Raw genomic sequence first — 42,653 nt, 5'->3', positions numbered from 1 at the left:
GGATCACCGAGATGAAGGAGCGGTTCATGCCCTTGCACATGATGTAGGACAGGATGGCGCCCGACGAGCCCACCAGCGCCCCGGTGATGATCAAGGCAAGGTTGCCCAGGGTGAAGCCGATGCCGGCCGCTGCCCAGCCCGAATAGGAGTTGAGCATCGAGACCACCACCGGCATGTCGGCCCCGCCGATCGGGATGATGATCAGCCCGCCCAGCACCAGCGAGGCGATGACGATCAGCCAGAACAGGGTGTGGCTGGCCGAGAGCACGAAGGCGATGATCAGGGCGACCAAGAGCGCGGCCAGGGCCGCATTGATGACATGGCGGCTCGGCAGCAGGATCGGTGCACCCGACATGTTGCCGTTGAGCTTGGCGAAGGCGATCACCGAGCCGGTGAAGGTGATGGCGCCGATGGCCACCCCCAGCGACATCTCCACCAGCGACTGCGCTTCGATCTCCCCGCCATGGGCGATGCCGAAGGCGGCGGGGGCATAGAGGGCGCCGGCGGCCACGAACACCGCGGCCAGGCCCACGCCCGAATGGAAGGCGGCCACCAATTGCGGCATCGCCGTCATCGCCACGCGCCTGGCCACCACGGCGCCGAGCCCGCCGCCGACGGCCAGGCCTGCGACCACCAGCAGCCAGCCCGACACGCCCGAGGGCGGGGACACTGCCAGCGTGGTCAGCACGGCAAGGCCCATGCCGATCATGCCGAAGCGGTTGCCCTGGCGCGAGGAGGTCGGCGAGGACAGCCCGCGCAGCGCCAGGATGAACAGCACGCCGGCGACGAGATAGAGGAACTGGGTGAGATTCACGGACATGGACGCTTCCTCACTGGCCGGCGCCGGCGGCCGAAGAGGCCCCGGTCTTCTTGGTCTTGTCGGCGGTCTTGTCCTTGGGCTTGTACATGGCCAGCATGCGCTCGGTGACCAGGAAGCCGCCGAAGATGTTGATGGAGGCCAGCACCAAAGCCAGGAAGCCGAAGCCGCGGGCCCACCAGGGCCCGCTCTCGTCCCCGGCCAAGGCGACGCCGACCGAGAGCAGGGCGCCCACCACGATCACCGAGGAGATGGCGTTGGTCACCGACATCAGCGGGGTATGCAGGGCCGGGGTGACCGACCACACCACGTAATAGCCCACGAAGATGGCGAGCACGAAGATGGCGAAGCGGAAGACGAAGGGATCGATCGCCCCGCCGGTGGCGGCATGGGCCACGCCCCCCAGCGTGGCGGCGAGCTGGTCGGCATAGTCCTGGGCGTGTCTGGCGGCCTCGCCGGCAGCCTGCGCCGCGGCCTGGGCCTTGTCGAGAAGCTCTTGGGGCGTGTCGGCCATGTCGGTCTCCCTCGATGGGATGGATCTGATTGGGGGGCGGGTCCCGCTCCATCCTCTCGATGGAGCTGAAGACCCGCCTTCTTCTGGAAGGCGTTCGGCTCCAGGCGGGTCCCGCTCCATCTCTCGATGGAGCTGAGAAGACCCGCCCCCCGATCGTCAGGCCGGCTGGGGCTGGAAGGAAGGATGCACCACCGCCCCGTCCTTGGTGAGCAGGGTGGCCTTGACCAGCTCGTCCTCCCAATTGGGCGCCAGCGTCTTTTCCTTCTTGTCGACCAGCGTCTCGACGAAGGCGAAGAGGTTGCGGGCATAGAGCGAGGAGGCGGAGGCGGCCAGGCGGCCGGGTACGTTGAGATGGCCGATGATCTTGACCCCGCCCGGCGTGACCACGACCTCGCCGGGGCGGGCGCCCTCGACATTGCCGCCGCGCTCGACGGCCAGGTCCACCAGCACGGAGCCGGGCTTGAGGCTGTCCACCATCGCGGCCGAGACCAGGCGCGGGGCGGGCCGGCCGGGGATCAGAGCGGTGGTGATGACGATGTCCTGCTTCTTGATGTGCTCGGCCACCAGGGCGGCCTGCTTGGCCTGGTACTCCGCCGACATCGGCTTGGCGTAGCCGGCCGCGGTCTCGGCCTGCTTGAATTCCTCGTCCTCGACGGCGACGAATTTGGCGCCGAGCGAGGCGACCTGTTCCTTGGCGGCCGGGCGCACGTCGGTGGCGGTGACCACCGCGCCCAGGCGCCGGGCCGTGGCGATGGCCTGCAGGCCGGCGACACCGGCGCCCATCACGAAGACCTTGGCGGCGGGCACGGTGCCGGCGGCCGTCATCATCATCGGAAAAGCCCGGCCGAACTCGGCACTGGCGTCGATCACCGCGCGGTAACCGGCAAGGTTGGCCTGGGAAGACAACACGTCCATCACCTGCGCCCGGGTGATGCGCGGCATCAGTTCCATGGCGAAGGCCGACACGCCCGCCTGCGCCAAAGCGGCGAGCGCCTCGTGCTGGCCATAGGGATCCATGATGGCGAGGACCAGGGCGCCCCTGGGATAGGCGCCGAGCTCGTCCGCCCGCGGGCGGCGTACCTTCAGGACAATGGCGGCCCCTTCCAGCGCTTCGGCATTGGAAGCCACCACGCTCGCTCCGGCCGCCGCATAGTCCTCGTCCGTGATCCCGGAGGCCAGGCCCGCACCGCTCGCGACCCGAACCGCCGCGCCAAGCGCAAGCAGCTTCCTGATCGTGTCGGGCGTCGCGCCAACGCGAGGTTCGCCGGATTCAACTTCTGCCGGGACAGCTATGCCGATCATGATCGCTCCTCGCACAGGGCTGCAGGGATATGCAGAGAGGTCGCTCCGGTCTACGCCGGGATCGTTCGCCGAGAGCATTTTCCAGAAAAGCCGATAGACTTCTCGTTCAAGAAAACGCGTAAAAACAAATAGCTAGGTAAAAAGTGCGATTCGGAGAAATCGCGTTTTGCTCCAGGGGACGCGGCAACAGGCTCCCGCCCTCATGGAGCGGTCGCAGGTCCGGCCATGTCCCCTGCGGCAGCCGCCGCTTCAGTGGGAGAGGAGCAGCAGGATCAGAAGTCCCAGGATCAGCACGAGGGCGCCGGGCTTCCAGCTCCAGCTCTTCACCGCCATGCCGAATACGGTGGCGATGGTCGACAGGATCGCGATGATCGAGCAGATGCCCCAGCGGCCGCTGGTGCCGCCGATGGCCAGCGCAACCACGATGCCCAGGGTCCAGGCCATTCCGATCGCGGAAAAACGCAGGAACCCCTCATAGGTGTTCTTGTGATCGGAAAAGTCGTGGGCGGTCATCGTGTCGTGATGTGCTTCGGCCATTTTCATCCCCAGATTTGGACAAAGGGGCTTTAACCCGAAGAGCCGGTTTATGCAATGCGGCGATTTGGTGGCATGGCCCGGTCGCAGGCAGTGCCTGCATCAATACCAGGCATCGGGCATGGCAGCCTTGCGTTCGGTGACGAAAGCTTCCAAAGCCTCGCGCTTATCCGTGTCGAGGGGCGGCGCCTCATAGGCCTCCAGCATCGCCTTCCACTTGCGGTTGGCGCGCTGGACGATGTCGTGGCTGCCCTCTTCGCTCCATTGCTCGAAGGAATTGTTGTCCGAGAGCGGGAAGTCGTAGAAGGCGGTTTCATAGTTGCGCATGGTATGGGCGCTGCCGAGGAAATGCTTGCCCGGCCCAACCTCGTGAAAGCCGTCGAGCGCGAAGGCGTTCTCGTCGACGGGCATGCCCCGCGCGAAGGTATGGAAGGCGCCGAGCTGGTCGGCATCGATCACGAATTTCTCGTAGGACATCGCCAGGGCGCCTTCGGCCCACCCAGCCGCATGCAGGATGAAATGGGCCCCGGCCAGGAAGGCCGGCCACATCGAATTGGCACTCTCATAGGCGGCCTGGGCGTCTGGGATCTTGGAAGCGCACAGATTGCCGCCGCAGCGCAGGGGCACGCCGAGCCGGCGCGCCAGCGCGCCGATGCCGAGATAGCCGAGCGCCGGTTCCGGCGTGCCGAAAGTGGGGGCACCGGATTTCAGCGACATCGAGGACAGGAAATTGCCGAGGATGGCCGGCGCGCCCGGCCGCTCGAGCTGGGTGAGGGCCACGCACATCATGGCTTCGGCGAAGCATTGCGCCAAGGCGCCCGCCGTGGTCACAGGCCCCATGGCACCTCCGAGGATGAAGGGCACGCAAACGGCTGCCTGGTTGGCCCTGGCATAGGTGCGGATGACGCGCGAGGCCTCCCCGTCCAGCACCAAAGGCGAATTGGTGTTGACGTTGCCGAGGATGACGCAGTTGGCGTCGACGAAATCAGCCCCGAACAGCACGCGGCACATCTCGATGGAATCGGCGGCCCGCGGCGCCGTCGTCACCGAGCCCATGAACGCCTTGTCCGACAGGGTCATATGGGCCAGCACCATGTCGAGATGCCGCTTGTTGACGGGCACGTCGACCGGCTCGCACACCGTGCCACCGGAATGATGCAGCCAGGGCGTCAGATAGGCGAGACGGACGAAATTGCCGAAATCCTCCAGCGTGCCATAGCGCCGGCCGCGTTCGGCATCGGAAACGAAAGGCGAGCCATAGGCCGGCGAGAACACCGTATTGGGCCCGCCGATCACCACCGAGCGCTCGGGATTGCGGGCGTGCTGGACGAAACTCGCCGGGCAACTCGCCTGGATGATCGAGCGGACCAGGCCGCGTGGCGGGCGGATGCGCCAGCCATCGGTCTCGGCGCCAGCCTTGCGGAAGAGGTCGACGGCTTCCTGGTCGCCGCGGATCTCGAAGCCGACTTCCTCGAGGATGCGGTCGGCATGCTCCTCGATGCGGATGAGAGCTTCCTCTGACAGAATCTCATAGGGTGGAATCCGGCGGGTGATGTAAGCGGGCGCCGCCGGCCCGCTGCGCGCCCCGCGCCGTCCCGAACGGGCTCGCCTCGTCTCGGTCCCTGCTTCCGCCCCCATCGCGCCACTCCTGAATTGGACAGGGCGATGCTAGCCGGACGAAAATGTCTCAAAGACTGAAACCAGACATTCCCTGTTCTACAGGCGACAGTTTCTGCCCGCTCAGTGCACCGGCGAGATGATGGTGACGGAATGATCGAGCGAAAGCCGCCGGATGGCGAGTTCGGCCGCCATGACATTGTCGAGCCCGGTCAAGGTCGTCTCGGCCTCATCACCCTTCGCCTCATGGCGGACTTCCAGCGTGCCGAAGCCGCGTTCGATGCCCTTGCGCTCAACGCCCAGAATGGCCCTGCCGGAAAGGGCCTCCTCGACGCCGTTGCGGATGGAGATCAGCACCAGGCGCCGGTCGGTGATCAGCACCACGCGGTCCTTAGCCCGCCGATAGGCCGCCCAGGGGGCGCAGACGAGGTAGAGACCGAACAGGAAGGCCGGCACGGCGAGCAGGCTGAACAAGGCCGGCAGAATCAAGGAGCCGCCATTGTGGACGGCCTGCCAGACGGCAGCGAGACAGGCCCAGGCGATCGGCAGGCTGAGCACGGCGAGCAGGACGCCGGCCCCGAGGGTCGGCAAGGCATTGCGCGCAGCCTCGCGCGGGTCGGGCGCGGTGACGTAGACAATCGGCTCGGCAGGCGCCAATGCCTTCACGGCCGCGCGTCGCGCCGCCTCGCTCAGCCTCAACAAGCCAGACATGGTTCTTTCCGGTCCAATTTACCTGCCACCCAATTTGCTTGTCGTCCAATTCGCTTGTCACTTGGGCCATCTGGCCATAAAAGACCGGGCAACAGGGCCCCATCTCACACGGTTTGAACACAATGGACAAGTTCACCACGCTCACCGGCGTCGCTGCGCCGCTGGAAATCATGAACGTAGACACGGACATGATCATCCCCAAGCAATATCTCAAGACCATCAAGCGCACGGGCCTCGGCGCGGGGCTGTTTTCCGAGATGCGCTTCAACGATGACGGCAGCGAGAATCCGGATTTCGTGCTGAACAAACCTGCCTATCGCCAGGCCAAGATTCTGGTTGCGGGCGACAATTTCGGCTGCGGCTCCTCGCGTGAGCATGCCCCTTGGGCCCTGCTCGATTTCGGCATCCGCTGCGTGATCTCCACCTCCTTCGCCGACATCTTCTACAACAACTGCTTCAACAACGGCATCCTGCCGATCGTCGTCTCCGAGTCCGATCTCGAAAAATTGTTCGACGATGCCCGGCGCGGCGCCAATGCCACGCTGACGGTGGATCTCGAAGCCCAGGAAATCCACGGCCCGGATGGCGGTAGCGTCAAGTTCGACATCGATCCGGCCCGCAAGAACAAGCTGCTCAAGGGCCTCGACGATATCGGCGTGACCATGGAGAAGACCCCCTCCATCTCTTCCTTCGAGCAGAAGACGGCCGCGGCACGGCCCTGGATCTGAGCCTGTCGCGTACGGCCGGGCAACCGACCGCGAGGATACTTCAAATGCGCGCTCTGCTCTATGGCGAGGCGCGCATGCAACTTCCTGTGGCATCACGAACTCTTGCCGATTACCGCTGATGACGTTGGGAAACCGCCTCTAGAGCCGGAATTCTGAACGTCCTTATTGTACCGGATAATGAAGAATTAACGATGATCAGCTTGTAGTATGCGCGCGATTCGCATGCTCATTCTGATTCCCGGTTTGGAAGGTCTGTGATGCCTCAACTGTCCCGCCGCCTCTTCGTGCTCGGCGCTCCCCTCCTTTTGGCCGGCTGCGCCTCGTCGAAGCGGCTCTCCGCGGACTCGATTTTCGACGGCTGGGGCGGCAGCGATTACGACTATGGCGAAATCTATGCGGGCTTCGACGACAACGGCAATCCGGTCCCGGCGATCGACCTGAGGCGGATCGATGGGGCCTTCCTGCGCCGCGAGGTCTCCGACCCGACCGGCGAGGCGCCCGGCACCATCGTGGTCGACCCGCCCAACCACTATCTCTATCACGTGCATGAAGGCGGCAACGCCACGCGTTACGGCGTCGGCGTCGGCCGCGAGGGCTTTGCCTGGAACGGCCGGGCCACGATCAAGCGCAAGGCGGTGTGGCCGCGCTGGACCCCGCCCTCCGACATGGTCAAGCGCGACAGCGAAGCGGCCAAATGGGCGGGCGGCATGCCCGGCGGCCCCGGCAACCCGCTGGGCGCCCGCGCCATGTATCTGTTCCAGGGCAACCGCGACACGCTCTACCGCCTGCACGGCACCATCGACCCCTCCTCGATCGGCAAGTCGATGTCGTCGGGCTGCATCCGCCTGCTCAACCAGGACATCATCCATCTCTACAACAACACGCCCGTCGGCACGCGCGTGGTGGTGCTGGGCAGTGGCGGTGACGGCGGTGACGGCAGCTACGACGACCAGGAAGCGGCGATGTGATAGCGGCGTCCGGCGAACGCCCGCAGGCCGCCCAGTATAGTGCGGAGTATAGCGATTGCGGGACGGCCTCGGCGCGCCCGCAACCGTGCCGTCCTCAGTCGATCCCCTGTTGATTGGCGCTGCAGCCTCCACGTGACGAAATTTTCATGCGCAACCCTCTTGCACATGAACCATCGCAGACCCGATTTTCAGGCCATGACGAACGGGTTCCTTCCGATGCATTACGCGCGCACTGCCCTGCTCCTTGCCGGCATGACGGCCCTGTTCATGGTGATCGGGCTGATGCTGGGCGGCAAGGGCGGCATGATGATCGCCCTCCTGGTGGCCATCGGCACCAATCTGTTCGCCTATTGGCGTTCGGGCGACATGGTGCTGTCGATGTACGGGGCCCGCGAGGTCAGCCCCGCCAGCGAGCCGGGGCTCTACAAGCTCACGGCCGGCCTTGCCCGCAATGCCGGCCTGCCGATGCCCAAGCTCTATCTCATCGACGATGCGCAGCCCAATGCCTTCGCCACCGGGCGCGATCCGGCCAATGCCGCCGTCGCCATCAATACCGGCCTGCTGCAATCGCTGTCGCGCGACGAGGTTGCGGGCGTGATCGCCCATGAGCTTGCCCATATCAAGCATCGCGACACGCTGTTGATGACCATCACGGCCACCCTGGCCGGCGCCATCTCGATGGTGGCCAATTTCGGCATGTTCTTCTCCGGCAATCGCGAGCGCAACTCGCTCGGCCCGATCGGCTCCATCCTGCTCGCCGTGCTGGCGCCGCTGGCCGCCATGGTGGTGCAGATGGCAATCTCGCGCTCGCGCGAATACGAGGCGGACCGTCTGGGCGCCGAGATCAGCGGCAACCCGCTGGCGCTCGCCTCGGGTCTGGCACGCATCCAGAACGCCGCCCATGCCATTCCCAACGAGCAGGCCGAGGCCCATCCCGCCACGGCGCATATGTTCATCATCAATCCGCTGTCAGGCCGGCCGATGGACAATCTGTTCTCGACCCATCCCGACACCCGGAACCGCATCGCGGCGTTGGAAGAGCAGGCCCGGCGCATGGGCGCGGGCCGGCAGCCGCCCCGCCAGGGTGGGTTCGTCGAGGGCGTCAACCTGGACGATCTCGGCCCACGCGGCCCGCAAAGCCCGAAGGGCCCCTGGGGCTGAGCCGGAGCGTTTGGATTTTGGCGGAATCGCCAGGGATCGCCGAGAATCGCAAAGACGCGTCGAACCAGAGAGTGCGAGCAAAGCGCGTTTCAGTCGAAACGCGCTTTGCTCTGTTCACTGGATCTTAGCGTAGCTCTCCGCAAAGCCGGCGAGCGGCAGCTGCACGCTGACATCGTTGCGCTGCAGGTTCTGGAATGTCGTCTTGAGCTGCTTGCCGGTCTTCATCCGGGCCAGCAGCCCGGCATCGAGCGGCGTGCCGACATAGCAGCCGGCGCCGTCGCAGGTCTGCAGGGGATAGCTCGCCACCTGGCCGTCATCGACCTGCAGCTTGAGGCCGGCCGGCAGATAGAGCCCGAGCGGCAAGCGCACCAGCACCACGGGGGCGCGAGTGTCGCTGGGAACGCGGACCGAGAAGCCGACCACGAGCTGGCCGGTATTGTTCATCACCGCGTTTTCCTCGACCACGCAGTCGAGTGGCCCCTGCCGGGCGTCCGCGGTGCAGCGCGTCACCCAACCGGGCGCCGCAGGAGCGGGGGCTGCGGCAGGCGCCGGGGCCGCCGCCTTGGGAGCCTCGGGGGCGGCAGGTTTCTTGGCCTGCGCCTGCGCACTGCCCACCAGCAGGCAGGCCAGGCCCGCCGCCACCGTCAATTCAACCACACGATGCATCGTCGCCTATCCGTCCTTCGATTTACCAGCTGTAGCGAAGCCCGCCCGACCCGGTGAGGTCGTGCGAGGATTTGGAGAAATTGCCGCTGAACTTGCCGTAAACCGACAGGCCCGAGGCCGAGACCAGGTTCACGCCCGCTTCCACCAGAGCCGAATCCCGCGGCGCCGAAGCGCCGTAGACCACGAAATTATAGCCGGGTGCCGCCGTGAAGCCGGCTTCGACCGAGCGCCGGTTCGCGAACTCGTGCACCCAGGAGGCGCGCAGGAAGGGTTCGAGATAGGTCGTCTCGCCGAAATAGAAGCGGGTATCGATCTGCGCCCCCAGGAAGGATGGGAACGAGTTGATGGTCCGCCCGGCATAATTGAGGGCAAGGCCGCCAGTGGTGCCCTGGGCATGCTCGGTCGAGCCGTCCAGGTGCAGCGAGGAGAATTGCAGTGCCGCGAAGGGCGTGACGTTCACCCCGGAGAAATTGGCCTTGTAGCCTCCCTCCAGGCGCCCGCTGATCGCACGGCCGTCGAAGCTGTTGCCGAGCGCGTCATAGGCACCCGCCACCGGATTGACCGGGGCATCCGTGCCCTGGATCATGGCGTAGCGCTGGGTGGTGGCGTGCATGACGTCGAAGCCGAGCAGGCCGTTGGCGTAGAAATTGCCGTATTTGGCCGCCCCGTACAACGCGATATGGCCGGCATCCACCTTGCCCGTGGTGGCCCGCTGCTCCACCCCGAAGGCGGAATGTCCGCCGCCCACCGACAGGCCGATCAGATAGTTCGGATCGAACTGGTAGTCGAGGCCGGCCGCGATGCCCTGGTTATGGGTCTTCAGATTGCCGGAACCGACGACGGTGTTGCCGTCGAAGGAGGAGCCGCCGCCATACCCGGTGATCCAGGCGCGCCACAGGCGGGTGTCGCAGAAGGATGCGCCCTTCACGGTTTTGCCGCCGACATCGGCGCTGCAGCCGCCGACGGTCTTGCCGGTGAGATCGACCGCGTTGCCGTTCCGCCAGAAGTCGGCCTGCTGCATCACCGAGCGCATGAAGGCACCGCTGTCGGAGAACAGCGTCTGCTGCACGCCGGCCGTGCCTTCGCCGTCGATGGAGTCATAGGTCTTCTGCAAGGCGGCCACGTCCGGCTGGAAGAAGATGGCTGCCGCCAGCGGCACGAATTTCGGCGAAGTCTGGTCGGTCTGGATCGCGTTGATCGCATTGCCGACGGCATGCCCGTTCTCAGTCAGGCCGTCGGCCGAGAAGTCGATCTTGGTGCGCAGGATCGCGTCGTAATCGGTGAAGATCAGGCTGTAATTCGCCACCGCCGTCGGAATGGCATCGATGGTCATGCCGCTGTCGGTGACACCCTTTTCGGTGTGGACGATGACATGGTCGCTGGTACCCGGCGTCGCCTTGCCGGGGTTGAGCAGGTTGATCGAGACCTTGCCGGCGAGATCGGCCGCGCCCGAGACGTTGAGAAGGTCGGTGAAGCCGGGATTGCTCAGATCCGGCAGGGCCGCCGCCAGCATTGCCACCGACGTTGTCGTGCTCCAATCGGCGTTCCGGTCGAGGTCAAAGTCCAGCATGTAGCTGCCATCGGCCTTCTGGCCGAAATAGCCGGTCTCGTTGGTGGTGAAGACCCGATTGACGCCGCCAATCGCCATGAAGCCGGCATTGGAGAACAGATGGGCCGCGGTGTCGCCGAGCTGGACGGTGTCGCCGGTGACGAACCAGGCGCCGTTCTGGTTGTCGAAGGTGTTGAGGCCTGTTCCGAGCTTGACCGAACCGGTGACGAGGTTGGTGTTGGTCACCGCCTCGTTACCGGCCGAGCCATAGACGGCGAGGCCATCGATCCAGCCGGTCCCGATCAGCTTCTTGTCTTCGTCAAGGGCGAGGCCGACGGTCTTGCCGTAATCGGTAATCAGGCCTGCATTGGCGAGCGTGTTGGCCGCACCATCGAGGAAGCCGACGCCGGCGCCCATGCCGGTGCCGCCGACGATGCTGCTGTCGGCGTTGACGGTGATGGCGATATTGCCATTGGTCTTGCCGGCGCTCTGGGCCAGGATGGCGAAGGAGCCGGAGCCAGCCGTAAGGATATCGCCAGTCTGGTTGATGGTGACGTCGCCCGCCTTGCCGTCGCCGCCGGCGGAGCCTGCAAAGCCGATGCCGACGCTCTTGCCGTCGAGCAGGTTGGTGACCACGCCCTGCGCGGTTTCCGGCAAGGCATCGATGAAGGGCTTGGGCACGGTGAGGCCGCCCAGCGAATTGACCACGCCGCCGCCGCCGCCGATCGACTGGGCAAAGATGCCATGCGCATTGGTGCCATCGGTCGCAATCAGTTCGGCGGTGTTGATGACGCTGACCGCGCCGCCATTGCCGCCACCGCCTGCATCGGCGCCCCAGGCGCCGAGCCCGGTGGCCGCTGCCGCATAGCCGCCGCCACCGCCGACCGACTGGGCAAAGATAGCCGTGGAATTTTGGCCGAAGGTCAGCAGTGAACCGGCATTGGTGACCTTGACCATGCCGCCGTCGCTGCCTGCGGCCGCTCCACGCTCGAAGGAGACGAGGCCGTAGGTTTCGCCGGACGAACCGCCGCCACCGCCGACCGACTGGGCCATGATGGCATTGGACTGGTCACCGGTGGTGATGATGCTGATCTTGATCGGATCATCGTTGCTATCCCCAGGCGTCAGGTCAACGTCCTGGCCGCCCGCGGCATTGCTGATGGTCACGTCGCCGCCCTTGCCGCCGGCGCCGGACTTGCCGCCGATCGCCACCGCGCCGAGGCCGCCGCCGCCGATACCGCCGCCACCGCCGACCGACTGCGCGAACAGGCCGTTGGAGAAATCTCCCTCGGTCTGCACGAAGCCGCTATTGGCGATGCCGACGCTGCCACCATCGCCCGAGGCACCGCCGCTGCCGCCGACCTGCACGAGATTGACGCTGCCGACCAGGCTGCCGATGCTCTGCTTGTCATAGAGGAAGCCGCCGCCGGTGCCGCCGCCGGTGCCGCCGCCGCCACCGATCGACTGAGCGGTGACGCCATTGGACTCGCGGCCCTCCGTGAAGATATCGCCGGCATTGGCGACAGCGACCGTACCGCCATTGCCTGCAGCGCCGCCGGCGCCGCCGATGGCGAGGGCGCTGAGCGAACCGCCGCCGCCAGTGCCGCCACCGCCGCCGACCGACTGGGCGGTGATGCCGTTCGAGAACAGGCCCTTGGTGCCGAGATAGGCAAAATTGGTGACCGTGACAGCGCCGCCATTGCCGGCCGCCCCGCCATCGCCGCCGATATCGATCAGGCCGGAGCCTGCTCCGCCCTGGCCGCCGCCGCCGCCGATCGACTGGGCGAGGATCGCGCCGGAGGAGATGGTGCCGTTGGCCTGGATGGCGCCAATCTCGACATCGCCCGACTTGCCGTTGGTCACGGTTACAGTCCCGCCATCGCCGGCCGAGCCGCTGTCGACGCCGAGGAGATCGGCGAGCGCACCGCCACCGAGGCCGATGGTGCCGGTCAGGCCCGCAACGGCATTGCCGCTATTGCCGCCGCCGCCACCGACCGACTGGGCGAAGATGCCCCAGGAATAGATGCCTTCGGTCTGTATCTGACCCTGGTTGTCGATCGTAACCGTGTTGCCGTTGCCGGCCGAGCCACCATAGCCTCCGACGGCGACCACATAGTTCTTGGCGATACCAACGGCGCCGAACGGCATGGCCGCCAGCGTGGCGTAGCTATAGGGGCTGGGCACCACGTCCTGCAGGCCGATGATGCCGCTGCCGCCCTGGCCGCCGCCGCCGCCGATCGATTGGGCGAAGATGCCGCTGGAGGCATCGCCCTTGGTGACGATCACGCCGTCATTGCCGACGGTGACGGTGCCGGCATCGTTGCCGGTGCCACCAAAGCCACCCACCGTCGCCTGGAAGGAGAAATTGTTCTTGGTCTCTTCCGGTGCGGTGCAGACCACCGGCAGGGTGCAGGCCTTGGTCAGCACCAGCGAGAGGGAGTTGGCCTGGCCGCCATTGCCACCGCCCCCGCCGATCGACTGGGCCTGGATGCCATGCGAGCCGCTGCCATCCGTCTGGATCGAACCCGACTGGTCGACGGTGACATTGCCGGCCGTGTTGCCGTCGCCGCCAAGGCCGCCCACCGCGAAGCTGACATTGATCGTGCGACCCTGGCTGGCACCGCCGACGCCGAGCACGCCCGACAGGCTCGAGCCGCCATTGCCGCCACCACCGCCGATCGACTGGGCGAGGATGCCCTGCGCCGCATCGCCCTGCGTCTGCAGATTGCCGTTGCTGGTGACCTTGACGTCGCCGCCAGTGCCGCCACTGCCGCCCTTGCCGCCAACGGCCGCCCCGAAGTTCAGATTGGTGTTTTCACCACCGACGCCGAACACGGCCGAGCCCGCGAGCCCGCCATTGCCGCCGCCACCGCCGATCGACTGGGCGAGGATCGCCTGCGAGCCGATGCCCGTGGTGCCGATGTCGCCGGTATTGCCGATGGTGACGAGGCCGGCGCCGGTGCCGGCACCGCCGAAGCCGCCGAGCGAAGCGCTGATGTTCTTGGAACTGGTGCCGCCAAAGGCACCGGTGATCGACAGGCCGCCATTGCCACCGCCACCACCGATCGATTGGCCGGCCAAGCCGACCGAATAGTCGCCCGCGGTGAGGATGGTGCCGTTGCGCGTGACGCTGACATTGCCGCCGGTCCCGCCTGCCCCTCCGAAGCCGCCCATGCTCAGCGAGACGTCGACGGCATTCTGGCTGACGCCGACCGCGCCGGCAAAACTCATGCCGCCATTGCCGCCGCCACCGCCGATCGACTGGGCCAGCACGCCATCGGCATGGTCACCCCATGTGGTGATGAGCCCCGTCGAATCGACCGTCACGGCACCACCATTGCCCGCAGCGCCACCGAAGCCGCCGAGGGAGAGGGAGACACCGGCTTGCGTCGATCCGGACGCCCCACCGGTGATCGTCGCGGCGCCGCTGAAGCCGCCATCGCCGCCGCCACCACCGATCGACTGCGCCAGGATGCCGTTGGATCCTTTGCCTGTGATCTGGGTTTCGTCTCCAATCTGGGTTTTGCTTCCCGTCAGGATATTGTCGACGCTGGTCACCTTGACCGCGCCGGCATCGTTGCCGGTTCCTCCAAAGCCACCGACGGAAATGCCGAAACCGGCAGTTGCTCCCTCGCTGAAGGTGAGCGACAGCGCCCCTGAGAACCCGCCACTGCCACCACCGCCGCCGATCGACTGCGCATAGATGCCGTTGGAACCATCCCCCGCGGTTTGAATGGTGGCGCTGTTGTCGGTCGGCAGGACCTTGCCGACGTTCGACTTGATGGTGACGTCGCCGCCGGTGCTGCCCGAACCGCCGCCGCCGCCGACACTGACGGAGGCGCTGCCGCCCGTGCCGGTGCTGACATTCAGATTGCCGGCGACCGAAAAGCCGCCATTGCCGCCACCGCCGCCGATCGACTGGGCCGCAAGGCCGTGGGAGAGAGCCCCCTTGGTGTAGATCAGACCGGTGCTGTCGACCTCGGCCGACCCGGCCTTGGCGCCGTCGCCACCGAAGCCACCGACGGAAACCGCCAGGCTGACATTCTGCTCCCCGACACCGACGGCGCCCGCCACGCTGGCGCCGCCATTGCCGCCATTGCCGCCGATCGACTGGGCCAGGATTGCCGTCGAGCCGGCGCCGAAGGTTGCGACATTACCGATATTGCTGGCCTTGACGTTGCCGGCCGTGGCACCGCCGCCACCTTCGCCGCCCACCGAAACGCCAAGAGCGACGCCCTCGCCGATGGTCGCGCTGAGGCTGCCGGCAAAACCGCCATTGCCGCCGCCGCCGCCGATCGATTGCGCCAGCAGGCCAAGCGACAGATCACCCTTGGTCTGGAGATTGCCGGTATGGCTGACATCCACGTTGCCGGCCTTGCCGCCATCGCCGCCGAAGCCGCCGACGCTGGCATTCAGGCTGCCGCCCTGCCCGATCTGCAAAGTACCAGCCACCGAGAAGCCGCCATTGCCACCGCTGCCGCCGATCGACTGGCCGACGACGCCACTGGACAGGGTGCCGTCGGTCGAGACATCGCCGTTGACGGTGACCTCGACCGCATCGGCCTTGGCGCCGTCGCCGCCCGAACCGCCGACGCTGGCCCCCAGAGCGACGCCATTGCCGATATTGGCCGAAAGCGTGGCGGCAAAGCCGCCATTGCCGCCGCCGCCACCGATCGACTGGGCCAGCACGCCGGTCGACTGGTCGCCCTCGGTCGCGACCGCACCTGTCTGCGAGACCGTGACCTTGCCGGCCGTACCGCCATTGCCGCCTGCGCCGCCGACCGCGACCGCGATGCTCGCGCCACCCTCGGGCGACACCGTGATGGCGCCCGCGGCGGCAAAGCCGCCATTGCCGCCGCCGCCGCCCAGGGACTGGGCGAGAATGCCGGTGGACGAAGTGCCGAAGGTCGCCACGGCCCCCTTGTTGGTGACGCCGACATTGCCGGCCGTGGCACCATCGCCGGCCGAACCACCGACCGCGACGGCCGCGCTGCCGCCGCCTTCGGGCGCGAGAGCGATGCTGCCGGACACGGCGAAGCCGCCATTGCCGCCACCGCCGCCGATCGACTGGGCCGCGATGCCGGCGGAGAAATTACCGAATGTGACGATGTCGCCATTGCTGCCGACGGTAACGGCGCTGGCGGTATTGCCCGAGCCGCCCTTGCCGCCGACGGCCGCCGAGAGGGAAACCACGCCCGAACCGGACGCGCCAATGCCGAAGCCGCCATTGCCGCCGCCACCGCCGATCGACTGGGCGGTGATACCGGCCGAGAGGTCGCCGAGCGTGGTGATGTTGCTGGCCTGCTGCGTGCCGTTCTGGACGTTCACCGTGCCGGCCGAACCGCCATCACCGCCGCTGCCACCGAGCGAAAGCGACAGGGCGCCGACGCCACCGAGAGCCAGGGAGCCACTGAAGCCGCCATTGCCGCCGCCACCGCCGATCGACTGGGCCAGGATGCCGCCGCCATTGGCGGTGGTGGCCTTGTAGTTGCCGTCGGCGACACTGCCCGTGCCCGCACCGTTGAGGATATCGCCATTGCTGGTGACGCTGACCGCCGACGCGGTACCGCCGCTGCCGCCGCTGCGGCCGACCGCGACCGACAGGCCGGCCGATCCGCCGAGACTCGCAGCGATGCTGGAACCACCATTGCCGCCGCCGCCGCCGATCGACTGGGCCAGCACACCGGCCGCATTGGTACCGGTGACCTGGACGGCCCCCTGATTGGTCAGGTCGACGCCGCCGCCATTGCCGCCATCACCGCCGGTGCCGCCCATGGCGACACCGATCGAAATGCTGGAGGAGAGCGAAGCCGACCCCGAGAAACCGCCATTGCCGCCGCCACCGCCGATCGACTGGGCGACGAGGCCGTTGGAGGCCTCGCCCTTGGTGAGGATCGGGCCGGTGCTCTTCACCGTCACGAGGGCGGCATCGGCCCCCGCGCCGCCACTGCCGCCGACGGCGACGGATGCCGCCCCGACGCCGCCGACATTGAAGGAACCGGAGAGGCCGAAGCCGCCATTGCCGCCGCCGCCGCCGATCGACTGCGCCAGCACGGCGTCGGAGCGGTCGCCCTCGGTCTGGATCGCGCCATTGCTGGTGACGGACACCGTACCGGCATTGTTGCCCGCGCCGCCCTTGCCGCCCAGTGATATCGCCGCCGAACCGGAAACGCCGACCAGGGGAGCACTGCCGCTCAAGGTGGCCGCAAAGCCGCCATTGCCGCCGCCGCCACCGATCGACTGGGCCAGCACGCCGGCCGAATTGTCGCCCTTGGTCAGGATGTTGTGGCTCTGGTCGACCAGGACGCCCGCGCCGCTGCCGCCGCTGCCGCCGCCGCCGCCGAGAGAGATCCCCGCAGAAACGCCGCCCGAAAGCGCGAGCGCGCCGGCAAAGCCGCCATTGCCGCCGCCACCGCCGATCGACTGGGCCAGGATGCCGGCTGAATTGTTTCCGTCGGTCTCGAGCGTAGCCGCGTTGCCCGTGGCGCCTGCCGGCTTGTAGGCCTTGACCGTTACGGCGCCGCCATTGCCGCCGCCACCGGCCGTGCCGCCAAGGCCGACATTGACGTTGCCGGCCACAGAGAGCTGGCCAGCCACGGTGGAGCCGCCATTGCCGCCGCCGCCGCCGACGGATTGCGCCAGGATGGCGGCCGAATTGTCTTCCTTGGTCAGGAGGTTGCCGGTCGAGGTCACCGATACGATATCGCCATGCCCCGCCTGCGCGCCGCTGCCGCCAAGCGTGACTGAAGCACCGACGCCGCTGATCCCCGCACCGACGGCGAGGCCGCCATTGCCGCCACCGCCGCCGATCGACTGGGCCAGGATGGCGGAAGAGTTCTTGCCGCCGGTTGCGATGTCACCATTGCTGTCGACGGTGACGCTCTTGCCCGAGCCGCCCTTCTCGCCAGTACCGCCGAGGCCGACATTGGCGCTGGCCAGGCCAAGGCCGGCGGCAACCGACACGCCGCCATTGCCGCCGCCGCCGCCCACCGACTGGGCCAGGATGCCGCTGGCATTATCGCCCGCCGTGGTTATCACCGAGAGATTGGAGACATTGACCGTGCCGGCATCGCCGCCCTTGCCGCCACCGCCGCCGAGGGCGATCGAAGCCTGGACCAGCCCTGCCGAGCCGGCCACCGCCAGGCCGCCATTGCCGCCGCCACCGCCGACCGACTGGGCGAAGATGCCCGTCGAGCCACTGCCATGCGTCTCGATGCTGCCCTTGGTGTCGACCTGGACATTGCCGGCGCCACCGCCGTCGCCGCCACTGCCGCCCAGCGCGATGCTGGCGCTGATCGGACCGCCATTGGCGCTGATGCCGAAGCCGCCATTGCCGCCGCCGCCGCCTACCGACTGGGCGAAGATGCCAGCCGAGCGGTCGCCCCAGGTGATGATCGAGGCGCTGCTGGCCTGGGCGGGATCGACATCGTCACGCAGGACGCTGACATTCGCACCCGTGCCGCCCACGCCGCCCTTGCCGCCCAGGGCCACCGTAATGCCGGTACCGACGGCTAGCGCGTTGCCGCCATTGCCGCCGCCGCCACCCACCGACTGCGCAAAGATGGCCGCCGAGTCCGTCACGGCACTCGAATCGGCCTTGGCATTGATGCCGGTTTCGATGGATCCGGCGCTGGTAACCGTGACGGCACCGCCATTGCCGCCCGAACCGCCCTGGCCGCCCACGGTGAAGAGACCGCCCGAGGAGCCGCCATTGCCGCCGCCGCCGCCAACCGATTGCGCGAAGATGCCCTGCGAAAAGGACTGATAGGTGGTGATCGAACCGCCGGCCGCGTTGGTGACGTCGACCGTTCCGGCATTGCTGGTGGTCGAGCCCTTGCCGCCGATCGCCACGAGCCCGCCGGAGGAGCCACCGTCGCCGCCGCCGCCGCCGATCGACTGGGCGAAGACGCCGGTCGAATTGAAGCCCTTGGTGGTGATGCTGCCGCCATTGACCGCGGTGACGTTGCCGCCGGCGCCGCCGGCCGCGCCATCCGCCCCGAGCACGACGAGGCCGCCGCCGCCGGAACCCGAACCACCGCCGCCACCGATCGACTGGGCCAGGATGCCGAAAGAGTGGGTGCCGTTGGTGGTGACATCGCCGAAATTGCGGGCATCGACGGTGCCGGCATCGCCGCCCGTGCCACCCTGGCCGCCAATCGCGCCGAGACCGCCGGCACTGCCGCTGCTGCCGCCGCTACCGCCGATGGATTGCGCCAGCAAGCCATGCGAATTGGCACCATGGGTGGCGATGGTCAGGCCTTCCAGCGCCGTGACAGAGGCCGAGCCGCCGCGGCCGGCGCCCGATGCGTCGCCGCTGGAGGCGACGATGCCGCCGGCGCTGCCGCCGGCCCCGCCCTTGCCGCCCTGGCTGATGGCCGCCAGGCCACCGGAATTGTCGCCATAGGTGGTGATCGTGCCTTCACCCGCCGTCACGCTCGCCGCGCCGGCAGCGCCGCCCTTGCCGCCCTCGCCGCCGCTGCCGACCACCGTATAGGAACCGCCGCCATGGCCGCCGCTGCCGCCGATCGACTGCGCCACCACGCCATAGCCATTGGTGACGGTGATATCGCCCTTGCTGGTCACGGTGGCGCTGCCGCCAGCACCGCCATTGCCGCCGCGCGCGCCGCCGCCGCCAAGATAATAGTCACCGCCATCGCCGCCATCGCCGCCCCGGCTGATGGCGATGACCCCGGGCTGTCCCGTGGTCGTCAGCGTCTGGCCGGTGCCGGCATAGTTGAGGTTGAGGCCGCCGCCCGTGAGGCTGCCGCCGGCGGCGCCCGGCTTGATGGTCATCGTGCCGGCGTCGCCATTGGTGCCAAGCGAGATGGTGATGGAGCCATCGGCCTCGTTGGGCGTGACGGTGGCGGGAATATCGACGCTGGTCGTATCGTAGCCGCCGCCACTTTTGGGGGTCTGGGTCTGCTTCGTATAAAGCGTGCTCGATCCCGCCTTCGGCGTCAGCGTGATGATGGAACCATCGCTGTAGTTGATGACGGCGACGCCCGTGGTCTGGTTGAAACTCTGGCCCGTGACGGTGGGCGCACTGCCGCCGCCCGAACCGCCGCCGCCACCCGACGCCGGCGGCACGAACAGGGCACCGTCATGGCCGTTGCCGCCATCCCCGCCATTCTGCCGCAGCAGGACCTGCCCGTTCACGGGGCCGCTCAGGCTGTTGACGTTCAGCGTGGTCGGGCCGGCATCGAGCTGCACGCCGGTGGGCAGGTTGCCCGTACAGGTCTGGATCGACCCGCTCGTCGAGCAATCGGCAAGGGCCGGGCCCGCCATGCCGATCGACAGCAAGGAGGCACCGAGCAAGCTGCCTCTGAGATTGGCTTTCAATCGCGATAACGACGTCTGGCGGGAAGCAAGGTGCAGCTCGGCAACGCAACTCAGGTCACGACGATGGCACGTCATCTGGAATCCCCACCCGCTCAGACATCGGCGGGGGCTCCACGGCATGCTGATACCGCCTGGCTTCGACACAGGCGTCGATACCGGCTGATGGTTCCAACAAGTTGAGATAACTGATCCCGCCGCGGGGATACTGCCTCCACACTCCGCCGGACCCGGCACGTCTTACCCCCCGGTAAGGCCGAATCGGCGCAGGCATGGATTTGTGGTCCCCGCGGACAAAAACTACCGCAACAAACCTTACCGTTCTATACGGCGTCCGTCGTATTTTTTGATTTTTACTTTACATATCACGATCAAGTCACGAGTATATAAATTTAGATTTCATATTGTATAGATATATACTTACCAAACTGAATGATCTTTATAAAGAAACGAAACTCAAATCATCTATACACCAGACTGCGATGTATTAAAATAATACAACAAGATCTATCGATATAAATCGAAACAAGATTATCCTTCATGCCTTGTCTCTAAATTCAAACAGGACAAATAATAGACATTGGAAAAAGTCGATGCCGCTCATCTCAAAAAGCAGGTATGTTGGTATTTTATTACTCTGCGCAGGCCGAACCGGCGGTGCCCTTTCGCCGGATCTCAGGCGAGCGTCTTGACCCAATAGGCCACTGCCGGATCCCCAGGCCAGGTCGCGGCAAGAGCCTCGAACAGGCTCCGCGCCTCGGCCGGCTTCGAGGCCATCCTGTCGAAGGCCGCCATATAGGCCTGGCGGCGCTCGGGAGTGGCATCGTCGGGCCAGGGGCTGAAAACGGCCGTCTGCGCCGTACGCCCCCGCAGCACGACATTGCCGAGGGGCCGCAACCTCTCCGGTTCGCCGATGGCGGCGGCCGCGCGGGCGCCAAGGCAAACCGTGGTGCCGAACTGCTTGTTCAGCGCCTCCAGCCGCGCCGCCGAGTTCACGGCGTCGCCATGGGCGGTATAGTCGAGATGACCAAGACCACCGACGTCGCCCACGATCACGGGCCCGGTATCCAGGCCGATGCGGGTGCGGCCGAAGCCGAGGCGCCTGGCATCCTCGCGCTGGCGGAATTCCGTGGTGAAGCGGCCGATCTCGATGGCGCAGTCCAGCGCCGCCTTGGCATGTCCCTCGACCGTCAGCGGCGCATTGAACAGGCCGTGCACGGCATCGCCGACAATCTTGTCGACCATGCCGCCATGATGGATGACGATGGCGCAGACCCCATCGAAATAGGCATCGAGCGCACCCACCAGCGTGCGCGGCTCGGCATTCTCCGACATGGTGGTGAAGCCCTCGATATCCGAGAACAGCGCCGTGACCTCCCGCAATTCACCCTCGATCTTCAGTTCTTCCGGCGCGGCTGTGAGGCGGCGCACGATCTCGGGGGAGAGGTAGCGTCCGAACTTACGCTCGATCGCCCCACGCAGCTTGCGGGTATGGGCGAACATCACCACCAGGGCCGAATTGGCGGCGGCTATGGCCGGGATCAGCGGACCGGCAGGGTCGATCAGCAATCGCGTGCTGGCGAACAGGCCGGCACTGAAGCCGATCCAGCCCAGTATCAGCACCGCCAGCACCGAGCTTGCCGCCAGAGGGCCGAGCCACAGCGCAGCCGCCAGCGCCACGAGGCCGAGGGCGGAGGCGGCAAGTGGCTCGATCAGCCGCGGGCTGTGGATGCGCTGCGGGATGTCGCCCGAGCGCAGGCCTTCGATCGCCTCGGCCTGGACCTGTACGGTCGGCGTAAGAGGTCCCGCGGCGGTCGGGAGCAGTGCGCCTGCTTCCGGCGCACTGGCACCGATCAACACGATGCGGCCGGCAAAACGTTGGGCCGGTATCTTGTCGTCCAGCACGTCGGCGGCCGAAACCGTGCGGGCGCGCCAGGTCGACGGAGCGGCGAGATGAAGCCGCACCGAAGCCCCCTCCCGCAAGGGAATGCGTGTCTCTCCCACCGAGGCGGTGGTTCCGTCGGGATCGAGCAGAAAGGCGGATGCGTGCTGCGCGCTTCGGAAGACCTCCATCGCAAAGCCCGCATAGATCTCGCTGCCGCCCCGCACGAAGACCGGCGCGTGGCGCACCTTCGAGCCGGTGACAGGAGAGAGCGACAAAGCGCCGATCGCAACCGCTCCATCCACGAGTGCCGCCGAGGGAGCGACGACACCGGCGGCCTTCTGGGACAGGTCCTGCTGCGGCACCGGAATGATCGGAGGCGGGAAGGGCAATGCATCCTTGCCGGCCTCGTCGGGCAACAAGCCCAGCACGACATCCGAGCGGGCGATCGCTTCGGCGAGCTGCTTGTTCTCATCAGGCAGGCTGTCGGCAACGCTCGTCAGCTCCGTCCGACCAGTCGATTTGGCATAGACTCTCAGCATCGGTGCCGGTGAGCGCCGGTCCGGGCCATCCAGCAGGATATCGACGCCGATGACCTGTGCTTTCGCATCCTGCAGCTTGGTTACCAGATCGGTCAGCCCGCCGCCCCGTCGCCACGGCCACCCTCCCTTGGCGGCCAGGCTGGGCCTGTCGATGTCAACCACCACCACGCCATCGGGCAGGCGCTTGGGCGGGATCACGCTCTCGAGAAAGTCGAAGGCTTCTTCGCGCAGTGTGTTGGCGGCCCCGCCTGGATTGTAGACGAGAAAGCAAAGACCGAGGATGAAGGCCGCCAGGCCGGTGGCAATTGCGGGCTTGAAGGCAAGATCAGCCACGCGCCGCGTCCTGGCCGGCGCCGGCATGCGCCTCGCCGGGGACCGTTTCCGCCTGCGCCAGTTGGGTAAGCGCGGCCACATGGCAATGCACGATGGCGCCGCGCCGTTCGATCGCCCCCCGCTCCTCGAAAGCGGCGAGCAGCCGGTTGACCTTGGGCCGGCTGGCGCCGACGAAGCTGGCGATCGCGCTTTGCGAGATCGTCAGCGGCGCACTGCGGGCGCCGTCGGCGCGGGTGCGCCCGTACCGCTTGACATGCCAGAGCAGGAAGCGGGCCAGCCGGGCCTCGAGCGGATAGAGCGCGATCGATTCGAGCTGGTCGGTGGTGTCGCGCAGCCGCGCGCACAGCACCTGCAGGATCGGCATCTGCAGCGCGGGGCGGGTGGCGAGCAGCCGCACGAAGGAGGCCTGCGCGATGAAACCGGCAACCACCGGCCCGACCGCGGTGGCATCCGCAGTGCGCCTGCCGCTGTCCAGCACCGCGATCTCGCCGATCACGTCCCCCGGCCCGGCTTCACGCAGAATCAGCTCGCGTCCCTCGACGGAAACGATGGAAAGGCGGATCGTACCCTGGAGCACGATCAGCATGCCCTCACCCGGCGCCCCCCGCGAGAAGATCGATTCGCCGTCGCGAAAACGTTGTTCGATGGCAAGATTCGCAACCGCGTCGATATCCTCCGGGCTTGCGCCGGCAAACAGATCGAGGCGGGCAATGGCAGTGCGAAGCGGGACGGACATTGACGCAAATATTCCAGTCTCAAACGTAAATATGGCGGGTATAATGGCGATGTCGGGCTCGCTCGGCAAATTAAGCCCTAATGCCTTCTCATATTACCGGTGGCACTTCCACTGCAATGTCCTGATGACAGGCTCGGTAATCTTTGCCACTTTGCCGCCATGTCCGTCCCCGCCATAGCCCCCTCCTCGCTGTCGCGCCTGCTCCTGCAGGCGGGAAGCCGGCTGGCCGACATCATCCTGCCGCCGCGCTGTCTGAGCTGCCGGGAAACCACGGCCAGCCACGCCAATCTATGCGTGGCCTGCTGGCAGCAGCTGTCCCTGATCGAGCGGCCCTATTGCGAGAGACTGGGCATTCCCTTCGTCTACGACCATGGCGAGGGCATGGTGTCGGCCCAGGCGATCGCCGATCCGCCCGCCTATGGCCGGGCCAGGGCCGCGGCCCGCTATGAAGGCGCCGCCATCGAGCTGGTGCATCGGCTCAAATATGGCGACCGCGTCGAGATCGCGCCTTTCATGGGCCGACTGATGACCCAGGCCGGACAGGACGTGCTGGCCGACGCCGACATGCTGGTGCCGATACCGCTGCATCGCCTGCGGCTGTGGCGGCGGCGCTTCAACCAGGCCGCCCTGCTGGCGCGCGAGATCGGCAATCGGAGTGGGGTGACCTATGAACCGCTGCTGCTCGGCCGCTCCAGGCGCACGGCCCATCAGGTCGGCCTCAGCCGCAGGGAACGGGCCCGCAACGTGCAAGGCGCCTTCGTGGTCCCGCCAAGCGCCAGGCCTGCGATCAAGGGCAAGCGCATCGTGCTGATCGACGATGTGCTGACCTCCGGCGCCACGGGCGAAGCGGCGGCGCGTGCCCTGCTGCGGGCCGGAGCAGCCAATGTCGACATGCTGGTGTTCGCCCGGGTGGCGACGCCGATCGAGTAACCGAACGGGACTGCCTAACTTGGATCCGATAGACCAATCGCCTCTTCTCGCCTGGCCCGACAGCCGCGAGTCCCTGCACAGTTCCCTGAGCGAAGCCGGCCTCGCCCCCGAAAGCGTCGCCCGGCTCGCCGAGCAGGCCCGGCCGGCGCTGGTGCTGGAAACCACGCCTTGCGAGGAAAGCCGGATTCCGCTCGGCGCCAGCAAGATCGGCGGCCTGCCCGATTTACCCGACACCATGGCCTGGCCGGAACGCCCGCCCTATGCCGATGCGGCCGAACGCACCCAGGCGCATCTCACCGAGGCGGATCGCCTGGCCAGCGAAGCCACGCGACCAGGCTCATGGCTGACGCCCGAGCACGCCCGCGAAGCCAGCCGCGAGCAGAGCGATCTCGCCCGGGCGGTGACAGCGGTGTTTCCCCTCGCCTTCATCGCCCAACTCGATCTGGCCGCGCTGTCGTTGACCCCCGGCTTTCCCGCGGCACTGCCCCATCACGGCCGCCTGCTGCTGTTCTGCGACTATTGGGTGAAGCCGAAACCCTACGATCCCCATGCCGCGACCGGGCTGCGCCTGATCTGGGACAAGACCCCGGTGGAGCGCCTGGAGCGCAAGGTCGAACCCGCCGCCCTCGCGGCCCTGGCGCAGGAACGCTGGAGCAGCCGCTTCAAGCCGGCCGCCGTGACGGCGCGCCCCGTCGTCACCGCCATCCCGCCGAGCGACAAGGCCTTCGATGCCTTCCCGCATGGCGAGGAAGCCTCCACCTTCTGGGACGAGGATAGCGAGGAGATCCATTACGAGACCTGGCTCGGCCGCTACGGCACGCCGGACGGCAAAGGCGGCGCCAACCACCAGCTCGGCGGCTGGCCGCGCCCGCTGCAGAACGGCATGCAGGCCCAGGCCCAGCTGGCTTCGCACGGTATTTTCTGCGGCACGGGCGAGGCCTATGCCAGCGCGGAGGCTCGCAGGCTGCTGCGCTCGGCGGATCGCTGGCGCCTGCTGCTGCAGATCGGCCGGGACGATGCCCTCGGCCTGCTGCCCTCCGGCGCACTCTATATCCTGATGCGCGAGCACGACATGCGCATCCGCGCCTTCGACCGGGCCTGGATGGTCTTCCAGAAACCGTGAGCGGATGCCTGCGGCGCCGGGACGCCCCTTCTTGTCGGCCTGCGGCAACTGCCTATAATACCGATTGATTTTGGTTCTCCGCCTTCCCATCTGTGGGCGAGGTCGTTTGTGGATGGAATGAAGGCAATGCCGCCTGTCGTCGTGTATTCGAAATCCTGGTGCCCCTATTGCAAGGCGGCCAAGGCCCTGCTGACCCGCAAGGGCATTCCCTTCGAGGAGATCGACGTCGACGGCAAGCCCGAGCTGCAGGAAGCCATGAGCCTGCGCGCCAACGGGCGGCGCACGGTGCCGCAGATCTTCATCGGGGACACCCATGTCGGCGGCAGCGACGATCTTCATGATCTCGAGGCTGCCGGCGGCCTCGACAAGCTTCTCGCTGCCTGAGGGAGACCTTCCATGCGTTTCAAAGCCGCCGTCCTGCAAATGCGCTCCGGCCTGGTGCCCTCGGCCAATGTCGCCACCGTCGCCGCTGCCGCCCGCGAAGCCAAGGCCGCCGGAGCGGACTATCTGCAGACCCCCGAGATGACCACCGTGGTCAATCGCGACCGGGCCGCCATGATGGCCGTGATCGGCGACGAGAAGACCAATCCTGAGCTCGACGCCTTCCAGGCCATCGCCCGCGACAACGGCCTGCACCTCCATATCGGCTCCATGGCGGTGCGCGTGGGCGACAAGGCCGCCAACCGCGCCTTCGTCATCGATCCCAAGGGCGAGGTGCTCGCCTCCTATGACAAGATCCATCTGTTCGACGTCGATCTTGCCGGCGGCGAGTCCTGGCGCGAGTCCAATGCCTATGTCGGGGGCGAAGAGGCCGTGGCGGTCGACCTGCCCTTTGCCCGGCTGGGCCTTGCCATCTGCTATGATGTGCGCTTTCCCCAGCTCTTCCGCGCCTATGGCGATGCCAGCGCTGATGTGATCAGCGCACCGGCCTGCTTCACCAAGCAGACGGGCGAAGCCCATTGGCATGTGCTGCAGCGCGCCCGCGCCATCGAGAACGGCGCCTGGATGATCTCGGCCGCCCAGGTCGGCCATCACGACGACGGCCGCGACACCTATGGCCATTCCGTCATCGTCGATCCCTGGGGCAGGGTGGTCGCCGATGCCGGCGATACGCTCGGCTTGATCTATGGCGAGGTCGACGTGCATGCCGTGGCGGCGACACGCGGCAAGATCCCCAATCTCAAGAATGCGCGTTCGTTCACGGTAAAGACGGAACCCGCGCTGAGGGCTGCAGAGTGATTCGCTTTTCCCTCGTCTGCGACCAGGGGCACGAGTTCGAAAGCTGGTTTCGCGACAGTGCCGCCTATGACGACCAGGCCGAGCGCGGCCTGCTGAGCTGCGCCCATTGCGCCTCCACCAAGATCGGCAAGGCCATCATGGCGCCGCAGGTGGCTCGCAAGGATCGAGAAAGCGGAGATCCCGACACCAAAATTCGCGAAAACCTGCCGGCCTTGCCGCAGCCGGTAGCCCTGACCTCCCCGGAAGAACAGGCTTTGCGGACCAAGGTGCGCGAACTGCATGCCATGCTGACGGCGAAATCCGACTATGTCGGCGACAAATTCGCCGCCGAAGCCCGCAAGATGCATGATGGCGAGATCGAACATCGCACCATCCATGGTGAGGCGACCGGCGAGGATGTCCGCAGCCTGCTCGAGGACGGCATCGACATCCTGCCTCTGCCGATGCTGCCGGACGATCGGAACTAGCACTGGGCGGGCTGGTCTTCAGAGACTGACCGAAAAGTCATGGGAACCTCGACCTTTGTCATCACCGGGCTTGCCCCGGTGATCCAGGGCCTCAATCTCCACGGATTGCGGTAGCTGGATGCCCGGGACAAACCCGGGCATGACATAAGGTGGAGCTTTTCTCGGTTCCCTTGCGAATTTTGAGTCAGGCCCTTCAGGCCAGCCTGGAGAGGCAAAGCCTGCGGACAGGTCCGGCGGGTCTGAAGACCACGCCCCCAATCCCACCTTCCCTATCCGCGCGCTCGGCCCTACAGTTCCCGAAACGAAAGGGAGGTCGATTGCGCATCCTGCTGGTCGAGGACGCCGAGGATCTGGGCGATGCCATGGTGGCGAGGCTGCGCAGCTCCGGCCATGCCGTGGAGTGGCTACGCGACGGCGCGCTCGCTTCCGAGCGCCTGCGCGAGGAAACCTTCGACGCGGTGGTGCTCGACGTGATGCTGCCGGGCCGCGACGGCTTCGCCATCCTATCCGATCTGCGCCGGGCCGGCCATGGCACGCCGGTCCTGGTGGTCACCGCCCGTTCGGAGGTCGACGACAAGATCAGCCTGCTCGATCTCGGCGCCGACGACTATCTGGTCAAGCCCTTCGACTTGCGCGAATTCGAGGCCAGGCTGCGCGCCGTGATGCGCCGGCCGGCCGGCATGCGTGCCAGCACCATCGAGGTCGAGGCCCTGACGATCGACCTCGCGGCGCGCACGGTCGCGATCCAGGGCAAGCCCATCGATTGCGGCCGGCGCGAATTCCGCCTGCTCGAAATCCTCGTCGCCAAGCTCGGCCAGGTGGCACCCAAGGAACGGCTGATGGACCAGGTGTTCAGCCTCGACGACGAGGTCTCCATCAACGCCCTGGAACTGCTGGTCTCGCGGCTGCGCCGCAAGCTGCAGGGCGCCGGCATCGAGATCGTGACGATGCGCGGCGCTGGCTACATGGCGCGGCGGCATGACGGCACCTGACGCTCCTGCCCGCGCTACCGCCTCGATCCGCCGTCGCGTGCTGGCGGCCGCCCTCATCGTGCTTGCCCTCGCCGCGCTCGCCTTCATCGTCTTCATCCATTCCTATGCCCGCCGCGCCGCCGACGAGGCCTATGATCGATTGCTCACCGCCTCCGCCCTCACCATCGCCGGGGCCGTGCTGGTCGAGGAGGGGCGCGTCACCGTCGAACTGCCTTACGCCGCCCTCGCCATGCTCGGCTCGGGTGGTGACCGCATCTATTACCAGGTCGAGGCGCCCGACGGCGCCCTGGTCACCGGTTACGGCGACCTCGCCGAGGATCTGCCGGCCGTGCGCTCGGCCGAAACCGTCTTCGCCGATTCGAGTTTTCACGGCGAACCCGTGCGGGTCGCCAGCATCGGCCGCCTGATCTCGGCCAGCAACGCCGCCGGCTGGGTGACCATCCGCGTCGCCGAGACGCGCGGCGCGCGCACCGCCCTCGCTTCCGAGATCGCCTCACGCGCCGTGCTGCCGTTGATCGGCGTCCTCGTGCTCGCCTTGGCCCTGGTCTGGTTCGGCGTGCAGCGGGCCTTCGCGCCGCTCACCACGGTGGAAGCGGCGCTACGCGATCGGGCCCCGCAGGATCTTTCGCCCCTCGCCGTGCCGGTGCCCGTCGAGGTCAGCCAGCTCGTTGCCGCCCTCAACGACTTCATGCGCCGCCTCGCCAGCGTGATGAACGCCCTGTCGGGCGTAGTCGCCGATGCGGCCCATCAGGTGCGCACCCCGCTCGCCTCCCTGCGCGCCCAGGCCGAAGTGGCGCTGGACGAGCGCGACTACCAGGCCCTGCATGAGCGCGTGGCCAAGATCCACCGCAACGCCGTGCACGCCAGCGAGCTGGTGAGCCAGCTCCTGATGGAAGCGACGCTGACCCACCGGCTCGAGAGCCGCGAATCCGTCCTCATTCCCATCACCGACCTCGTCGAGGACGTCGCACGCCGCTTCGACCCCGATGAGGCCGGACGCCTCGCCGTGACCATCGCCCCCACCCTGGCCGGCGCCCGCCTCAAGGGCGATCGCCTCGCCTTGCAGGAGATGTTGCGCAACCTCGCTGGCAATGCCCTGCTCTATGCCCCCGGCAGCGCAGTGGAGATCGTGGCCGAGCCGGCGGGGAAGGAACGCGTGCTCGTCAGGGTATGCGACCGCGGCCCCGGCATTCCCAATGCGGAGAAGGAAACCGTGCTCCAGCGCTTCCAGCGCGGGCATGCGGGCGCCGGCACCGTGGGTTCGGGGCTCGGCCTGCCGATCGCCCGCACCGTGGCGCAGGCCCATGGCGGCAGCCTGTCCCTGCAGGATCGGCCCGGTGGTGGGCTGGAGGTCCGGCTCGAACTGCCACTGGCGCCGGAGCCCGCGAGGGTGCGCGTGGTTCTCAAGCGTGGCGCCGCGGCCATCGCCCTGGCCCTCGGGATCGCCGCCGGAGGCGGCTGGATCGATGCCGCCCAAGCCGCCCCCAAACCCTATCCGGCACCGGTAGCGGGCGGACCGACGCTCTCGATCCTCGGCACCACCGACACACCGCAATTCGAATTGCTGATCCACGACTTCCAGGAACTGCATCCCGACGTCAATGTCACCTATGAGGAAACCGATACGCTGCCGCTCTATCAGCGCACGCAGGAGAAGCGGCTGGATGCCGACGTCGATCTCCTGGTTTCCTCGGCCGCCGACCTGCAGGTCAAGCTCGCCAATGATGGCCACGCCCTCCCCCACGCCTCGCCTTTGCTGCCGGCCCTTCCTGCCTGGGCGAGCTGGCGCTCGGAGATTTTCGGCTTCACCTTCGAACCGATCGTCATCGTCTATAACCGCGCGCTTGTGCCCGACGCACGAGCCCCGCATTCCCATCTCGCTCTCACCGAACTCCTGGAACAGGAAACCGACCGCTTCCGCGGCAAGGTGGCGACCTACGATATCGGCAAGAGCGGAGTCGGCCATCTGCTGGCGGCACAGGATGCCCAGATCTCCTCGAACTTCTGGCGCCTGACCCGCGCTCTCGGCCGGGCCGACGTCAAGCTTTCGGGCTCCAGCCCAGCCATCCTGGAGGGAATCGCCTCCGGCTCCCTGGCGCTGGGCTACAATGTGCTCGGCTCCTACGCCTATGCCCGCCAGCGCCTCGACAAGCGCATCGGCATCGTCATTCCCGACGATTACGCCCTCATCCTCACCCGCGTGATGCTGGTGCCGCGCTGGGCCAACCAGCCCGATCTCGGCCGCACCTTCATCGACTATGCCCTCTCCCCCCGGGGACAGGCGGTGGTGGCAGGCCAGGCGGCGCTGGGCTCGATCGTGCCAGGCACGCCAGGCGGCTGGACAGCCGAGCGCATCAGCGCCGCTTCACGCGGCGTGCTGCAGCCGATTACACTCGGCCCGGCCCTGTTGGTGGCCCTCGACCAGGAGCGCAAGGCCCGCTTCCTGGCGACCTGGCGCCAGCTCGTCACCGACGGCTCGCGCTGACAGGTCGCTGACAGGAATAGTTGCTATCGTGTCTGCAACCGGACCTGGCAAGGTCCGGAACAAGACGTAGGGTGCTGGGGGGAATGGCTGCCATGGAGCGGCCTCGAGGTGCATGTCCCTTCCTCCTTTCCCTACCCGCACGATCGCAAGCGTTCGGCCATGAACGCTTTGCTCAGGGAGGAAATGATGAAGAGACTCTTGCTTGCCTGCGCCACCGCGGGCGCCCTGGCTTTTTCCAGCCTCACGGCTTTTGCCCAGACGGCGGGCTATGAGATCATGGCTCCGGCCGCACCGGGCGGCGGTTGGGACCAGACCGCCCGCACCATGCAGATCGCGCTGCGCACCGAAAAGATCGCCCGCAACGTGCAGGTCAACAACGTCGCCGGCGCCGGCGGCACCATCGGCCTGGCCCAATTCGTCAACCAGGCCAAGGGCAATCCCTCCGCGCTGATCATCGGCGGCTATGTCATGGTCGGCGCCATCCTCACCAACAATTCCGCCGTCAGCTTGGCCGACGTCACGCCGATCGCCCGCCTCACCGGCGAGAGCGAAGCCATCGTCGTGCCGGCCTCCTCGCCGATCAAGACGCTGGGTGACCTGGTCGAGGCCCTCAAGAAGGATCCGGGCTCCGTCTCCTGGGCCGGCGGCTCGGCCGGCGGCACCGACCACATCACCGCGGGCCTTTTCGCCAAGGCCGTGGGCGTCGATCCCTCCAAGATCAACTATGTCGCCTTCGCCGGCGGCGGCGAGGCCGTTGCGGCCGTGCTCAGCGAGCAGGTGACGGCCGGCATTTCCGGCTATGGCGAATTCGAGAGCCAGATCAAGGGCGGCGCGCTGCGCCTGCTGGCGGTGTCCGGCGCCAAGCGCATCGACGGTGTCGATGCCCCCACCTTCAAGGAAGCCGGCGTGGACGTTGCCCTGGAAAATTGGCGCATGGTCGCCGCCGCTCCCGGCATCACGCCCGAGCAGAAGGCCGCCATCACCGCCGACATCGAAAAGATGGTGAAGTCGAAGACCTGGCAGGACACGCTCAAGACCCGCGGCTGGACCGACACCTATCTGTCCGGTGACGCCTTCGATGCCGCCTTGAAGAGCGACATCGCCGCCACCGGCACGGTGCTCAAAGACATCGGCCTGGTCAAATGAGCAGCGCCGGGGGCAGAACGGAGCACGGGCGTCCGCCCGGCTCCACCGTCGCCGGGCTGGTGATCGCAGCCGGCCTGGTGATCCTCGCCGTCGTCATCGGCATCGATGCGGCCATGCTCAACACCAAGGTCGCCAGCGACCCGCTCGGGCCGGCCGCCTTCCCCTACGCCGTCGCGGCCGGACTGCTCGTCCTCGCGGTGGCCACGGTCATCTCCGCCCTGCGCGGCAAGACGCCGACGCCGGAGGAGAGCCAGGATTTCACCGCAGTCGGCTGGGTGATCGCCGGCCTGCTGGCGCAGATCCTGCTCATCGCCGTCAATGCCGGCTTCTCGCTCGCCAGCGGCCTGCTGTTTGGACTGGCCGCCCGCGGCTTCGGCAAGCCGCTCTGGCTGGCCAGCCTGGTCGGCGTGGCACTCTCCTTCCTGACCTGGCTGGCGTTCTCGCAGCTCCTGCAATTGTCGCTGCCGCAGGGACCGCTGGAACATGCCGTCTCCGCGCTCCTGAGTGATTGAAACGCTCATCGGCTGCAGTCGCGCATCCTTTGATTCTTATTGAAGTCCAGCCGCCCCTCACCCTTACCCTCTCCCCGTAAGGACGGGGCGAGGGAGGCGCAGGCGTTGCACTAATCCTCCAGCCTCTCATCGCGCCCGACGGTTGGGCGAGATAGGGCCATTTCGTATGAAGCGCGCGGCAGAAGCCTCCCTCGCCCCGTCCTTACGGGGAGAGGGTAAGGGTGAGGGGCAGCGGCACCTTGCGATAGGGGGGTAAGCAACTCCCTACCGGTTTTTCTGAAAAACGCTCATAGGACCCTTCGATGCAGACATTCGGTCATCTGGTCGACGGATTGGCGGTCGCCCTGCAACCGTTCAACCTCATCTGCGCCTTCATCGGTGTTACGTTGGGCACGCTGATCGGCGTGTTGCCCGGCATCGGCCCGGCGCTGACCATCGCCCTGCTCCTGCCGGTGACCTTCCAGCTCGACCCTTCGGGCACCGGCGCGCTCATCATGTTCGCCGGCATCTACTACGGCGGCATGTATGGCGGCTCGACCACCTCCATCCTGCTCAATACGCCGGGCGAAAGCTCCTCGATGGTCACCGCCGTCGAAGGCAACAAGATGGCCAAGGCCGGGCGAGGCGGCCCTGCTCTGGCCACGGCCGCGATCGGCTCCTTCGTTGCCGGCCTCTTGGCGACGCTGGCCTTGGCCTTCATCGCGCCCTGGGTGGTCAAGTTCGCCCTGTCCTTCAAGTTCATCGACAAATTCGCCCTGATGGTGCTCGCCTTCGTCACCGTATCGGCGGCGTTCGGCAATTCGGCCCTCCGGGGCCTGACTTCGCTGTTCATCGGCCTCGTCATCGGCCTGATCGGCAAGGATATCGTCAGCGGCCAGAACGGGCGCCTGACCATGGGCCTGGCCGATCTGCGCGGCGGCATCGAGGTCACCATCCTTGCCGTCGCCCTGTTTGCCATCGGCGAAGCGCTGGCCGTCGCGGCCACCCACCAGCTCAGCACAGGCACGGTGGAGGCGATCAAGGGTTCGATCTGGATGGGCCGAGAGGACTGGCGGCGTTCCTGGAAGCCCTGGCTGCGCGGCACCTTGTTCGGCTTTCCGATCGGAGCGATGCCGGCGGGCGGTGCGGAGATCGGCACCTTCCTCTCCTATGCCGCCGAGAAGCGCCTGGCTGAAAAACCCGAAGAGTTCGGCCATGGCGCCATCGAGGGCGTGGCCGGGCCGGAAGCGGCCAACAATGCCTCCGCTGCCGGCACGCTGGTGCCGCTGCTCACGCTCGGCCTGCCCACCTCGGCGACCGCCGCCGTCATGCTCGCCGGCTTCCAGCAATTCGGCCTGCAGCCGGGAGCCCAGCTCTTCACCTCCAATCCCGAGCTGGTCTGGGGTCTGATTGCCAGCCTGCTGGTCGCCAATTTCATGCTGCTGGCACTGAACCTGCCGCTGGTCGGCCTGTGGGTGAAGCTGCTCACCATCCCACGCCCCTGGCTCTATGCCGGCATCCTCCTGTTCGCCACGCTCGGCACGCTCGCGGCCAATCCCTCGCCCGCCCAGCTCGCCATGCTGCTCGCCTTCGGCCTGATGGGCTACGGCCTCAGGCTCTACGACTATCCGATCGCACCGGTGGTGGTGGGGCTGATCCTGGGACCGCTTGCCGAAGAACAGCTTCGCAAGGCGCTCCAGCTGCATCAGGGCTTCTTCAGCTCGGTGCCGGCGGTGGTCCTCTTCAGCATCGCCGCCCTGGCTCTCGTCGTCCCGGCCTATATGCGCTGGCGCGGGCGCGGCAAGGTTCTCACCCAGCTCGCCGCTTCGGAGGATTGAAACCACGTTCCGGCAGCCATGCCGGAACGTTACTTTTCTTTCATCTCGACTTGCAGTACACCACCCGCACCAGGCCGGGCCCCTCTGGCAGTTCCCGATGCGTAGCGTTCCGGGAACTGTGATGTCGGACTGGAGCAAACAGAGCGGTCCCGGCGCGTCGGCGTCCCCCAGCGCCCCAGGCTTTCCTCCTGGTTCGAATCGGCACCGCTCTCCCGCACCGGAACGAGAGAGCCTTCTTCCATGCCCGATATCCTTGCCATCCTGTCGGAAGCCATTTCCGTCTCCTCCCTGGTCGCCCTCGGCCAGGTCATCCTGATCGACCTGGTCCTGGCCGGCGACAATGCCATCGTCATCGGCCTTGCCGCAGCCGGCCTTCCCAAGGAGCAGCGGACTCGCGCCATCCTGATCGGCATCGCCGCCGCCACCGTATTGCGCATCTTCTTTGCCGCCATCACGACCCAGCTTCTCGCCATTGTCGGGCTTCTGCTCGCCGGCGGCATCCTGCTCCTGTGGGTGTGCTGGAAGATGTGGCGCGAGCTGAGCACCAGCCATAGCGAGGAAGCCGCCGCCCAGCACGCCCTCGACGGCGACGGGGAGAACGGCAATGGCTCGAGCAACGGCACTGCGCGCAAGACTTTTGCCCAGGCCGCCTGGCAGATCGTGGTCGCCGACGTCTCGATGTCGCTCGACAACGTCCTCGCCGTCGCCGGTGCGGCGCGCGACCATCTGTGGGTGCTGATCTTCGGCCTGGTCGTCTCGATCGCGCTGATGGGCATCGCGGCGAGCCTGATCGCCCGCCTGCTCAACCGCTATCGCTGGATCGCCTATGTCGGCCTCATCGCCATCCTCTATGTCGCCGGCGACATGATCTATCGCGGCGCCAAGGAAGTCTGGCCCCTGATGTTCTGAGGCGGTCGACCCGAACGTCATCCAGGCCGGCAGCAATGCCGGCCTTTTTTCTGGATCGGCATCCATGTTGCCTGCGGATGATGAACGCCCCTCAGGAATCACTTCCGGTTTCAGGGCGTCGTTCACCGCTGCAAGCCGGCTCGGGGACGCCGGCAATACCGGCCTGATATGAACGGGATAGCGACGATTTAGAGGCAAGATCCGACCGCCCATTGCCGTTTGCCTCGTCGAATCTTCTGAGGTACGTTCCCGAAAGATCGGGACAGGTGGAACCATGGCGCGGGCAACGGTGCACGATCTGGCGCGTGCGGCAGGCGTGAGCCTGGCCACCATCGACCGCGTGCTCAATCGCCGCGGCGGCGTGCGGCCGGCGACGATCGAGAAGGTCGAGCAGGCCATGGCCCGGCTGAATTATCGCCGCGACATGGCAGCAGCCATGCTGGCCAAGCAGCAGGAATATCGCTTCGTCTTTCTCGTGCCGGTCGGCGTGAACACCTTCATGCGCAATCTGGCGAACGAGGCGACACGCCTGTCCGATCTCAACGCCGCCGACCGGATCAGCATCCGCGTCGTCGAGATCCCGCCCTTCGATGACGACAAGCTCGCCGGGATCCTCAACGGCCTCGACAGCACCGATATTTCGGGCGTGGCCGTGGTCGCCACCGAGAACGCCCAGATACGCCAGGCCATCGACCGGCTGGCCGAGCGCGGCATACCGGTGGTGACGCTGGTGTCCGACGTGCCGGCCTCGCGCCGCGCCCATTTCGTCGGCATCGACAACAGCGCCGCCGGGCGCACTGCCGGCTCGCTGATGGGGCGCTTTCTGCGCGGGCGGTCAGGCCGCATTGCCGTGCTTGCCGGCTCGATGCTGTTGCGCGACCATGTCGAGCGCCATTTCGGCTTCGAACGCGTGCTGCGCACCGAATATCCCGATCTCGTCACCCTGCCGGTGATCGAAGGCCGCGACAATGGCGCCGTCGTCGAGGAGGTGCTCGGCGCCCTGCTCGACAACCATCCTGACATCATCGGCCTCTACAGCCTCGGTGGCGGCAATCGCGGCGTGATCGCCGCCTTGAACAAGCGCCATGCCGGTGCCCGCATCTGCGTGATCGCGCATGAATTGACCACCCATTGCCGCGAAGCCCTGGTCGACGGCACCTTCGATGCCATCCTCAACCAGGACCCCGGCCACGAAGCCCGCAGCGCCATGCGCGTACTGCGCGCCCTCACCGACGGCCAGCCGATCGATCAGGGCCAGGAACGCATCCGCATCGACATCTATCTCAGGGACAATCTGCCCTGAGGCTGTTCACGCCGCGCGCGAAAACACCATCATGTAGTTGACGTCGGTGTCGCGGCTGAGCCGCCATTCGTCCAGCAGGGGATTGTAGATCACGCCGCAGCGGTCGAGCTCGGCCAGGCCTTGCGGCGTCACCGCCTCCTCGATCTCCGCCGGCTTGACGAACTTGTTCCAGTCATGCGTGCCACGCGGCACCCAGCCCAGCACCTTCTCGGCCGCCACGATCGCCAGCGCATAGGCCTTCATGGTGCGGTTGAGGGTGGCGACGAAGAGGAGGCCGCCGGGCTTCACCATATCGGCACATGTCTTGAGGAAGGCGGCGGGGTCGGTGACATGCTCGACGATCTCCATCGCCAGCACCACGTCGAAGCGCTCGCCGGCCGCTTCGAGCTCCTCGGCCGGCAGGACGCGATAGTCGATGGCGAGGCCCGAGCGGGCGGCATGGGCCTTGGCCATTTCGACATTGGTCGCGGCCATGTCGATACCGACGACCTCGCCTCCGAGCTTGGCCAGCGGTTCGCTGAGCAGGCCGGCACCGCAGCCGATATCGGCGAGCCTGAGGCCCTTGAGCCCGTCGAGGGCGACGGAGGAGCGGCCGAAATGCCCGGCGATCTGGTCCCGCACATAGCGCAGGCGCACCGGATTCAGCCGGTGCAGCGCCCGCATGGTGCCGCGCGGGTTCAACCAATCGGCCGCCATCGCCTCGAAACGTTCGATCTCCTTGGGATCGACCGACGAACCCGTGCCTGCTGCGCTCATTGCCTGCGTCCTGGAGAAAGGCGCGTTGCGACGGGAACGCTCATTTGCTCCAGCTCCTTGTTTCCAAGCCAATCCGACGGATTGGCTAGTGCCTCTTGCGATTCTTGCCGATTCCGTCAAATCGCAAAACGCAAAAATCGCGTAGTACAGAGCAGAAAACTACCATTTTCAGCCGCTTGTGTGGCCCCGATCTGCCCCTAAGGCAACCCCATTAACAATGCCCTGCTCTCTTTCTCGATATTGTCATCGCAATTTGGCAATTTCCGTCGCGCCTGGACTTTGAGCGGCCTTAATTTCAGCTATGGTCACCCGAGCCGCATCGACCGGGCAAAGCCGGCCTTCCCAAGGCGAGGAATCCTCGTCCTGGGAAGGCCGGCACGGTATTCGGCCGATGTGGAATTTCCGAGCCCGTCGATGGGCGGGTTCGGAAATTCCACAGAGCGCCGCCACAAGGCGGCGTAGCAAGAAGGGATGAACGAGATGGCGTGGCGCGACGACGAAGCCCGGGCGGCCCTGATTCACAAGGCGGCAAGGAGCCTCCAGCCAGGCAAGACCCCTCCCACCTTCGCCGAAGTACTCTTCGGCCGGACCACCCTCGAAGACCTCGCCACCCATGATGCCGCCTCGCTCGCCTTCCTGGCCGAGCAGGCCTGGGACCATGTGCAGCGCCGCACGCCCGGCCATGCCGATATCCGCGTCGTCAATCCCGACATGCCCGACGGCCGCGAGATCTCGGTCATCGAGATCCTCAACGACAACATGCCCTTCCTGTTCGATTCCACCATGGCCGAGCTGTCGGAACGCGGAATCGAGGCACAGCTGGTGGCTCATCCCATCATCGCGCTGGAGCGGGATGCCCAGGGCAAGCTCGTGCAATTCTTCGGCGACGCCGTGCCGGAAGGCAGCAAGGGCGTGCGCGAGAGTCTCATCCACATCCATATCGCCCGCATCGATTCGGACGCCGACCGCCAGAGCCTGATCGACGGCCTGACGCTGGTGTTCAACGATGTCAGGGCCTGCGTGGTGGACTGGCGCGCCATGCGTGACCGGGTGGAGCAGGCGATCGAATCCTTCCGCACCAATCCGCCGCCGCTGCCGGTCGACGAGATCGCCGAGGCCAACCAGCTCCTGCAATGGATCTGCTCGGACAATTTCACCTTCCTGGGCCTGCGCGAATACCGCTTCTCCACCGACAGCGCCGCCTCCGACGAAGTCAGCGAGGGCGAAGGTCTCGGCATCCTCAGGGATCCGGAGGTCAAGATCCTGCGCCGCGGCACCGAACTGGTGGTGATGACGCCGGAAATCCGCGAATTCATGCGCGAGCCGACGATCCTGATCGTCACCAAGGCGAATGTGAACAGCCGCGTCCATCGGCGCGTGCGCATGGACTATATCGGCGTCAAGCTCTACACGCCCGACGGGCAGGTCGAGGGCGAATTGCGCGTCGTCGGCCTGTTCACCTCGGCGGCCTATACGCGCTCGGTACGCCAGATCCCCTATGTCCGCCACAAGGTCGCCCAGGTGCTGCAGCGCGCCGGGCTCGACCCGCAGAGCCACTCGGGCAAGGCAATCCTGCACATCCTCGAGGAATATCCGCGCGACGAACTGGTGCAGGTCGATTCCGAGACGCTCTACAACTTCGCCATGGAGATCCTGCTCCTCTATGAGCGCCCCCGCCTGCGCGCTTTGGTGAGGGCCGACAAGTTCGACCGCTTCGTCTCCATCCTCGTCTTCATTCCGCGCGAGAAATACGACACCGACGTGCGCATCGGCATCGGCAATTATCTGGCCAATGCCTATAAGGGCCGCCTTTCCGCCTCCTACGCGGCCTTCCCCGAAGGGCCGCTGGCGCGCGTGCATTACATCATCGGCCGCTATGAGGGGGATACGCCCTTCATCGAGCGCTCGGTGCTGGAGGCCGGCATCACCGCCATCGCCACCAATTGGGGCGACAAGCTCCGGGCAGCCCTTGCCGGCACCACCGACGGCATGCGTGCACGCCTGCTCGGCAACCGCTACGCCAATGCCTTCACCGGCGGCTATCCCGAGACCTTCTCCACCGCCCAGGCGATCGCCGATATCGGCGTGATCGAGAAGCTGACACCCGCCCGCCCCGTGGCTATCCTGGTCTATCGCCTGGAGGAGGACGATACGCCCTCGCGCTGCGGCCTCAAGGTCTTCTCGCAGGGCGCACCGATGTCACTGTCCTATCGCGTGCCGGTGATCGAGAATCACGGCCTGCGCGTGGTCGACGAGCGTACCTACGAGATTACCCCCACCGCCAAGCCGGCGCCGGCTCCCGTCTGGCTGCACGACATGACGGTGGAGACCAGCGACGGCCAGCCCATCCCGCCCGGCATCGACTTCCAGCATCGCCTCGAAGCCTCGATCATGGCGGTGGTGGGCGACTATGCCGAATCCGACGGCTACAACGCCCTCGTCCTGCGCACCTCGCTGGGCTGGCGCGAGATTTCCGCCATCCGGGCCCTGTCGCGCTATCTGCGCCAGATCCGCGCTCCCTTCAGCCAGGACTACATGTGGGAAACGGCGCGCAAGAACCCGCAGATCACTGCCAGCATCGTGGCCTTGTTCCGCGCCCGCCACGACCCGAGGCTGACGGCAACCGATGCCGAACGCACCGCGCATGAAGCCGAGATCGTGGGCGAGATCGAGGAGCAGCTGCAATCGGTCTCCTCGCTCGACGAGGACCGCATCCTGCGCCGCTTCACCAATCTGGTGCAGGCGATCATGCGCACCAATCTCTGGCAGGTCGGCCCGGATGGCCAGCCCCGGCCGGTGATCAGCTTCAAGTTCGAATGCCGCAAGGTCGAAGGCCTGCCGGCTCCCAAGCCCCTCTACGAGATCTTCGTCTATTCGCCGCGGGTGGAGGGCATCCATCTGCGCTTCGGCAAGGTGGCACGCGGCGGCCTGCGCTGGTCGGACCGCCCCCAGGATTTCCGCACCGAGATTCTGGGTCTCGTCAAGGCGCAACAGGTCAAGAACGCAGTAATCGTGCCGGTCGGCGCCAAGGGCGGCTTCGTGCCCAAGCGCCTGCCGCCGCCGTCCAACCGCGACGCCTGGCTGGCCGAGGGGACGGAAGCCTACCGCATCTTCATCCGCTCGCTGCTCGAACTCACCGACAATCTCGACGGCGACAATATCGTGCCGCCCGACAACACCGTGCGCCATGACGGCGACGACCCCTATCTGGTCGTCGCAGCCGACAAGGGCACCGCCACCTTCTCCGACACGGCCAATGCCATCTCCATCGAGAAGCATCACTGGCTGGGCGACGCCTTCGCCTCGGGCGGCAGCCAGGGCTACGACCACAAGAAGATGGGCATCACTGCCCGCGGTGCCTGGGAGGCGGTGAAGCGGCATTTCCGCGAACTCGGCACCGACATCCAGGTCGAGCCCTTCACCGCCGTCGGCGTCGGCGACATGTCGGGCGACGTCTTCGGCAACGGCATGCTGCTGTCGCCGGCGACCAAGGTGGTCGCGGCCTTCGACCATCGCGACATCTTCATCGATCCCTCGCCCGATCCTGTCACCAGCCATGCCGAGCGGCTGCGCATGTTCAACCTGCCGCGCTCGAGCTGGCAGGATTACGACAAGGCGCTGATCTCCAAGGGCGGCGGCGTGTTCTCGCGCTCGCTGAAGGCCATTCCGCTTTCAGCCGAGATCCGGGCCCTGCTCGATCTCGACAAGGCCGAGGCGACGCCCACCGAGGTGATGACGGCGATCCTCAAGGCCCGCGCCGATCTCCTGTGGTTCGGCGGCATCGGCACCTATATCCGCGCGGCCAGCGAGACCGACGACCAGGTCGGCGACCGCGCCAACGATCCCATCCGCATCACCGGTGCCGATGTCAGGGCCCGGGTGATCGGCGAGGGCGCCAATCTCGGTGCCACCCAGCGCGGCCGCATCGAGGCGGCACAGAAGGGCATCAAGCTCAACACCGACGCGATCGACAATTCCGCCGGCGTCAACACCTCCGACGTCGAGGTGAACATCAAGATCGCGCTGGCCCGGCCCGAGCGCGACCAGCGCCTCACGCAGGCCGATCGCAACATCCTGCTGGCTGCGATGACCGACGAGGTCGGCTCGCTGGTGCTGCGCAACAACTATCTGCAGACGCTGGCGCTCTCGCTCTCCGAACGCAAGGGCGTGGCCGAGACCGGCTTCCTCACGCGGCTGATGCAGTCGCTCGAACAGCGTGGCCTGCTCGATCGCGCGGTGGAGTTCCTGCCCGACGACGTCGCCATCGCCGAGCGCACCCGCCGCGGCCAGGCCCTGACGCGGCCGGAACTCGCCGTGCTGCTCGCCTATGCCAAGCTGACGCTCTATGACGACCTGCTCCTCACCAACGTGCCGGACGATCCCTATCTCGCCCGCGAACTGACGGTGTATTTCCCGCCGGAGGTGCAGAACCGGTTCCCCGACGCCGTCGAGAACCATCGCCTCAGGCGCGAGATCATCGCCACCAATCTCGCCAACGGCATCATCAACCGCGGCGGCCCCGCCTGCGTGGTGCGCCTCAGCGACGAGACCGACGCCGACGTCACCACCATCGCCATGGCCTTCGCCGCCGTGGATGAATCCTATGGCCTGCGCTATCTCTACGATGCCATCGATGCCCTGGATAACCGCATCGACGGGCAGCTCCAGCTCAGCCTCTACGGCTTCCTGCAGGATCTCCTGCTCTCGCGCGTGGTCTGGTTCGTGCGCAATGTCGACTTCTCGCCCGGGCTGGAAGCGGTGATCGCCCGTTTCGGCGCCGGTGTCCACGAGATCGCCATCGGCCTCGACACCACCTTGCCGGAGGCGATGCAGGCAGCCCGCCTCAAGCGCATCCGCGAACTGGTCGAGGGCGGTGTGCCCGAAGACCTCGCCGGCAGGATGGGCAATCTGGATCCGCTGGTGTCGGCGCCCGACATCGTGCTGGTGGCGGGCCGCACCGGCCGGGCCATCGGCGACACCGCAGCCACCTTCTATGCGGCGGAAGCCAATTTCCAGCTCGACCGCATCGTCACGGCCGCCCGCGCCGTGCCCGCCAGCGATTATTTCGAGCGCCTCGCCATCGACCGGGCCATCGAACAGATCGCGGCAGCCGAGCGACGCCTGGTCGCCGACATGCTGGCGACCGGCCTGTCCGGCCAGGCGGCGACGGAGGCCTGGCTCGAAGCCCATCCGGAAGCCGCGCGCATCCGCCGCTCGGTGGAGGAAATCGCGGCCAGCGGCCTGACCCTGGCCAAGCTCGCCGTGGCGGCCAACATGCTGGGCGATCTCGTCAGAGAGTGACGAGGTCGCGGATGGCGGGCCTGCTGGCACGTGGATGTTGCCAACGGGCCTGCTCGCAGAATCCAGTTCCGTTCCTTCTTGCGGTGATCGGGATCAGGCAGGCGCTCTCTCGGCGCTTCGAGCGCTACAGCATCGGACTCGATTTCGGAATCGAGTCCGATGCTGTAAGTTATTGTTGTCGCATCGCTTTTGTTAAAAACCGGCATCCACTTTTCGGCACGATGCTCTAGGAGTTGTGGACACTTATCTGATCCATAGAACTGTAGCGGCAAGGGTT

27 protein-coding genes are annotated in these 42,653 nt (G+C 66.7%); 16 read left to right on the top strand and 11 right to left on the bottom strand.

Going from position 1 to position 42,653, the window contains the following annotated elements; translation table 11 throughout:
- The 6 genes from QM672_RS29750 to QM672_RS29725 all read right to left on the bottom strand — a co-directional run.
- A partial coding sequence (locus QM672_RS29750; protein WP_415086926.1) for an NAD(P)(+) transhydrogenase (Re/Si-specific) subunit beta occupies positions 1 to 820 on the bottom strand: 820 nt, incomplete at its 3' end.
- 10 nt (positions 821 to 830) lie between these two features.
- A complete protein-coding gene (locus QM672_RS29745) occupies positions 831 to 1,331 on the bottom strand; it encodes a proton-translocating transhydrogenase family protein (protein WP_068299804.1) in 501 nt (166 codons plus the stop codon).
- Positions 1,332 to 1,487: 156 nt separating this feature from the next.
- Positions 1,488 to 2,630, bottom strand: a complete 1,143-nt coding sequence (locus tag QM672_RS29740) for a Re/Si-specific NAD(P)(+) transhydrogenase subunit alpha (RefSeq protein WP_415086930.1) — start codon at positions 2,628 to 2,630, stop codon at positions 1,488 to 1,490.
- A gap of 252 nt (positions 2,631 to 2,882) precedes the next feature.
- Positions 2,883 to 3,170, bottom strand: coding sequence for an aa3-type cytochrome c oxidase subunit IV (locus QM672_RS29735; RefSeq protein WP_082980274.1), 288 nt, complete (start codon positions 3,168 to 3,170; stop codon positions 2,883 to 2,885).
- Between the two features lie 99 nt (positions 3,171 to 3,269).
- A complete protein-coding gene (locus QM672_RS29730; protein ID WP_415086924.1) occupies positions 3,270 to 4,805 on the bottom strand; it encodes a trimethylamine methyltransferase family protein in 1,536 nt (511 codons plus the stop codon).
- A gap of 102 nt (positions 4,806 to 4,907) precedes the next feature.
- A complete protein-coding gene (locus tag QM672_RS29725) occupies positions 4,908 to 5,495 on the bottom strand; it encodes a hypothetical protein (RefSeq protein ID WP_311937548.1) in 588 nt (195 codons plus the stop codon).
- Between the two features lie 122 nt (positions 5,496 to 5,617).
- Here QM672_RS29725 and leuD point away from each other — a divergent pair, with 122 nt between their 5' ends.
- From leuD to htpX, 3 genes are all read left to right on the top strand, one after another.
- Positions 5,618 to 6,223: a 3-isopropylmalate dehydratase small subunit gene (leuD, locus tag QM672_RS29720; RefSeq protein WP_311937551.1), complete on the top strand. Its 606-nt coding sequence runs from the start codon at positions 5,618 to 5,620 to the stop codon at positions 6,221 to 6,223.
- Between the two features lie 257 nt (positions 6,224 to 6,480).
- On the top strand, positions 6,481 to 7,191 hold the full coding sequence (locus tag QM672_RS29715) for a L,D-transpeptidase (protein ID WP_068299798.1): 711 nt from the start codon (positions 6,481 to 6,483) through the stop codon (positions 7,189 to 7,191).
- A gap of 216 nt (positions 7,192 to 7,407) precedes the next feature.
- On the top strand, positions 7,408 to 8,352 hold the full coding sequence (gene htpX / locus QM672_RS29710; protein WP_415086928.1) for a zinc metalloprotease HtpX: 945 nt from the start codon (positions 7,408 to 7,410) through the stop codon (positions 8,350 to 8,352).
- Positions 8,353 to 8,466: 114 nt separating this feature from the next.
- On the opposite strand, the gene QM672_RS29705 is transcribed toward htpX, so the two are convergent.
- From QM672_RS29705 to QM672_RS29690, 4 genes are all read right to left on the bottom strand, one after another.
- Complete coding sequence (locus tag QM672_RS29705; RefSeq protein ID WP_415086921.1) at positions 8,467 to 9,018, bottom strand: invasion associated locus B family protein; 552 nt, start codon at positions 9,016 to 9,018, stop codon at positions 8,467 to 8,469.
- Between the two features lie 22 nt (positions 9,019 to 9,040).
- Positions 9,041 to 19,882: a hypothetical protein gene (locus tag QM672_RS29700; protein WP_415086919.1), complete on the bottom strand. Its 10,842-nt coding sequence runs from the start codon at positions 19,880 to 19,882 to the stop codon at positions 9,041 to 9,043.
- 696 nt (positions 19,883 to 20,578) lie between these two features.
- Positions 20,579 to 22,660: an adenylate/guanylate cyclase domain-containing protein gene (locus QM672_RS29695; RefSeq protein WP_311937563.1), complete on the bottom strand. Its 2,082-nt coding sequence runs from the start codon at positions 22,658 to 22,660 to the stop codon at positions 20,579 to 20,581.
- Positions 22,653 to 23,396 (bottom strand): Crp/Fnr family transcriptional regulator, encoded by a 744-nt coding sequence (locus QM672_RS29690; RefSeq protein WP_082980208.1) that lies wholly within the window; start codon positions 23,394 to 23,396, stop codon positions 22,653 to 22,655. The genes QM672_RS29695 and QM672_RS29690 overlap by 8 nt, the downstream gene beginning before the upstream one ends.
- 159 nt (positions 23,397 to 23,555) lie before the next feature.
- On the opposite strand from QM672_RS29690, the gene QM672_RS29685 reads away from it, so the two are divergent.
- The 12 genes from QM672_RS29685 (at position 23,556) to QM672_RS29630 (ending at position 36,319) form a co-directional block, all read left to right on the top strand.
- Positions 23,556 to 24,326 carry a ComF family protein gene (locus tag QM672_RS29685; RefSeq protein WP_311937576.1) on the top strand — a complete coding sequence of 257 codons (771 nt, stop codon included), beginning with the start codon at positions 23,556 to 23,558 and terminating at the stop codon, positions 24,324 to 24,326.
- Positions 24,327 to 24,345: 19 nt separating this feature from the next.
- Positions 24,346 to 25,449: a DUF1963 domain-containing protein gene (locus QM672_RS29680; protein ID WP_415086916.1), complete on the top strand. Its 1,104-nt coding sequence runs from the start codon at positions 24,346 to 24,348 to the stop codon at positions 25,447 to 25,449.
- 126 nt (positions 25,450 to 25,575) lie between these two features.
- Positions 25,576 to 25,833: a glutaredoxin 3 gene (gene grxC, locus QM672_RS29675; RefSeq protein ID WP_311937584.1), complete on the top strand. Its 258-nt coding sequence runs from the start codon at positions 25,576 to 25,578 to the stop codon at positions 25,831 to 25,833.
- A 12-nt stretch (positions 25,834 to 25,845) separates the two neighbouring features.
- A complete protein-coding gene (locus QM672_RS29670) occupies positions 25,846 to 26,688 on the top strand; it encodes a carbon-nitrogen hydrolase family protein (protein ID WP_311937587.1) in 843 nt (280 codons plus the stop codon).
- Positions 26,685 to 27,155, top strand: a complete 471-nt coding sequence (locus tag QM672_RS29665) for a DUF1178 family protein (RefSeq protein ID WP_415086913.1) — start codon at positions 26,685 to 26,687, stop codon at positions 27,153 to 27,155. The genes QM672_RS29670 and QM672_RS29665 overlap by 4 nt, the downstream gene beginning before the upstream one ends.
- A gap of 317 nt (positions 27,156 to 27,472) precedes the next feature.
- Positions 27,473 to 28,147, top strand: a complete 675-nt coding sequence (locus QM672_RS29660; RefSeq protein ID WP_311937592.1) for a response regulator transcription factor — start codon at positions 27,473 to 27,475, stop codon at positions 28,145 to 28,147.
- Positions 28,134 to 30,632, top strand: a complete 2,499-nt coding sequence (locus tag QM672_RS29655; protein ID WP_415086911.1) for an extracellular solute-binding protein — start codon at positions 28,134 to 28,136, stop codon at positions 30,630 to 30,632. The genes QM672_RS29660 and QM672_RS29655 overlap by 14 nt, the downstream gene beginning before the upstream one ends.
- A gap of 186 nt (positions 30,633 to 30,818) precedes the next feature.
- Positions 30,819 to 31,778 (top strand): Bug family tripartite tricarboxylate transporter substrate binding protein, encoded by a 960-nt coding sequence (locus QM672_RS29650; protein ID WP_415086909.1) that lies wholly within the window; start codon positions 30,819 to 30,821, stop codon positions 31,776 to 31,778.
- Positions 31,775 to 32,290, top strand: coding sequence for a tripartite tricarboxylate transporter TctB family protein (locus tag QM672_RS29645; RefSeq protein ID WP_367626165.1), 516 nt, complete (start codon positions 31,775 to 31,777; stop codon positions 32,288 to 32,290). Before QM672_RS29650 ends, QM672_RS29645 begins: the two co-directional genes overlap by 4 nt.
- A 302-nt stretch (positions 32,291 to 32,592) precedes the next feature.
- On the top strand, positions 32,593 to 34,107 hold the full coding sequence (locus QM672_RS29640) for a tripartite tricarboxylate transporter permease (RefSeq protein WP_311937605.1): 1,515 nt from the start codon (positions 32,593 to 32,595) through the stop codon (positions 34,105 to 34,107).
- A gap of 240 nt (positions 34,108 to 34,347) precedes the next feature.
- Positions 34,348 to 35,016, top strand: a complete 669-nt coding sequence (locus tag QM672_RS29635; protein ID WP_394311209.1) for a TerC family protein — start codon at positions 34,348 to 34,350, stop codon at positions 35,014 to 35,016.
- Between the two features lie 274 nt (positions 35,017 to 35,290).
- The gene (locus QM672_RS29630; protein WP_394311207.1) at positions 35,291 to 36,319 is read left to right on the top strand and encodes a LacI family DNA-binding transcriptional regulator; all 1,029 of its coding nucleotides are present in this window, start codon (positions 35,291 to 35,293) and stop codon (positions 36,317 to 36,319) included.
- 6 nt (positions 36,320 to 36,325) lie between these two features.
- On the opposite strand, the gene ubiG is transcribed toward QM672_RS29630, so the two are convergent.
- Positions 36,326 to 37,075 carry a bifunctional 2-polyprenyl-6-hydroxyphenol methylase/3-demethylubiquinol 3-O-methyltransferase UbiG gene (ubiG, locus tag QM672_RS29625; RefSeq protein ID WP_415086906.1) on the bottom strand — a complete coding sequence of 250 codons (750 nt, stop codon included), beginning with the start codon at positions 37,073 to 37,075 and terminating at the stop codon, positions 36,326 to 36,328.
- A gap of 480 nt (positions 37,076 to 37,555) precedes the next feature.
- Here ubiG and QM672_RS29620 point away from each other — a divergent pair, with 480 nt between their 5' ends.
- Positions 37,556 to 42,376 carry an NAD-glutamate dehydrogenase gene (locus QM672_RS29620; protein WP_376717687.1) on the top strand — a complete coding sequence of 1,607 codons (4,821 nt, stop codon included), beginning with the start codon at positions 37,556 to 37,558 and terminating at the stop codon, positions 42,374 to 42,376.
- The last annotated feature ends 277 nt before the right edge of the window (positions 42,377 to 42,653 follow it).

It is taken from the genome of Labrys sp. (in: a-proteobacteria), assembly GCF_047605565.1.
Lineage (GTDB): Bacteria > Pseudomonadota > Alphaproteobacteria > Rhizobiales > Labraceae > Labrys > Labrys neptuniae.
This window is presented reverse-complemented; position numbering and strand designations above follow the sequence as displayed.

What these genes read in the sequence shown, in the direction of transcription:
- QM672_RS29630 (WP_394311207.1), top strand. Translation starts at nt 35,291, where the DNA reads ATGGCGCGGGCAACGGTGCACGATCTGGCGCGTGCGGCAGGCGTGAGC.
- htpX (WP_415086928.1), top strand. Translation starts at nt 7,408, where the DNA reads ATGCATTACGCGCGCACTGCCCTGCTCCTTGCCGGCATGACGGCCCTG.
- QM672_RS29640 (WP_311937605.1), top strand. Translation starts at nt 32,593, where the DNA reads ATGCAGACATTCGGTCATCTGGTCGACGGATTGGCGGTCGCCCTGCAA.
- QM672_RS29725 (WP_311937548.1), bottom strand. Translation starts at nt 5,495, where the DNA reads ATGTCTGGCTTGTTGAGGCTGAGCGAGGCGGCGCGACGCGCGGCCGTG.
- leuD (WP_311937551.1), top strand. Translation starts at nt 5,618, where the DNA reads ATGGACAAGTTCACCACGCTCACCGGCGTCGCTGCGCCGCTGGAAATC.
- QM672_RS29685 (WP_311937576.1), top strand. Translation starts at nt 23,556, where the DNA reads ATGTCCGTCCCCGCCATAGCCCCCTCCTCGCTGTCGCGCCTGCTCCTG.
- QM672_RS29645 (WP_367626165.1), top strand. Translation starts at nt 31,775, where the DNA reads ATGAGCAGCGCCGGGGGCAGAACGGAGCACGGGCGTCCGCCCGGCTCC.
- ubiG (WP_415086906.1), bottom strand. Translation starts at nt 37,075, where the DNA reads ATGAGCGCAGCAGGCACGGGTTCGTCGGTCGATCCCAAGGAGATCGAA.
- grxC (WP_311937584.1), top strand. Translation starts at nt 25,576, where the DNA reads ATGCCGCCTGTCGTCGTGTATTCGAAATCCTGGTGCCCCTATTGCAAG.
- QM672_RS29635 (WP_394311209.1), top strand. Translation starts at nt 34,348, where the DNA reads ATGCCCGATATCCTTGCCATCCTGTCGGAAGCCATTTCCGTCTCCTCC.
- QM672_RS29705 (WP_415086921.1), bottom strand. Translation starts at nt 9,018, where the DNA reads ATGCATCGTGTGGTTGAATTGACGGTGGCGGCGGGCCTGGCCTGCCTG.
- QM672_RS29745 (WP_068299804.1), bottom strand. Translation starts at nt 1,331, where the DNA reads ATGGCCGACACGCCCCAAGAGCTTCTCGACAAGGCCCAGGCCGCGGCG.
- QM672_RS29650 (WP_415086909.1), top strand. Translation starts at nt 30,819, where the DNA reads ATGAAGAGACTCTTGCTTGCCTGCGCCACCGCGGGCGCCCTGGCTTTT.
- QM672_RS29670 (WP_311937587.1), top strand. Translation starts at nt 25,846, where the DNA reads ATGCGTTTCAAAGCCGCCGTCCTGCAAATGCGCTCCGGCCTGGTGCCC.
- QM672_RS29655 (WP_415086911.1), top strand. Translation starts at nt 28,134, where the DNA reads ATGACGGCACCTGACGCTCCTGCCCGCGCTACCGCCTCGATCCGCCGT.
- QM672_RS29690 (WP_082980208.1), bottom strand. Translation starts at nt 23,396, where the DNA reads ATGTCCGTCCCGCTTCGCACTGCCATTGCCCGCCTCGATCTGTTTGCC.
- QM672_RS29730 (WP_415086924.1), bottom strand. Translation starts at nt 4,805, where the DNA reads ATGGGGGCGGAAGCAGGGACCGAGACGAGGCGAGCCCGTTCGGGACGG.
- QM672_RS29620 (WP_376717687.1), top strand. Translation starts at nt 37,556, where the DNA reads ATGGCGTGGCGCGACGACGAAGCCCGGGCGGCCCTGATTCACAAGGCG.
- QM672_RS29735 (WP_082980274.1), bottom strand. Translation starts at nt 3,170, where the DNA reads ATGGCCGAAGCACATCACGACACGATGACCGCCCACGACTTTTCCGAT.
- QM672_RS29715 (WP_068299798.1), top strand. Translation starts at nt 6,481, where the DNA reads ATGCCTCAACTGTCCCGCCGCCTCTTCGTGCTCGGCGCTCCCCTCCTT.